The sequence below is a fragment of the Butyrivibrio proteoclasticus P6B7 genome, assembly GCF_000622085.1.
GTDB lineage: Bacteria > Bacillota > Clostridia > Lachnospirales > Lachnospiraceae > Butyrivibrio > Butyrivibrio proteoclasticus_A.
The window spans coordinates 1-56,103 of the sequence record NZ_JHWL01000003.1 but is presented as its reverse complement, the minus strand read 5'-3'; the positions used below and the strand labels follow the sequence as shown (position 1 = coordinate 56,103).

The 56,103-nt window shown below is 44.3% G+C and carries 70 protein-coding genes, 1 tRNA gene and 1 rRNA gene (1 of these 72 only partly in view); 69 read left to right on the top strand and 3 right to left on the bottom strand.

What is annotated here, in order from left to right; translation table 11 throughout:
- The 19 genes from T541_RS0103475 to T541_RS0103385 form a co-directional block, all read left to right on the top strand.
- A protein-coding gene (locus T541_RS0103475; RefSeq protein WP_026651367.1) for a flagellin crosses the window boundary here: on the top strand, positions 1-594 show its 3' portion. It extends 591 nt beyond the left edge of the window; only the last 594 of its 1,185 coding nucleotides appear in the window; its start codon lies beyond the left edge, outside the window; the stop codon is at positions 592-594.
- A gap of 28 nt (positions 595-622) precedes the next feature.
- The gene (locus T541_RS0103470; RefSeq protein WP_026651366.1) at positions 623-1,099 is read left to right on the top strand and encodes a flagellar protein FliS; all 477 of its coding nucleotides are present in this window, start codon (positions 623-625) and stop codon (positions 1,097-1,099) included.
- 186 nt (positions 1,100-1,285) lie between these two features.
- The gene (locus T541_RS0103465) at positions 1,286-1,780 is read left to right on the top strand and encodes an A24 family peptidase (protein WP_081779837.1); all 495 of its coding nucleotides are present in this window, start codon (positions 1,286-1,288) and stop codon (positions 1,778-1,780) included.
- The gene (locus T541_RS0103460) at positions 1,777-2,805 is read left to right on the top strand and encodes a hypothetical protein (protein WP_026651364.1); all 1,029 of its coding nucleotides are present in this window, start codon (positions 1,777-1,779) and stop codon (positions 2,803-2,805) included. Before T541_RS0103465 ends, T541_RS0103460 begins: the two co-directional genes overlap by 4 nt.
- On the top strand, positions 2,789-4,021 hold the full coding sequence (locus T541_RS0103455; RefSeq protein WP_026651363.1) for a CpaF family protein: 1,233 nt from the start codon (positions 2,789-2,791) through the stop codon (positions 4,019-4,021). Before T541_RS0103460 ends, T541_RS0103455 begins: the two co-directional genes overlap by 17 nt.
- Complete coding sequence (locus T541_RS0103450) at positions 3,969-4,736, top strand: type II secretion system F family protein (protein WP_051538070.1); 768 nt, start codon at positions 3,969-3,971, stop codon at positions 4,734-4,736. Before T541_RS0103455 ends, T541_RS0103450 begins: the two co-directional genes overlap by 53 nt.
- 13 nt (positions 4,737-4,749) lie before the next feature.
- Complete coding sequence (locus tag T541_RS0103445) at positions 4,750-6,207, top strand: type II secretion system F family protein (protein ID WP_026651361.1); 1,458 nt, start codon at positions 4,750-4,752, stop codon at positions 6,205-6,207.
- Between the two features lie 84 nt (positions 6,208-6,291).
- Positions 6,292-6,510, top strand: coding sequence for a Flp1 family type IVb pilin (locus T541_RS21800; protein WP_034465919.1), 219 nt, complete (start codon positions 6,292-6,294; stop codon positions 6,508-6,510).
- Positions 6,511-6,604: 94 nt separating this feature from the next.
- On the top strand, positions 6,605-7,933 hold the full coding sequence (locus T541_RS0103435; protein ID WP_026651360.1) for a DUF5702 domain-containing protein: 1,329 nt from the start codon (positions 6,605-6,607) through the stop codon (positions 7,931-7,933).
- Positions 7,923-8,861 carry a hypothetical protein gene (locus T541_RS0103430; protein WP_026651359.1) on the top strand — a complete coding sequence of 313 codons (939 nt, stop codon included), beginning with the start codon at positions 7,923-7,925 and terminating at the stop codon, positions 8,859-8,861. Before T541_RS0103435 ends, T541_RS0103430 begins: the two co-directional genes overlap by 11 nt.
- On the top strand, positions 8,861-9,310 hold the full coding sequence (locus T541_RS0103425; RefSeq protein WP_026651358.1) for a prepilin peptidase: 450 nt from the start codon (positions 8,861-8,863) through the stop codon (positions 9,308-9,310). Before T541_RS0103430 ends, T541_RS0103425 begins: the two co-directional genes overlap by 1 nt.
- A complete protein-coding gene (locus T541_RS0103420; RefSeq protein ID WP_155839457.1) occupies positions 9,297-9,755 on the top strand; it encodes a TadE family protein in 459 nt (152 codons plus the stop codon). The genes T541_RS0103425 and T541_RS0103420 overlap by 14 nt, the downstream gene beginning before the upstream one ends.
- A gap of 12 nt (positions 9,756-9,767) precedes the next feature.
- Positions 9,768-11,102, top strand: a complete 1,335-nt coding sequence (locus T541_RS0103415; RefSeq protein WP_026651356.1) for a DUF6382 domain-containing protein — start codon at positions 9,768-9,770, stop codon at positions 11,100-11,102.
- A 39-nt stretch (positions 11,103-11,141) separates the two neighbouring features.
- Entirely contained in the window at positions 11,142-12,152 is a 1,011-nt protein-coding gene (locus T541_RS0103410) for an SCP2 sterol-binding domain-containing protein (RefSeq protein ID WP_026651355.1), read from the top strand.
- A gap of 13 nt (positions 12,153-12,165) precedes the next feature.
- On the top strand, positions 12,166-12,810 hold the full coding sequence (locus tag T541_RS18715; protein ID WP_081779836.1) for a rhomboid family intramembrane serine protease: 645 nt from the start codon (positions 12,166-12,168) through the stop codon (positions 12,808-12,810).
- Positions 12,810-13,217: an HIT family protein gene (locus tag T541_RS0103400; RefSeq protein ID WP_026651353.1), complete on the top strand. Its 408-nt coding sequence runs from the start codon at positions 12,810-12,812 to the stop codon at positions 13,215-13,217. The genes T541_RS18715 and T541_RS0103400 overlap by 1 nt, the downstream gene beginning before the upstream one ends.
- Positions 13,218-13,227: 10 nt before the next feature.
- Positions 13,228-14,070, top strand: a complete 843-nt coding sequence (locus T541_RS0103395) for a fumarate hydratase (RefSeq protein ID WP_026651352.1) — start codon at positions 13,228-13,230, stop codon at positions 14,068-14,070.
- Positions 14,071-14,130: 60 nt separating this feature from the next.
- Positions 14,131-14,679 carry a Fe-S-containing hydro-lyase gene (locus T541_RS0103390; protein ID WP_026651351.1) on the top strand — a complete coding sequence of 183 codons (549 nt, stop codon included), beginning with the start codon at positions 14,131-14,133 and terminating at the stop codon, positions 14,677-14,679.
- 113 nt (positions 14,680-14,792) lie between these two features.
- Positions 14,793-14,880, top strand: a tRNA-Ser gene (locus T541_RS0103385).
- A 155-nt stretch (positions 14,881-15,035) separates the two neighbouring features.
- Here T541_RS0103385 and T541_RS0103380 read toward each other — a convergent pair.
- Genes T541_RS0103380 through T541_RS0103370 form a run of 3 tightly spaced genes read right to left on the bottom strand, consistent with a single transcriptional unit; the run spans position 15,036 to position 16,790 of the window.
- The gene (locus tag T541_RS0103380) at positions 15,036-16,100 is read right to left on the bottom strand and encodes a tyrosine-type recombinase/integrase (RefSeq protein WP_026651350.1); all 1,065 of its coding nucleotides are present in this window, start codon (positions 16,098-16,100) and stop codon (positions 15,036-15,038) included.
- Between the two features lie 13 nt (positions 16,101-16,113).
- Positions 16,114-16,416 (bottom strand): hypothetical protein, encoded by a 303-nt coding sequence (locus T541_RS21580; protein WP_026651349.1) that lies wholly within the window; start codon positions 16,414-16,416, stop codon positions 16,114-16,116.
- Positions 16,417-16,436: 20 nt separating this feature from the next.
- On the bottom strand, positions 16,437-16,790 hold the full coding sequence (locus T541_RS0103370) for a helix-turn-helix domain-containing protein (protein WP_026651348.1): 354 nt from the start codon (positions 16,788-16,790) through the stop codon (positions 16,437-16,439).
- A gap of 175 nt (positions 16,791-16,965) precedes the next feature.
- On the opposite strand from T541_RS0103370, the gene T541_RS0103365 reads away from it, so the two are divergent.
- The 50 genes from T541_RS0103365 to T541_RS0103125 all read left to right on the top strand — a co-directional run.
- Positions 16,966-17,184, top strand: a complete 219-nt coding sequence (locus tag T541_RS0103365) for a helix-turn-helix domain-containing protein (protein ID WP_026651347.1) — start codon at positions 16,966-16,968, stop codon at positions 17,182-17,184.
- Positions 17,185-17,219: 35 nt separating this feature from the next.
- Positions 17,220-17,447 carry a hypothetical protein gene (locus T541_RS0103360; protein WP_026651346.1) on the top strand — a complete coding sequence of 76 codons (228 nt, stop codon included), beginning with the start codon at positions 17,220-17,222 and terminating at the stop codon, positions 17,445-17,447.
- 5 nt (positions 17,448-17,452) lie between these two features.
- The gene (locus T541_RS20515) at positions 17,453-18,040 is read left to right on the top strand and encodes a lytic transglycosylase domain-containing protein (protein WP_197025123.1); all 588 of its coding nucleotides are present in this window, start codon (positions 17,453-17,455) and stop codon (positions 18,038-18,040) included.
- Between the two features lie 101 nt (positions 18,041-18,141).
- Positions 18,142-18,630: a siphovirus Gp157 family protein gene (locus tag T541_RS0103350; RefSeq protein WP_034465916.1), complete on the top strand. Its 489-nt coding sequence runs from the start codon at positions 18,142-18,144 to the stop codon at positions 18,628-18,630.
- An 11-nt stretch (positions 18,631-18,641) separates the two neighbouring features.
- Positions 18,642-19,340, top strand: a complete 699-nt coding sequence (locus tag T541_RS18705) for a hypothetical protein (RefSeq protein ID WP_026651343.1) — start codon at positions 18,642-18,644, stop codon at positions 19,338-19,340.
- A gap of 4 nt (positions 19,341-19,344) precedes the next feature.
- Complete coding sequence (locus T541_RS0103340) at positions 19,345-19,527, top strand: hypothetical protein (RefSeq protein WP_026651342.1); 183 nt, start codon at positions 19,345-19,347, stop codon at positions 19,525-19,527.
- The gene (locus T541_RS18700; protein ID WP_051538068.1) at positions 19,517-20,095 is read left to right on the top strand and encodes a hypothetical protein; all 579 of its coding nucleotides are present in this window, start codon (positions 19,517-19,519) and stop codon (positions 20,093-20,095) included. The genes T541_RS0103340 and T541_RS18700 overlap by 11 nt, the downstream gene beginning before the upstream one ends.
- A complete protein-coding gene (locus tag T541_RS0103330) occupies positions 20,052-20,405 on the top strand; it encodes a hypothetical protein (RefSeq protein WP_034465912.1) in 354 nt (117 codons plus the stop codon). Before T541_RS18700 ends, T541_RS0103330 begins: the two co-directional genes overlap by 44 nt.
- On the top strand, positions 20,389-21,102 hold the full coding sequence (locus T541_RS0103325; protein ID WP_026651340.1) for a DUF6291 domain-containing protein: 714 nt from the start codon (positions 20,389-20,391) through the stop codon (positions 21,100-21,102). The genes T541_RS0103330 and T541_RS0103325 overlap by 17 nt, the downstream gene beginning before the upstream one ends.
- Positions 21,099-21,617 (top strand): replicative helicase loader/inhibitor, encoded by a 519-nt coding sequence (locus T541_RS0103320; RefSeq protein WP_026651339.1) that lies wholly within the window; start codon positions 21,099-21,101, stop codon positions 21,615-21,617. Before T541_RS0103325 ends, T541_RS0103320 begins: the two co-directional genes overlap by 4 nt.
- Complete coding sequence (locus tag T541_RS18695; RefSeq protein ID WP_034465909.1) at positions 21,614-21,925, top strand: hypothetical protein; 312 nt, start codon at positions 21,614-21,616, stop codon at positions 21,923-21,925. The genes T541_RS0103320 and T541_RS18695 overlap by 4 nt, the downstream gene beginning before the upstream one ends.
- A gap of 9 nt (positions 21,926-21,934) precedes the next feature.
- Positions 21,935-22,174: a hypothetical protein gene (locus T541_RS0103310; RefSeq protein WP_026651338.1), complete on the top strand. Its 240-nt coding sequence runs from the start codon at positions 21,935-21,937 to the stop codon at positions 22,172-22,174.
- Positions 22,137-22,298: a hypothetical protein gene (locus T541_RS21330; RefSeq protein WP_155839456.1), complete on the top strand. Its 162-nt coding sequence runs from the start codon at positions 22,137-22,139 to the stop codon at positions 22,296-22,298. The genes T541_RS0103310 and T541_RS21330 overlap by 38 nt, the downstream gene beginning before the upstream one ends.
- Positions 22,295-22,714, top strand: coding sequence for a DUF7694 domain-containing protein (locus T541_RS18690; RefSeq protein ID WP_034465907.1), 420 nt, complete (start codon positions 22,295-22,297; stop codon positions 22,712-22,714). Before T541_RS21330 ends, T541_RS18690 begins: the two co-directional genes overlap by 4 nt.
- Before the next feature lie 15 nt (positions 22,715-22,729).
- The gene (locus tag T541_RS0103300) at positions 22,730-23,326 is read left to right on the top strand and encodes a DUF6273 domain-containing protein (RefSeq protein ID WP_026651337.1); all 597 of its coding nucleotides are present in this window, start codon (positions 22,730-22,732) and stop codon (positions 23,324-23,326) included.
- 156 nt (positions 23,327-23,482) lie between these two features.
- Complete coding sequence (locus tag T541_RS21575; RefSeq protein WP_197025121.1) at positions 23,483-23,629, top strand: hypothetical protein; 147 nt, start codon at positions 23,483-23,485, stop codon at positions 23,627-23,629.
- On the top strand, positions 23,592-23,837 hold the full coding sequence (locus T541_RS0103290) for a crAss001_48 related protein (protein ID WP_034465905.1): 246 nt from the start codon (positions 23,592-23,594) through the stop codon (positions 23,835-23,837). The genes T541_RS21575 and T541_RS0103290 overlap by 38 nt, the downstream gene beginning before the upstream one ends.
- Positions 23,834-24,010, top strand: a complete 177-nt coding sequence (locus T541_RS21325; RefSeq protein WP_155839455.1) for a hypothetical protein — start codon at positions 23,834-23,836, stop codon at positions 24,008-24,010. Before T541_RS0103290 ends, T541_RS21325 begins: the two co-directional genes overlap by 4 nt.
- A gap of 173 nt (positions 24,011-24,183) precedes the next feature.
- Positions 24,184-24,600 carry a single-stranded DNA-binding protein gene (locus tag T541_RS0103275; RefSeq protein WP_026651335.1) on the top strand — a complete coding sequence of 139 codons (417 nt, stop codon included), beginning with the start codon at positions 24,184-24,186 and terminating at the stop codon, positions 24,598-24,600.
- Between the two features lie 13 nt (positions 24,601-24,613).
- Entirely contained in the window at positions 24,614-24,892 is a 279-nt protein-coding gene (locus T541_RS0103270) for a hypothetical protein (protein ID WP_026651334.1), read from the top strand.
- Between the two features lie 11 nt (positions 24,893-24,903).
- Positions 24,904-25,119, top strand: coding sequence for a hypothetical protein (locus T541_RS0103265; RefSeq protein ID WP_026651333.1), 216 nt, complete (start codon positions 24,904-24,906; stop codon positions 25,117-25,119).
- A gap of 69 nt (positions 25,120-25,188) precedes the next feature.
- Positions 25,189-25,668 (top strand): terminase small subunit, encoded by a 480-nt coding sequence (locus T541_RS20510; protein ID WP_155839454.1) that lies wholly within the window; start codon positions 25,189-25,191, stop codon positions 25,666-25,668.
- Positions 25,665-27,047, top strand: coding sequence for a phage terminase large subunit (locus T541_RS18680; RefSeq protein WP_051538066.1), 1,383 nt, complete (start codon positions 25,665-25,667; stop codon positions 27,045-27,047). Before T541_RS20510 ends, T541_RS18680 begins: the two co-directional genes overlap by 4 nt.
- Positions 27,047-29,260, top strand: a complete 2,214-nt coding sequence (locus T541_RS18675) for a hypothetical protein (protein WP_051538065.1) — start codon at positions 27,047-27,049, stop codon at positions 29,258-29,260. Before T541_RS18680 ends, T541_RS18675 begins: the two co-directional genes overlap by 1 nt.
- Before the next feature lie 3 nt (positions 29,261-29,263).
- Positions 29,264-29,590, top strand: a complete 327-nt coding sequence (locus tag T541_RS18670; protein WP_034465903.1) for a ribosomal-processing cysteine protease Prp — start codon at positions 29,264-29,266, stop codon at positions 29,588-29,590.
- A 53-nt stretch (positions 29,591-29,643) separates the two neighbouring features.
- A complete protein-coding gene (locus T541_RS0103240; protein ID WP_026651332.1) occupies positions 29,644-30,567 on the top strand; it encodes a hypothetical protein in 924 nt (307 codons plus the stop codon).
- 29 nt (positions 30,568-30,596) lie between these two features.
- Complete coding sequence (locus T541_RS20505) at positions 30,597-31,838, top strand: N4-gp56 family major capsid protein (protein WP_026651331.1); 1,242 nt, start codon at positions 30,597-30,599, stop codon at positions 31,836-31,838.
- Between the two features lie 14 nt (positions 31,839-31,852).
- Entirely contained in the window at positions 31,853-32,125 is a 273-nt protein-coding gene (locus tag T541_RS18660; RefSeq protein WP_034465901.1) for a hypothetical protein, read from the top strand.
- A gap of 59 nt (positions 32,126-32,184) precedes the next feature.
- Entirely contained in the window at positions 32,185-32,631 is a 447-nt protein-coding gene (locus T541_RS0103225; RefSeq protein WP_026651330.1) for a hypothetical protein, read from the top strand.
- A gap of 12 nt (positions 32,632-32,643) precedes the next feature.
- Positions 32,644-34,464, top strand: coding sequence for a hypothetical protein (locus T541_RS0103220; protein ID WP_026651329.1), 1,821 nt, complete (start codon positions 32,644-32,646; stop codon positions 34,462-34,464).
- Position 34,465: 1 nt separating this feature from the next.
- A complete protein-coding gene (locus T541_RS21320) occupies positions 34,466-34,618 on the top strand; it encodes a hypothetical protein (RefSeq protein ID WP_155839453.1) in 153 nt (50 codons plus the stop codon).
- On the top strand, positions 34,608-35,291 hold the full coding sequence (locus tag T541_RS0103210; RefSeq protein WP_026651328.1) for a hypothetical protein: 684 nt from the start codon (positions 34,608-34,610) through the stop codon (positions 35,289-35,291). Before T541_RS21320 ends, T541_RS0103210 begins: the two co-directional genes overlap by 11 nt.
- An 11-nt stretch (positions 35,292-35,302) precedes the next feature.
- Positions 35,303-35,638: a hypothetical protein gene (locus T541_RS0103205; RefSeq protein WP_026651327.1), complete on the top strand. Its 336-nt coding sequence runs from the start codon at positions 35,303-35,305 to the stop codon at positions 35,636-35,638.
- A gap of 1 nt (position 35,639) precedes the next feature.
- Positions 35,640-36,554 (top strand): DUF6273 domain-containing protein, encoded by a 915-nt coding sequence (locus T541_RS0103200; RefSeq protein WP_026651326.1) that lies wholly within the window; start codon positions 35,640-35,642, stop codon positions 36,552-36,554.
- A 91-nt stretch (positions 36,555-36,645) separates the two neighbouring features.
- Complete coding sequence (locus T541_RS0103195; RefSeq protein ID WP_026651325.1) at positions 36,646-37,062, top strand: hypothetical protein; 417 nt, start codon at positions 36,646-36,648, stop codon at positions 37,060-37,062.
- 3 nt (positions 37,063-37,065) lie between these two features.
- Positions 37,066-37,197 (top strand): DUF6273 domain-containing protein, encoded by a 132-nt coding sequence (locus tag T541_RS22170; protein ID WP_420314798.1) that lies wholly within the window; start codon positions 37,066-37,068, stop codon positions 37,195-37,197.
- Between the two features lie 224 nt (positions 37,198-37,421).
- Complete coding sequence (locus T541_RS0103190) at positions 37,422-38,561, top strand: RNA-directed DNA polymerase (RefSeq protein WP_051538064.1); 1,140 nt, start codon at positions 37,422-37,424, stop codon at positions 38,559-38,561.
- On the top strand, positions 38,539-38,916 hold the full coding sequence (locus T541_RS0103185; RefSeq protein WP_026651323.1) for a hypothetical protein: 378 nt from the start codon (positions 38,539-38,541) through the stop codon (positions 38,914-38,916). Before T541_RS0103190 ends, T541_RS0103185 begins: the two co-directional genes overlap by 23 nt.
- A gap of 43 nt (positions 38,917-38,959) precedes the next feature.
- Complete coding sequence (locus T541_RS0103180) at positions 38,960-39,097, top strand: hypothetical protein (protein ID WP_330375708.1); 138 nt, start codon at positions 38,960-38,962, stop codon at positions 39,095-39,097.
- A 1-nt stretch (position 39,098) separates the two neighbouring features.
- A complete protein-coding gene (locus tag T541_RS21315; RefSeq protein ID WP_155839452.1) occupies positions 39,099-39,242 on the top strand; it encodes a hypothetical protein in 144 nt (47 codons plus the stop codon).
- Positions 39,214-39,345 (top strand): hypothetical protein, encoded by a 132-nt coding sequence (locus T541_RS21975; RefSeq protein ID WP_278247044.1) that lies wholly within the window; start codon positions 39,214-39,216, stop codon positions 39,343-39,345. Before T541_RS21315 ends, T541_RS21975 begins: the two co-directional genes overlap by 29 nt.
- A gap of 90 nt (positions 39,346-39,435) precedes the next feature.
- Positions 39,436-40,785, top strand: coding sequence for a hypothetical protein (locus T541_RS0103165; RefSeq protein WP_026651321.1), 1,350 nt, complete (start codon positions 39,436-39,438; stop codon positions 40,783-40,785).
- 15 nt (positions 40,786-40,800) lie between these two features.
- Positions 40,801-52,050: a hypothetical protein gene (locus tag T541_RS0103160; RefSeq protein WP_026651320.1), complete on the top strand. Its 11,250-nt coding sequence runs from the start codon at positions 40,801-40,803 to the stop codon at positions 52,048-52,050.
- Positions 52,051-52,118: 68 nt separating this feature from the next.
- Positions 52,119-53,021: a BppU family phage baseplate upper protein gene (locus T541_RS0103155; RefSeq protein WP_026651319.1), complete on the top strand. Its 903-nt coding sequence runs from the start codon at positions 52,119-52,121 to the stop codon at positions 53,019-53,021.
- An 11-nt stretch (positions 53,022-53,032) separates the two neighbouring features.
- Entirely contained in the window at positions 53,033-53,389 is a 357-nt protein-coding gene (locus tag T541_RS0103150; RefSeq protein WP_026651318.1) for a hypothetical protein, read from the top strand.
- Positions 53,390-53,398: 9 nt separating this feature from the next.
- On the top strand, positions 53,399-53,668 hold the full coding sequence (locus tag T541_RS0103145; protein WP_026651317.1) for a hypothetical protein: 270 nt from the start codon (positions 53,399-53,401) through the stop codon (positions 53,666-53,668).
- Positions 53,668-53,976 carry a phage holin gene (locus tag T541_RS18655; protein ID WP_034465896.1) on the top strand — a complete coding sequence of 103 codons (309 nt, stop codon included), beginning with the start codon at positions 53,668-53,670 and terminating at the stop codon, positions 53,974-53,976. Before T541_RS0103145 ends, T541_RS18655 begins: the two co-directional genes overlap by 1 nt.
- Before the next feature lies 1 nt (position 53,977).
- Entirely contained in the window at positions 53,978-54,775 is a 798-nt protein-coding gene (locus T541_RS18650) for a GH25 family lysozyme (RefSeq protein ID WP_051538063.1), read from the top strand.
- A 262-nt stretch (positions 54,776-55,037) separates the two neighbouring features.
- On the top strand, positions 55,038-55,352 hold the full coding sequence (locus T541_RS0103130) for a hypothetical protein (RefSeq protein ID WP_026651316.1): 315 nt from the start codon (positions 55,038-55,040) through the stop codon (positions 55,350-55,352).
- A 567-nt stretch (positions 55,353-55,919) separates the two neighbouring features.
- Positions 55,920-56,103: ribosomal RNA gene (locus T541_RS0103125) — 16S ribosomal RNA — on the top strand; the annotation flags it as partial.

Here is a 56,103-nt window from a genome sequence, read left to right as displayed (position 1 = left end):
ATCTTTTTTAACGGAGATTCTCAGAACGAGATCAAGATTAAAAGGATTAGCGACGATGGATCAGAGGACTATATGACCAACGGTCTTAAGGCAACCATCGAAGAAGATATCCTCTGCCTTAAGGACAACACTGGAAAAGAGATCAAAGTACAGATAAATGAGGCCTTTAGCGGAACACTTAATATTGAGCTGACAGCCCAGGGTGCTATGACAATGCAGGTGGGAGCTAACGAAGGCCAGACAATAGATATCAGAATTCCAAAGGTATCCCTTAATACCCTTAGTATCTACAACCTGGATATGGCTAACCCGGTTGGTGCCAAGGAAGCCATTGAAAGCGTAAAGAATGCTCTTACAACAGTAAGCACAATTAGAAGTAAACTGGGTGCTTATCAGAATAGACTGGAGCATACATCCAGCAGCTTGGATATCACTGTTGAGAACATGACAGCTGCATATTCAAGAATTATGGATGTGGATATGGCAGAAGAGATGACTGTTTACTCTACTCAGCAGGTTCTTTCTCAGGCAGGCACATCAATGATGGCCCAGGCCAATGAGAGACCTTCGCAGGTATTACAGTTACTGAAGTAATCATTTAGGGTAATTGAGAGGGAATGCCATGACTCAGGAAAAGAAACAGGAAATGACATTAAAAATATCTCAGGCCAACAAGACTCAGATGATAACGATCCTCTATGAAATGGTTCTTGAGTACCTTGATGAGGCAATGGACGATCTTAGCATAGGCAAAAAGGAAGATGCCCAGAAGGCTCTTTCCAATGCCCAGAGCTGTATCGATGAGCTGATAAGATCTCTGAACCTTAAGTACTCACTGGCCAAGGATCTTCACAAGTTGTACATCTACTTCAAAAAAGAGCTTATTGTAGCCGGAGCCACCTATAGTATCCACAAGATCTGGAGAGTAGCCCAGAACATTAAGTCACTGTGCGAGGCTTATAGAGAACTGGAAAAAGAAGACACCAGTGCACCGATGATGGGAAATATCCAGACCGTTTACGCAGGTCTTACCTACGGAAGAAATAGCCTTAACGAGGCGGTTACAGCGGGATCTTATAACCGAGGATTTATGGCTTAAGAAAATCTTAAGATAATTAATTTTGACCTTGTTTTTGGGAAAATAAAAAAGAGATATTAACGCATATTCAAATATCGGGGCAGTCTCATTATTGCGGAAAATGAGCACTGCTCCGATATTTTTGTGTCAAAAAACAGTGTTTGGTTTTCATCGAACAAAAAATGAAGGTATGAAAAATCATAAAAAATTGAGGGGTTTACAAAAAAAGAAAATGATGATAGATTTTTAAATCGCGAGCTCGAATTAAGTTTTAGAGAGGAGTCGATATCAATAAACGCATTTCTTATTCTGTTCTTGTCTGGAGCAGCGTTTACTGATCTGTACAAGAATAAGATCTACAATTTCTGGGTGATCCCGGCACTACTTATAGGGATCATCAATAGTATAATCCAGGGACACGATAGAATATTTGACATGGTTGTGGCAATTGCAGCAGCATTCGTATTTCTTTTTCCCGTATACCTTTTAAAGGGGATCGCCGCTGGAGACGTTAAACTTGTTATGTCTTTAGCATCTTTTTTATCTATGCAGGACCTAATATCCTGTATCCTGATTTCTTTCCTCATTGCAGGAATTATTTCAGCAGTAGTTTTGATTTTTAGCAGACGTAAAAAAAGAACAATCCATTTTGCAGTTCCAGTACTGATGAGTGCTTTGTTCATAATGGGAGGATTGGCATGAGTATGCTTAAACTGGCAATCTGCGACAGCGAAGAGGTCTATTGCAGAAGGCTTGATGAATATCTACGAAACAATTTGGGATTGTCCTTTGACATCTATTCATTCACAGGAGTTGACCTTCTGAATGATTTTGCCAGGGATAATGAGATAGCTCTTTTGCTCTCTTCGGAAAAAGAGTTCCTGACTCTGCAAAAGAATGGGGTAAAAGATATATGTTCCAATATCATAGTGCTGGATGAACAGCAAAGATCAGTGGTCTGCGAGGATTCTTGTGATGAGGGGATGCTTGTTGAACATGTAAGCAAATATCAGCCGGCGAAAGGCATTGTGGATGAGATTCTTTCATTCTGTACGAAGGCACCAAAGGGATTTGAGGGTCTTGGAAATTATCAGACCCATGCAAATGGAAGGCTAATAGGTTTCTACACGCCCCATAAGGGAGCAGGACAGACAACCTTAGCAAGGAAGGTGGCTCAGAGGCTGTCAGAAAGGGGAAAAACAATTTTTTTAAGTCTTGAAAGTTTTTCTGCTCTGACCTTTGCCCTGGGCGGCGAGAGTAAGGAGAATCTGTCGGATCTTCTGTACTATGCAGACTGCGAAAGAGATAAGTTCTGCCTGTATCTTGAGAGGATTAAGACCAATGTGGAAGGAGTGGACTTTATAGCCCCTGCTAAGACAGCTTCCCAGATAAAAGAAATCGACCATACAAGATTTAAAAATCTGTATGATCTCATTGTTTCTGAAGGCGGATACAACTACGTAGTTCTTGATATGACGGATTATCCAGAGGGCTTTCTTGATATATTAAGGATGTGCGATGATGTTATAACCATCACTCGAAACGGCGAAGCAGATAACTTTGTCCTGGGCATGTACGAGGATGTTCTTAGAGAAAACAGCTATGAAGATGTTTACCTTAAGACCTTTAAATGTCAGGTTCCAGACCAAAGGGAGTCTTCCAGATATAACAGCGTTGTGGACAGCATCATAAATAGGGAGGAGCCTTTGGATGAATCTAAGGGATAATGATCTTAAAAACCAGATAAAGACTGGAGTCATGAACTCGATAGATTTTTCAAAGGACATATCTGATGAAGAAATGTACGAGCTCATTGACCGGCAGATGTACCAGGCCACAAGGAACAAAGCTCTTTCTGTTGAGGATAAAAAGAGATTACGAACTCAGCTCTTTCATTCAATCAGAAAGCTTGATGTTCTGCAGCAGCTTGTGGATGATCCGAAGGTCACGGAAATCATGATAAATGGCACCGACAATATTTTCATTGAGAAAAACGGAGCCATTACCAAAAGTGATGTAACCTTCGAATCAAGAGAAAAGCTTGAGGATGTGGTTCAGCAAATAGTTGCCTCCTGTAACAGGGTGGTAAACGAGTCATCGCCCATAGTAGACGCCAGGCTTTCAAACGGAGCCCGAGTCAATATTGTACTTAACCCAATCGCACTAAATGGTCCCATCATCACCATAAGAAGGTTCCCGGATGAACCTATTACGATGAAGACCCTTATAGAAATCGGTTCTATTTCAAAAGAACTAAGAGATTATCTGGAAATTCTGATAAAAGCAGGATATAACATTTTTATCTGCGGTGGTACCGGTTCAGGTAAGACCACCTTCTTAAATGCTCTGTCTGATTTTATCCCAAAGGATTTACGAGTAATAAGCATAGAAGATAACGCTGAGCTTCAGATAAGAGGCGTGCCAAACCTTGTAAGGATGGAGGCAAGAAACGCCAATGTTGAAGGTTGTAAAGCAATCTCAATCCGAGATCTGATCAAATCTTCCCTTCGTATGAGGCCAGACTGGATCATAGTTGGCGAGGTAAGAGGTGCGGAATGTATCGATATGCTGCAGGCTATGAACACGGGTCATATGGCAATGTCAACAGGACACTCCAACAGTGCATCAGATATGCTTTCCAGAATAGAGACCATGAGCCTTATGGGAATGGACATTCCGCTTCCTGCCATCAGAGGCCAGATTGCCTCAGGCATAGATGTGATAGTCCATCTTGGACGATTAAGAGACAGATCCAGAAAGGTTCTTGAGATAACAGAACTGAGAAAAGAGATAGATCCAATAAGTGGAAAAATTTCAATGAATACACTGTTTAAATTTGAAGAAAAAGGAATTGATCAGAATGGAAAAATCATAGGAGAGTGGAATAGAATTGGAAAACTTGAAAATACTGAAAAACTATTGGCGGCAGGCCTTAAACTATAAGCCATCATTTTCTGACCTTCCTTATGTTATTCAGGGAGTTGGAATTGCCTTTGCCTTTGGAATGCTTTTCTATGATTCATATATTGCAGTCATAGCTCTTTTACCGATTGTCATTCCCTGGTTCATCTATCAGAAAAGATTGGAGAAGATCAGGAACAGAAGGATCATTGGAATACAGTTCATGGACGCCATGATCAGCGTCACCACCAATCTCAAGGCAGGGTATTCGATTGAGAATGCCTTTAGAGAAGCTGGAAAAGATATGGTTTTGCTCTACGGAAAGAAAAGCATGATCTGTAGCTACTTAAACAGAATATACAAAGGTATTGCCAACAATATCCCGTTGGAGAAGCTGCTTATCAACTTTGGAAATGAGTCTGAAAATACGGATATTCAGGATTTCGCCGGCGTGTTTGCAATAGCAAAGAAAAGCGGCGGCAATATGACAGAGATAATTTCAAGAAGTGTCTATGTTATTTCTAAGAAGATTGAGGTGGAAAAAGAAATTGATGTTCTTGTAAGTGCTAAGAGGATGGAGGCAAGAATCATGAACCTCGTGCCTTTCTTTATCATCCTTTATGTAAGCATCACAAGTCCAGGCTTTTTTAGTCCGCTGTATCACAATCTGTTTGGAATAATCTTAATGTCTTTATGCATGGGTGTTTATATCGGTGCATATCTTCTTTCAGAAAAAATAGTAAATATCACAGTTTAGAAAAGGATAATCTATGTTTTTTATCATCTACCTGGCTTGCCCGGTTTTTATTCTGGTGCTCTGGTTCTTTTCAAAGGACCTGGAACTACCGGATACGATCGTGGAAACAGGCATAAGCAGGGAGCTTCTTAAGATCTCTCTTTTTATCTATAAAAAACTAAATAAACGAAAGTTCCGTGGAAAGGAGAAAGTTCGAACCTACCTGGGAAGCCTTAGCTATCAGAAGGATATGGGCAAAGCTCTTTGTGACTACTACATAAGAAAGATAAGCATAGTGCTGATTCTGGCATTTGCCGGAAGTATTCTGGCTTTTCTGATCCATCTGTCCAGTCAGTCCGGGAGCATCTTGGATCAGGACAGTAATCTCATACGAAATGACTATGGACAGGGCGATTTTACAGCATATCTGGAGGCGGAGGATGAAGAGGGAAATCTGATCGGAGACTTTGACGTTCTGATTGGCGAGCAGCTCTATACAGAGGAAGAGACTAAGACCTTATTTGATGAGGCTTCTGCGGAAATGGAGAAGCTGGTGTTAAAAGACAATGAGTCTTTTGACAAGGTCACTTCTGATCTGGATCTTATGGAAAAGCTTCCGGGATATCCCTTTGAGATTTCCTGGCGAATCGACAACTATCAGGTGATTCATTTCGACGGAGCTCTTATTGAAGACAACATCCCAAAGGGCGGAGAGATAATCACTCTTACTGCCACTTACAAGTATAACGACCTGTCTTATGTTCAGGTCATGCATGCAAACATATGCCCAAAAGAGCTTACCAAGGAACAGGAAATGTTTAAGGCTATAGCGGGGCTTATCGATAAGGCTGATAAGGATTCTGTGTATGAAAAGAAAGTGGCGCTTCCCCAGGCTTATGGAGATAAGACGCTGATCTGGAAAGAGCGAATCGAGGACAACAGCTTTATCTTCCTTGTGCTGATGCTTGCTGCAGGCGGCGCATCCTTTGTCCTTAAGGATAAAGAGCTAAAGAAAAAAATGGAGGAGCGCGATAAGCAGATGCTTAACGATTATCCTCAGTTCGTGTCACAGCTTGTTCTCTATCTGGGAGCAGGAATGACAATGAGAAATATATTTGAAAGGCTTTCTGCCTCATATCAAAAGAAGAAGAAAAAGACCCTGGAGAAGAGATACCTCTATGAAGAGGTGGAAAGATCCGGAAGAGAGCTTCTTAGTGGTATGAGTGAGGGAAGCGTTTATGAAAACTTTGGCCTAAGGTGTGGCGGGCAGCAGTTTGCAAGACTTAGCACACTTCTGTCTCAGAACCTGAAAAAGGGAAATGGAGAGCTACTTAAGCTTCTTCAGGAAGAGTCACAAAAGGCCTTTGATGACAGACTGGATAAAACCAGAAAAATCGGCGAAGAGGCAGGAACTAAATTGCTTCTTCCAATGATCATGATGCTGGTAATCGTCATGGTGATCATCATGATACCTGCATACCTGGCGTTTTGATCTAGAACAATTTTGGATACGAAGTAATTGCAGAATCTCTGCATTTACATAAATAAAATAGCGCAATGCGCAAAAGGAGGAAAAATGAATAATTTCAAAAACAAAGTGAAGAATCTTGGAGGAAAGGCTGTAAAGGGAATTAAGAATTTCTGGAACGATGAGTCCGGAATGGGAACTGTAGAAGTAATTCTTATCATCGTTGTTCTTATTGGTCTTGTAATTGTCTTTAAGCAGCAGATTTCTGGAATCGTAGAAGATGTCTTTAAAACAATCAGAGAAGATACACGTGCGATCACGAACTAAAGGGTATCTTACTGTCTTTTTATCACTATCGATAACAATCATTCTGTCTCTTATCCTGGCTCTCTATCAGGGAGCCAGAATAGGAGCTGTAAAAATGAAAACGGAATGCGTGGCAGACATCTCCATGAATTCTGTGCTTGCTGAATACAGCAGGGCTCTATATGAGCAATATGGCTTATTGATGGTTGATACATCCTATGGGACAGGGAATCATTCAATCCTTAATACCCAGGAGCATTTAAGAAATTATGTGCAAAAGAACTTTGACAGAAGCAAACTTGGTGCCATCAGGAACGCCCAGACAATGACTGCAATGTACTGCAAAGAGGCTAATATCACGGGATATTCCTTTGCTTCCGACAATGGAGGCGCGGTACTCAACAGACAAATCCTTGCCTATATGGGCGCAGAACCTGTGGAAGGACTACTGACAGACGTTGAAAATAATCTGAAAAGCCTTCAGGAGGGAGAACTTGATACTACCGACGTTGAGGCTATGGCCAGAGCGAATCAGGAGGAACTAAACAGCATAGAGCTCCCAACCTTTATAAATGACAAGGGAGAGGAAGAGGAGCAGTCTCTGGGAAATCCCGCAGATGCTGTAAATGCGACTAAGGGATTTGGCGCGCTCAGCTTATCGGTGAAGAATACAGATAACATTTCAAAAGCTACAACCAATACGTCAGCGCTGATATCTCATAGAGAACGAAATAAAGGAACTGGATTAGACGACACTGAGGACATCTCTCTTTCAGAAAGAGCTTTGATTGAACAGTATTACTACGAAAAGTGCAGTCGCTATGGCGCAGAAATGGACAAAGCAGTATTAAAGTACCAGCTTGAATACCTTATCTACGGCGAAAGTAGTGACTATGCAAATCTTGAGAAGATGGCAGAGTGCCTTCTGTTTTGGAGAGAAGCTTCAAATATGCTTTATCTCTTTTCAAACTCACAGAAAATGAATGAGCTCGACGTTATAGCCAGTGCAATTGCACTGCTGGTAAGGTGTCCGGATATTAAAGATCCACTTAAATACTCCATGGCCTTTGCCTGGACCTTTGCAGAATCCATCAAGGATCTGAATATTCTGTTTAGCGGAGGACGAGTTCCACTGTTTAAAAGCGATGAAACCTGGCAGTTAACTTGGACCAAGGTGCTATCCTTTAGAGATTTTTTAAACGGTGGAGACTGCGGCTCGGGACTATACTACGAGGATTATTTAAGAATCAGGCTTCTCATGACATCTTCTGACGTAAAGACAGTCCGCATGATGGATGTGATCGAGATGGATGTAAGAAATACAGACGGCAACAGTAATTTTAAGATGGATTATTGTCTTGATATTTTCAGAGCGGAAATTGTAGTAGGCACTAAATATGGCTATGAAGCCAAGATAGAAAGGATATACGGATATGAACTTTAAGGCAAAAAAGGCTCTTATAGAAGCTGACAAGGGCACTTCTTGCATAACTAAACCTCTAAAAAATAAGATAATGACGTTTCTCCAGACGACAAAAACTCCTAAAGAAGTGCCTTTATCTGCTTCTATAACAGTTGAGGCGTCGCTGGCGCTGCCTTTTTTCATATTCTTTTTTGTAAATATTCTGGCAGCCTTCAACATTATTAAGGTTCAATCAGACCTTGAAGCAGCTCTTCATCAAACCGGAAATGAGATCTGTATTCGCGCCTTTGATGAAAGGTTTGGAGCCAATCTTGTTCTTGGAGAAGAAGATATGTCTTATGACGAAGGCCTTGAGGGCTATGCCACTGCCGGTGCCTTCTCGGTATATGCAGCAAATAATGTAAGAAGCTATGTGGGAGACTCAGTAAACGAGAGCTGTGTAAAGAACGGCCTAAATGGGCTTAGCTTTTTCTCGTCTCGAGTGCTGTTTAGAAATGACATTGTGGACATCGTGGTGGACTATAAGGTCAAGCCCCTTATCTCTATGATCGGATTTAGTGAATTTCCTGTTCAAGGCAGATACTATGGGCATGCCTGGACTGGCTATGACCTGAGCTGCGAAACGCAGGCCGAAAGCGGAGACGATGAGATCGTTTATGTTACAGAGCACGGAGAAGCTTATCACAAAGACATCAATTGCAGATATCTCAAGATAGACATTAAAAGCATTGAGTTTAACTCCTTGGACACGGCAAGAAATAGTGACAGACACAAGTATTATCCATGCGAATACTGCGGAGAGAACGTGGCTGGCGGAAATGTCTTTGTCACAGATTACGGCGAACGATATCACACCAGTGTTAACTGCCCTGGCCTAAAAAGAAAAATCTATACCATCAGGCTATCTGAGGCAGCAGGCTACAGGGCTTGTAGTGGGTGTGCACATTGATGAAAGGAATTGGAGAAATGATTTTTACCATTATTATCATGTTGATCCTTATTGGGGCAACCTTTGAGGACCTTAGAAAAAAGAGTATACCTATTATTCTGGTTGGAATGGCAGGCCTGGTATCAGTTATTTGCGTTGGTCTTAATCTCTATTTGGGAAATAATATCCTTCCAGATACCATGTTATCTTTCTTGCCAGGTCTGGCCATAATTGGAATTGCATATTCCACAAAGCAGGCCATTGGCTTTGGCGATGGTCTTATGATCTGCAGCATAGCTCCGGTTTTTGGAACAGAGAATCTTGTCACAGGCGTATTTCTGGCTTTTCTGTTCAGTAGTGTTGTTTCGATAGTTCTTTTTATACTAAGGAAAGCTACAAGAAAAACACAGATTCCGTTCCTGCCATTTATAACACTTGGAATGGGGGTGGTGGCCTGTGCGCAGATTTAAAGGTTATATGACGCTGGAGGCTACGCTTATTATGCCTATGGTCATCTGCGTTTTTGTGTTGCTCATCTATTTTTCATATTACATGTATGGAAGATGCATCCTTTCACAGGACTGTTATATTCTGGCTTTTCGAGCCAGCAGAGCAACCCTTGAGTACAAAGATGATCCGGCAGGTTTTGTTGAATACAAGGCTGCGGATCAGGCTGGCAAGAAGTATTTTGGCACATCCAAACCATCCTTTACAGGATCACTATCAGGAAAAGATTTCTATGTTAAAGGAAATATAGATGTTAAGCATGGAGCCATGGGCACATATTTCTTGAAGCCCCAAGATGGATGGGACGTAGAAGCCACCCTGAAGGCAAGAAAAAGAGAATATACCAAGCATATTAGATTATTTACCAGACTTAGAGATCTTGGTAAAAGCGTTTTGGAATCGGATTAAGGAGAATTGAAGATGGAATACAGTTATTATAGAGATTTAAAGCATAATTACCTTGTTGTTGAAAGAGATAGTAAGGATGAGAAGGAAAATGGTGGAACCTACCAGCAGAAGATTCTTGAAAGCGGTAGAGTTGAAGGCCTCCTTCCTTGCAACATCAGAAATATCAACGGGAAGAAGTATTTCTACTATGAAATTAATACAATGCAATCTGTGAAGGATAGATTTCTTTCCCATGGAATGAAATATGATCAGTTAAAAAAGCTGTTTCTTGACATGAAGAATATGATGGAAAGCCTTTCTGAGTTCCTGCTTGGTGAGGAAGGTGTCGTATTTAACATCGACAATATCTTTTCTGATCTGTCCAAGGATGATTATAAGTTCATGTATTATCCATTTGCAGGAGAAAAAGGCTCTTTTGCGGAATTAACAGAGCAGCTTCTAGAGATGGTAGATCCTGAAGATGCCAAGGCAAACGAGGTTATTTACAGCTTGTGCGACCATGCGCAGACAAAAGGAGCCATCACCATTGCAGCTATCGATACATACTTTAAGGATGACGAAGAGGTTATTGAGCATATCCCAGAGAAGGAAATCCGCGTGGATTACTTCGTTGATGACGATATTGACGAGGATGATTTCGAGGAAAAAGAGACAAATCTTGAAAAGAGTAACAAAAAGCTTGGCGGCAGGGTTCAGATCCTTATGTCGCTCCTATTCTTTGGCCTTATTGCAGGGGTAATGTATATCAGAATGACCTACATTCTTACTAATATCGAAAACATCCTTTCAATTGGTGTTATGGGTGTTTCAGCGGTAACTGGCGTGATCTCCCTTATTACGGGTGTTAGAGACTTTAGTGGTAAGAAGGAGAAAAGAACTACCAAGGTCACAGCGCAATTAGAGGATGAGGACTACTTTGAGGACGAAGCTGATTATGGCTACTACGAGAGTAAGGACCCTTACAAAACTCCTATCAGAGTCACTGGCAATACAACAGAGAAGAAAAAAGAGTTATCAGAGACAACGGTACTTAATATAGAAGATGAATTTGATAACAATATTACTTTATATAGTAGAAACTTGAGTAAAACTATCAGAATTGAGCTGGATAAGCTTCCTCTTACTATCGGCAAGATGGAGGAATGCGTAGACAGAGTGCTTGAAGATTCCAGCATTTCAAGGATTCACTGCAGGTTTGTATCTGACGAAGGAAGGCTTGCACTGATTGACTTAAACAGCACCAATGGCACCTATAGAAATGGACTTAAGTTAAAGGCCCAGGAAAAGACCTATATCGACTCCGGAGATGAGATAAGAATAGGTAGAATTTGCTTCGATTGTAGATGATTTATGATATAATACCCTTAAATAGTTGGAGGGGTATCCATGAAGATAAATATCTATTATGGCGGCAGAGGAATCATCGATGATCCTACTCTGTACGTAATCTCACAGATCACAGCGGTTTTACAGGAATTAAATGTTAAAGTTCAGCAATACAATCTCTATGAGCAAAGAAATGGAATAACAGCACTTCCTAATACACTTAAGGATGCAGACGGTATTATTCTGGCCTCCACAGTGGAATGGTATGGTGTAGGTGGGTACATCATGCAGTTTTTGGATGCATGCTGGCTTTATGGAGACAAGGATAAGATCAAGCAGATCTATATGGCACCTGTTGTCATGAGTACTACCCATGGCGAGAGAGAAGGCATGATGAGCCTGACTTCTGCATGGGAGATGCTTGGTGGTCTTCCTTGCGATGGTATGTGCGGCTACATTGCTGATACAACCAAGCTTGAGAACAGCAATGAGTATTCCAAGATTATCGAGAAGAAGACAGAGAATATTTATAGAACAATCAACCAGAAGATGGCGGTATTTCCTGCTAGTAACAGGGCTGTCATTAACAAGGTTGCTACATCAAAGGGCATCGACCTGACACCACAGGAGTCTGAACAGCTTTCAGAATACGCATCAGACGATAAATATGTTCGTAAGCAGAAGGAGGATCTCCAGGAGCTTGCAAGCATATTTAGAGACAAGATGGGACAGGATGAGTCTGCTTCAGGCAATTCTGAGGAATATATCAAGATACTTGAAAAGAAGTTCACTCCAGTTGCGGGTATCAGAGCAATGTACAAGATTGTGTTCTCTGATAATTCGAGACTAAGTCCAATAGTGCTTGATGTAGAGAACAGCAAGCTTACATGCCGTACCGGGGATGAGGATGGATGTGATGTCGTTATAACTTCAGACCAGAGAGTGTTTGAGGATATTATTGATGGCAGGATTACATTCCAAAGAGCCTTCATGGCAGGCAACATCAAGATGAAAGGAGACTTCAAGCTTCTTAGAAGTCTGGATCAGCTTTTTGAGCTTATGACAGAGTGAAGTAGAGTTATTAATGAGTAGTTTTTTTGGTGGTTCTGGATATATGGATGCTCAGGATAGAGTTTATAAGACGGCCTACGTCTGTTATGGAATACTGGTTATTACGCTGATTGCCTACATCATTGGCAATATTATAGCCCCGGTTTTTCAGTATTGGGGTGACCTAAGACCTGACAGAGTGCTGGTTTATCGAGAGTATTACAGACTGGTAACACCCGTGTTCTTACACGAAGGTGTTGAGCATATTGCGGGCAATATGATAATGCTTTTTGTTTTCGGTGCTCTTATTGAGAATTATACCGGTCATCTTGTTTTTGCAATTCTGTATTTAATGACTGGTATAGCAGGCAATGTGCTTACTATTCATTATGAGCTGGAGATGGGCGAGGACTTTGCTTCTCTCGGAGCCAGCGGTGCAGTAATGGGCATCATTGGATTTACCTTTGCCTGGGTCATCGTTCGAGGAATCAGTTCACTCGGGAACAAGGCTATGCTCGGCAGATTTATGGTTTTAGGAATATATGTTTACAGATCTGTGCAGTACCAGGAGGGCGTCAACAATATTGCTCATATTGGCGGATTTGTGGCAGGATTCATAATTGGAATAATCAATATAGTCATATTTAAAAACAACAAACGTATGGAGGGACTAGAATAATGGAAGATTGCATTTTCTGTAAGCTCGCAAATGGAGTATTTCCAACTAATAGTATATATGAGGATGACAATTTCAAAGTGATTCTTGATAACGGCCCTGCAACTAAGGGTCATGCTCTTGTTTTACCTAAGCAGCATTATGAGAACCTTTTTGAGATTCCTGAGGATACTCTCAAAGAGGCAGCAGCAGTGGCTAAAAAGGTGGCTTCTACAATGAAAGAGAAGCTTGGCTGCGATGGCCTTAATCTGGTTCAGAATAATGGAGAGGCTGCAGGTCAGACTGTTATGCACTTCCATCTTCATATTATTCCAAGATACAACAATGATGGACAGCATATTTTATGGAAGCCAACAAGCCCATCACCAGAAGAGCTTGAAGAGATCAAGAATACTATAATTGGAGCATGATGGAGTTTATATGCGCGAGATCAACGTACAAGACGTAACAGAAGTAGTAAAGCAGATGTGCATAGATGCCAACTATCACCTCTCCAATGATATGAAAATGGCAATATCTAATGCTGAACAGGAAGAGGAATCTCCTCTTGGCAGACAGATCTTTTCCCAGTTAAAAGAGAACCTTCAGATAGCTGAAGAGGACATGATACCGATATGTCAGGATACAGGAATGGCTGTATTCTTTTTTAAGGTAGGCCAGGATGTTCATTTTACTGGAGGAAGTCTTGCTGACGCCATTAATGAAGGTGTGCGCCAGGGCTACACAGAAGGATATCTTAGAAAATCGGTTGTAAAGGATCCTCTTATAAGAACAAATACTGGCGACAATACCCCAGCTGTTGTCCATTACGATATTGTTCCTGGAGATAAGGTAGAAATAACCTGTGCTCCAAAGGGGTTTGGCAGTGAGAACATGAGTAGAGTATTCATGCTCAAGCCAGCTGATGGAGAAGAGGGCGTTAAGAATGCTATTCTCCAGGCTGTTAAGGATGCAGGGCCTAATGCGTGTCCTCCTATGGTTGTGGGAGTTGGTATTGGTGGAACCTTCGAAAAGTGTGCAGAGATGGCCAAAGAAGCTTTGACCAGAGAGACTGGAACTCATTCTCCTATCCAGTATGTTAAAGATATGGAAGAAGAGCTTCTTGAAAAAATCAACGCTACTGGCATAGGTCCTGCCGGACTAGGCGGCAGAATTACTGCTCTTGCTGTTAACATCAACACATATCCAACACATATCGCAGGCCTTCCTGTTGCTGTAAACATTTGTTGCCATGTAAACAGGCATGTTAAGAGAATTCTGTGATCATTGCTATATATGTCAATCGAGACATAATTCAACTGTACTATTACTACGAGGATAATAATGAATATAGAAATAACAGCTCCAATAGATAAAGAAAAGATAAAAGACCTGAAGGCTGGAGATATGGTGTATATATCAGGTACGATATACACAGCTAGAGACGCTGCCCATAAGCGCATGGATGCTTCTCTTAATAATGGAGAGACTCTTCCTATAGATTTAAAGGGTAATCTCATATATTATATGGGCCCATCTCCTGCGAGAGAAGGAAGACCTATAGGTTCTGCAGGTCCTACTACTGCCAGCAGAATGGACAAGTACGCACCTAGGCTGTTAGACCTGGGACTGGGCGGAATGATCGGCAAGGGTAAAAGATCTAAAGAGGTCCTGGATGCTATAGTTCGCAATGGCTCAGTTTACTTTGCTGCTATTGGGGGTGCTGGAGCTCTTTTATCAAAAGCTATAGAAGAGTCAGAAGTAATTGCATACGATGATCTTGGCACTGAGGCTATAAGAAAGCTTAAGGTAGAACGCTTTCCAGCTATAGTAGTTGTGGACTCTGAGGGGAATAACCTATATGAGACTGCAATAGAAGAATATAGGAAATAATAAAAGTAATTGACAAAGTATTATGGGCTTTGTATAATTACATTTGCGTCTTGGCAATATGACAGACGTAGTTCAGAATTCATAACCACATATTGGTAGAGGGATTCAGGCATGGAGAAATACTCAAGTGGCTGAAGAGGCGCCCCTGCTAAGGGTGTAGACCGTTCGCGCGGTGCGCGGGTTCAAATCCCGCTTTCTCCGTTATTTTTGAGAAGTCAGTAATGAAGCGAAAAGCAATTCAAAGTCGCTTTATTACTGGCTTTTCTTAGTTAAAATATTTTACCTGTGGTAAAGAAAATTTACCCACAAGTCAAGATATTTTACTCACGAGTGCACACGAAAATGCACACGAAAGATTAGAGGTTGATTGCATCCTGGAATGTTTTCTCAATAAATTCATTCGTAAGGTGCACATATTTCTTTCTGGTAGAGCTAAGTGCATTGTCATAGATCGTGGTCATTATATGGCTGTCCTTTGCCCATCCACCGACTTCCTCGATATATTTAGAGGGTATGTTTAAATCGCTTCTAAATGAGGCTGCAAAGTGTCTTAAATCATGTAGTCCTGCAGAGACTCCACTGTGCTTGCGGAGGCGATCATATCTCTTCCACAGGTTAGTAGGATTCATTTTAAAGAGATACTCCTCTGGATCATCTGTCTGTGGCAGCAGGGCAATGATATTCTTAGGGAGGTACACAGTTCTCATTGAGTCACTGGTCTTTGGTAGCTCCTTATATTCATAGGATCCTGCAGGAGTGATCACCATATCTGCATGTACCGATACGCTGCAGAGATCCCTTGAGATATCCTTCTGCTTAAGTGCGCAGATCTCCCCTCGTCTTAAGGATCCGAAGGCAGCCAGACACACAATAGCCTTCTGGATCTCGTCTGCATTCTTAAGAAGCGTGTAGACTTCTGAGATATCTGGTGTGTTAAGCTTGCGCTTGATCTTCTGAGGATATCGCAGCTTAAACTTTCGATCATTGCCTGCGTAGTCTAGGACGGATAGCAGGAAGCCGATCCTGTTCTTGATAGTCTTTTGAGATACACTGACACTCATATCATTTATTATTCTTTGGATATCCTGGGTAGTTACATCTGCTGCAGCCATATAGAATAGCTGCTCAAAATACTGTTTCATCTTCTGATAGTTCACAATAGTAGAGGGGCTTAAGATCTTGGAACGATCCGCAATGTAATTGTCTATAGCCTTCTCCACTGACTGAGGCGAGTACATATCTGTCTTTACATCCAGTACCCATGCTGCTGCCATATTTTCAGACATGAGCTTAGCTCTCTTAGAGTCTCCCTGGCAGGAGTCTGGGTGCACAGTAAATGATTTACGGACAAGCTTGCCTCCGATCTTCTTTGATACCTGCGTGCGCCACGCACCACTAGGTAACTTTAATGCTTTAGCCATCTGCGCCTCCTTTTTACCACCGAGACTCAACGCCATTGGCACAATCACTGTAGCCATCTTTGTATGCTTCTGAGTACATCTCGTTATAATAGATATCGTGGTCTTTGAAATTAGTAAGTCCTTCCTTGAGACCTTCATCATATCCAGTTTCGTATCCAGTCTCGTACCCTGCATCAAAGTATTCCTCTTTGCTTTCTGCAGAGTAGTAAGAAGCTGTGACTTTTGGTTTTACATCCTGTGGTTTAATAGATCTTGCAATAGCTGCAACAGCTATTGTGTAAGCGAGGAATACTGCTACATAAATGATCTTTTTCATAGGCGGCACCTCCTTTCACTTTATGCGCCTAAAGTTTCCGCATGATCCCTTTTTACATCTAATAGTTTACACACTGCTGCCTTTGTACCTTCATCTGCAGAGCGATAGGCAGTAACGAGAGCTTGCTCCTCTCTGGTTATGCCTAGCTTGATCGCTGCTGCATCTTCTTTCTCCTCACTCCATCCCATGAGATAACCAGGAGAGCAACGTAATACTTTAGCCAGTGGCTCAATGGCTGTGATAGGAAGCTTCTCTATCTCATTTGACTCATACCTATACACAGTAGCTCTGGATATATGAAGAGCCTCAGCAACTTGATCTGCGGTGAGCCCTAGTTCTTTCCTTCTGTTCTTGATAATCTCGTAAATTTCCATAGCATCCTCCATATGAAAATTATACTTTAAATGTCGCATATATGCAATATCACATCTAGTATATCAGAGAACAATTTATCAGAAATGCGAAAATATTTATTGACAAGATATTGTGGTAGTGATAATCTGAATACAAGAAGTCGCAGAAATGCGACAGGAAGGAGGACAAGAAAGCATGTGTAACACAATGAAGCTTAAGGGCAAGATAAGAGAAAACGGAATGACAGTTAAGGAGTTTGCAAGAGCTATCCACATTGACATAGCTACATTATACAGACGCTTTGAGAAGGGAGACACCTTTACAGTGGGCGAAGTTAGCAAAGCGGTAGAAGTATTGAAGCTTACAGAAGAGGAGGCGCTTGCTATTTTTTTGCCCTCAATGTCGCAAAAATGAGATTGCAAGGTAAATAAAAAGGGAAGGAGGTACACATGACAGATGATGATTTAAGAGGGCTGATCAGTAAGTACATGGAGATACGCCACGTTAAATCACTTGAGGCTCTGAGGGTACGCTGCGTGACAGTAAGTAAACCTACTTTCCTCAAGAAGTGGCACAACTTCAAGACGTTTACTATTGAGGAGCTGCTCAATATCTTTAACTACCTAAAGATACCTTATGAAGAGCGGCAGGATGTATTCAAGAGTTTAAAAGGATGAGGGAGATGAGAAGAAAGATACCTACGCTGATAATGGCGTGTGTGGTCGGTGGGATCTTTGGTATGTGTCATATGCAATCTGCTATGAGCGCTACTCCCTGGTGGGAATTAAATAAGCCAGAGCCTGTGATCTACGAGGTTGAGCTAGAGCCTATAGTGGGTACGCAGGTGGAGATAGAGGCAGTAACAGATTACATTGACGAGGACATACCTATAGAGATCCAGGAGGCTGCAAAGAAGTGGGGAGAGATATACGATATCTGCCCAGAATTTTTAGAGGCAATGGCATTCAAAGAGTCGAGCTATGATCCTGCAGTCAGCAATGGTAATTGTCTGGGGCTTATGCAGGTCAATCCGAGATGGCATGGAGACAGGATGGAGCGGCTAGGAGTCACTGATATTTACGATATTGATGGCAACATGGCAGTAGCTGCAGATTATCTGGCAGAGCTCTTTGAGAAGTACAAAGATCCTGCAGTAGTACTCATGGTATATAACGGAGACTCAAGGTGGGAAGAGAAAGGATACATAAGTGATTATGCACAGGCGGTACTTGATCTCTCAGCAGATCTTGAGAGGAAACATGGAAAGTAATAGAGCACCGATCTGCGGGTATCAGTGCTCTGAGGTTATCAAAACTGGATACAGTTTCAACACATTTATTTTAGCACGTAACTAAGGAGGTTATCAACTTTATGGGATCAACATTATATGAATTAACAGAGGAATTTTTAAATCTATTATCTATGGCAGAGGATCCAGACGTAGATCCTCAAGCCTTCAAAGATACTTTAGAAGGTCTTGAATACGAGGTAGAGCTTAAGGCAGACGCATACGCAAAGATCATCAGACAGGTAGAGGGAAACATTGCTACTGTAGACGCTGAGATCAAGAGACTGCAGGGTTTCAAGAAGCTCCTTGAGGGTAACGTAGATACAATGAAGGGCAATCTTGAAAACACCATGAAGGTTACAGGCAAGACAAAATTCAAGACTGATCTTTTTAGTTTCAGAATCCAAAAGAATCCTGCATCAGTAGTGATCGACAACGAGGATGATGTACCACCAGAGTACCTTAAGATCACACCAACAGTTAATAAGACTGCTATTAAGAAGGCTATTGAGAGTGGCGAGGATATTCCTTATGCACACCTTGAGCAGTCAGAGTCTCTTAGAATCCAGTAAGGAGGGTGCATATGGCTATTACATTTGAGAATATCCAGGAAGCAAACAAAGTCATAAAGACTATGCCTATCAAGAGATGGGATAAGAAAGCGGGTAAAGAGATCTCAAAAGACTACGCAGTAGTTAATGAGAGAGTGAAGGCATTCAGAATGCTTTACCCTACAGGAGCTATTGTTACAGATCTTCTCAATGATGATGGAGAGAGATGTGTATTTAAGGCTACAGTCTTTGATGATGCAGGCAAGGTACTGGGAACAGGCACAGCGTTTGAGCTTAAGAATGCTTCTAATATCAACAATACATCATACATAGAAAATTGCGAGACTTCTGCAGTAGGAAGAGCGCTTGCTATGTGTGGCATAGGGATAGATGTATCAATAGCAAGCTATGAGGAAGTTGCTAACGCAAAACTCAACCAGAAGGAGGAAGAGATGCAGCCACTACCACAGATTAAAGAGGATAAGCCTAAGAAGGCAGCAGCCAAAAAGGAAGCAGCACCTAAGCAGGAAGAGCAGCAGGAGCCTACACCAGAATCAGCACAGGCGCAGGGTGCATATCCTTCCAGAGAGGAAATGATCAAGATAGCATACGAGCATTATCCGAAGGGCAGCAGCCCTCATCAGAAGCTCCTGGCAAGCTTTGGAGTTAATGAGCTTGAAAAGGCTTCCACTGCCCAGTTAATGGCTGTGTATAGCAAGTATGCAAAGTGATTATGTGTACATAAAGGTTACCAATGATGTGTACGAGCTGCCTGTGTGTGTCCGTGATAATTTGACAGAGCTTGCAGAAGCCTGCGGATACACGAAGGGCAGCATAAAGTCAGAGATCAGCCACGCTAAGCATGGCAAAAAGACTTTGTTTTATAAGGTCTATGTAGGAGAAGAGGATGGATCTTAGTGGAAGCATAAAGGGTATGCAGATTGACTACTACACCAGAAAGACTCTGATCACTTTAGAAGTCAACGAGCAGCCAGTAGGAATAGAGAAGCTCATGGATAAGGTGCTGAGCATAAAGCTTACCCTCTTTAGAAAGAAGAGAAGCCTGGACTCCAATGCATATTTCCACGTGTTATGTGACAAGCTGAGGCAGACACTGGGCATATCAATGGCAGCTATGAAAAATGATCTGATCACTACTTACGGACAGATCTGGTACATGGATGATGGGCAGGCATTCATATATAAGACCAATGCCACGCCAGAGTTTATACGAGAGAGGGAAGAGGTACACCTTGAGCTCATAAAGATAGGCGAGGATGGAGCGTACTGGTACAGAGCTTACAGAGGATCTCACACATATAACACTGAGGAAATGGCAAGGCTTATACAGGGCACAGTAATGGAGTGTAAGGATCATGGTATCGAGACTGCTACGCCAGAGGAGATCGAGCGTATGCAGCGATTATGGGAGGGGCGATTACATGAACAAGGATCCAAAGATAAGGGGCAGATCATGCAGGAATAAGGGAGCCAATGGCGAGCGAGAGCTTGCTAATCTGATCAGAGATACCTGGGGTTATGAAGTAAAGAGAGGGCAATGCTTTAACCATCAGAGTGATCTTGTAGGGCTTCCTGGAATACACCCAGAAGTAAAGAGGGTGGAGAAGCTAAATATCTATGAGGCTATGGCGCAGGCTATTGAAGAGTCACAGAAGAGGGAGGACGGACTTCCTACAGTCTTTCATAGACGAAATAACAAAGAATGGTTAGTGACCATGAGGCTCACTGACTGGATGGATTTATTGGGGGCGTGGATAGATGTCAAAGAGAAGTAGCTTTGTTATATATGACTCCTGGGGCAAGATGATAAGAAACATGCCTGCGGAGAAGGCGGGAGAGTTAGTGCAGATCATGATTGCTCACGCCATAGATGGAGAAGAGATCACTACAGATGATCCAATGATATCTGCCATGTTTGCAATGATCAAAGATAAGTTAGATGAGGATGGAGCGAAGTATCTAGCTAAAGTAGAGAACATGAAAAACAACTCTAAAAACAATTCAGAACGAAATCGTACCGAAATCGAAACGAAATCGAAACGAAATCGTACTGAAAACAGTGGTGATACTGAATCTGTATCTGTATCTGTTACTGATACTGTATCTGTTACTGATAATGAGTCTCCTACGGAGACAAAAAAGAAAGTAAAGAAAGAAAAAGCACCCACGCTTACGCTTGATCAGATGGATAGCATGATTGATGAGTCCTTATTATCAACTCCTCTGCTTAGCAAGATCAAGGACTGGGTAAGGTACAAGCAGGCACGCAATGAGCCTTACAAAGAGATGGGCTTTAAGTCCTTGCTATCTCAGATCCATAAGTACGAGATGCAGGATGGAGTAGACGCAGTTATTGATGTTGTGGATCTATCAATGAGCAATGACTGGAAGGGAATTATCTGGGAGAAGATAGAGCACCATAACAAGGCACAACCTAACAGGGGGCAATCTGTAGATTGGAGCAAGGTATGACAAGGGATGAGACCAAGAAAATCATCATGGCAATGGCTGCTGCCTATCCAAACTATCATCCTATGGATCCCAGGCAGACAGTAGATACCTGGGCTGCTATGCTTGCAGACTATGACTATAACCAGATGGCAGATGCGCTGCAGAGATATATCCTCAGTGATCGCAGTGGCTTTGCTCCTTCTATAGGGCAGCTTGTGGGAATACTTGCAGAGAAAGATAACCAGTTCATGGAGCCACTGGCAGCCTGGGCGCTTGTGTTTAAAGCTATAGGCAGGTCTGGTTATGGATCTGTTGAGGAGTTTGAGAAGCTCCCGCCAGAGATCCAGGAGGCAGTAGGTAGTGCAGCTAACCTGTATGAAATGTCTCAGATGGATACTGGCACAGTGAATAGCGTAGAGCAGTCACACTTTATCAGTGCATACAGAGCAGTGATCAACAGACGCAAGGTAGATATAGCGCTCCCGCCTAAGCTCAGATTGTATGGCGGGCAGAAGCAGGAGGCTATAGAGGGATGAGAAGTATTATACCAGGTGACAAAGAAAATTGGTGTTTTATTTGTGGATCCTATGACAGGATCGAGGAACATCATATCTTTGGAGGATCAGACAGGCAGATCTCTGAGAAGTATGGGCTCAAGGTGCACCTGTGCAACGCTCATCATCATGGTACCAGTGGTGCTCATGGCAGAGATGGATCCAAGCTGCAGCAGTATCTGCATGAGACTGGGCAGCAGGAGATTGAGAAGAGATGGCAGGAGCAGGGGTTATCTGCAGACGAGGCGAGACAGAGATTTATGCGGGAGTTCAGAAGATCATATTTGTAGGGAGGATATATGCGGATACTCACAAAAAAGCAGCTCAAGAGAGCTGAGGATATTTTGACATACATGTATATCCAAAACCTGCAGGAGGGCAAGGGCTTAGAGGATTGTATAAGCATGAACAGAAAAATACAGTGGCTCTCTAAGGTTGTCCTGGGTAAGAAGGCAAAGGATATACCAGACATGGCGCACGATATTATGCGCAGGAGGCTTTATGAAAACAAAACCAAAGAAGAGCGAAGCGGCTCATAGGTGCTGCATATGTGACAACCTGGTAGGTGGCACGCCTGGGATAGATTTTCAGATAGTTGTCAATCGTGGTGATACTAAGTACTACTGCGAGAAGTGTGCTGAGAAGCTAAGGAGGGGAGAATGAAGAAGTTAAGTGAAATACTTGAGAGCAAGAGGATCATCACAGGAGTAGTAGCCTCAGACGGAGGAAGCGGCTTTATAAAATTTCCTCTGTGGCAAGGCACTGTTGTGTGGTCTACAGGAGCGGGATGGGATCACGTATCTGTATCTCCTTCCAGGAAGAGAGATCTGCCTACGTGGGATGATATGTGCAAGCTCAAAGATATCTTTTTCTACGAGGATGAGGCTGTGATCCAGGTACATCCACCAAAGGATCAGTATGTGAATAACGTAGACAACTGCCTGCACCTATGGAGATGCACATACAAGGAGATGGTGCTGCCTCCTAGTGTCCTGGTAGGGATCAGAGAAGGGCAGACACCAGAGGAAGTAAGAGAAGAGATCAAAGCTGCCTATGAGATGGCAGGAGAAAAATATTAAGGGGAGGATAAAGGAATGATCAAAGAAGTAAAGTTTAATGAGCTGCCAGATGTGAAGATCAAGGTGCGTTTCAATAACGCAGAGGATCTTGTAACTGCAGGCAAGCTTGGAGTGCTTGAGGTAGGATACGAGCTTGTGACAGAGGATATTGACGGAGTAGCAGTGTTTGAGGTTGCTGATATCCGTAAGAAAAAGATCATCCTCTGCAGGAAGTACCTGCTTAAAGATGAGAGAGCAATGGGCGCAGAGGGAGAGCTTCTTACCTGGCTTGATAATGAGTACTATGAGAGCTTGCCCACAGATCTCAAGGAGCTCATGAAGGCAAGGAAGGATAGCATGGTATTCCTGCCTAAAGAGGTTGAGGTATTTGGTGAGCATGTGTATAGCTCAGAGGAAGAGAAGGGCAGACAGTGGGAGATCTTCAAGAGAGTTAAAAAGAGGATCAGAGCTTTCTCTGCAGAGGATGAACACAGCAGGTGGTACTGGCTTGCTTCTCCTTATGTGAGCACCTCCACTGACTTCTGCGCTGTGAACGCGGCAGGAGCTGCGGGCAACACCAACGCTTCCGCTTCGCATGGCGTTCTCCCATGCTTCTGCTTATCGCTGCAGTAAGCAGCTATCTTTATAATCTGCCCTCCGCACAGGAGGGCACTATCTGAGGGGCAGTGATATGAAGGGGATTATAGAAAAAATTGTACTTGCCTGCGTCTGCGCATTCATGCTGTGGATTGCATGGATCGCATATGCGATAGGCATGGTGAGGTGACAATGGGTAATTTATTGTACATAGTACTGGGGATCTTATTACTCCTGCTAGGTTATATAGACTGGCAGGATGCAAAAGAAAATTTCTTTGATGAAGAGGAGGACGATAACAATGGAATTGAAAGACACAATCGAGATGATGCAGAGTGAGGACTACAAGGAGAGATTTAAGGCTGAGTACTACCAGTTAAAGATCAGACTTGAGAAGCTCCACGCAATGACAGTTAAGTATGAGGCAGGCAAGCTTGAGTTTAAGCCTACATGTTCACTAAATCTGCTGCTCAGACAGGAAGCTCACATGATCGAGTACCTGCGTGCGCTTGAGGTTAGAGCAAAGGTAGAAGGGATAGAGCTATGAGTAAGGTACAGGCGTACATAGTAGAGCACCATGATACAGACAATGCTGCTGCAGTCAAAATGACTGAGGATCAAAAGAAGGCACTTGAGTGGCTTATAGACTGGGCAGATCTGAATATATCAGTAGGTCTCCCTAATGACATGATCGCAGTAGATCTTGCAGGTAAGGAGTAGCAGATGTTTGTAATAGGTTTAGTAGTTGGGTTATTGGTAGGTGGAGCGTTCACGTATCCACTGGCAGCGCTTATGCTTGCTTCATCCATGCACAATAAGGAGGCAGAGGATGAGTAAGAGCTTGAGCGCATTCATGTACGGACAAAAGAAACTTGAGAAGGAGGTTAGGGAAGTTGAACAAAACAGTATTGATGGGCAGGCTCACGAAGGATCCAGATGTGAGATACTCGCAGGGGCAGGAAGCAACATGCATAGCAAGATATACCCTTGCAGTAGATAGAATGAAAACAAAGAATAACCAGGATCCAGGAGCAGACTTCATATCATGCGTGGCTTTTGGTAAGCGAGGAGAGTTTGCTGAGAAGTATCTCAAAAAGGGCATGAAGGTTGCGATCACAGGAAGGATCCAGACAGGAAGTTATGACGCAAAGGATGGGCATAAGGTCTATACCACAGATGTAGTAGTTGAGGAGCATGAGTTCTGTGAGAAGAGAGAAGGCGCTGCAGCACCTGCTGAGACTCAGCCAACTGCAGATGATGGCTTTATGAACATACCAGATGATATCCAGGAGGAGCTGCCATTTAACTGATAAGGAGGGGTGTATGAGTACTGTTGATGTATTGGAGTTAATACCTTATGGGCATGATAATGCAATTACCATGCATGAGCTTGAAGATCAGAGCGGGCTGAGCAATCGAGATATAAGGAAGGCGATAAGCAGCAGCAAAGATCTCATAATCAATCTACAGGATGGATATGGCTATTTTAAACCTCTTGATGATGAGGGGGAATTAGTGGAGATATGGAGAGCAATAACTCACTCAAGAGTAAAAGAGCTAACGAACAGAGAGAAGCAAGCAAGGACTTGGCTTAAAAAGTAAAGGAGTCAATAATGCCTGGTACGAGATTTAAGCAAGACGCTTATGCTAAGTGTCCGTACTATTGCAAGGAGACTCCTGTAGAGGTAAAGTGCGTTGGGATTTGCGGGGATCACACGCTACATCATTTTCCAAGTGGTGCTGCGAAGAGAGAATTTAAAGCAGACTTCTGCCAGGGATTTTACTGGAATTGTCCTTGCTATATAGCACTGGTAACAGATGGCAAGTAAAACTATGAAGCTCCTAGATGTAATGTCTAGGGGCTTTTTAGGGTGCTCTATATTTCCAGGTATCAAACCATGATAATTAAAGAAGGGCGTAAGAAAAATAATATGCTGACACCTAAGCAGGAAAGGTATGTAGAAGAGCTTGTAAAAGGAAAGAGCCAGAGAGAAGCATATAGAGTTGCGTATCCCAAGAGCCTTAAGTGGAAAGACGCTGCAGTAGACGTAAGAGCCTCGCAGCTTCTGAAAATAAATAAGGTATTCATAAGGTATAACGAGCTTATGGAAGAGGCTAAGAGCAAGGGCGGGGATGATGCAACGAGCATGAGGGCATTCATTATTGATCAGCTCAAGAGGATAGCCACAGGCGAAGGGCAGGATACTTCCGAGGTATATAACGCAGAGGGCGATCTGCTGCAATCAAGGAAGGGCTCAAGGCAGGTGGATAGAATCAATGCTCTTGCTAAACTGGCTGAGATCTATGGGATCAGTGCTGCAGAAGATAAGGAGTCATTCAGCATCATACTGCAGAAGTCGGAGGGCTACGATACATGAAGCTATATCTGGGAGAGCCTAACGAGAAGCAGAAGCTATTCCTCATGGATCATCACAAGCATGTTGGCTATGGTGGTGCACGTGGAGGAGGAAAGTCCTGGGCGCTGCGCACTAAAGCTATATTGCTATGTGGTAAGTTTGCGGGCATACGTGTGTGCCTGGTACGAAAGACTTACCCAGAGCTTGAGCAGAATCATATCGTGCCGCTCAAGTCCACGCTGCATGGCATAGCCAAGTACAATAAGTCGGAGAAGCAATTCACTTTTCCCAATGGCTCCATAATCAAGCTGCAGTACTGCAGGAATGATACAGACCTTGAAAACTTCCAGGGCGTAGAGTTTGATGTGATATTCATTGATGAGGCTACAAACTTCACAGAGTATCAGCTCAAGACTATAGCCGCCTGCTGCCGAGGAGTAAATGATTTCCCTCACAGGATATACTACACCTGCAACCCAGGAGGAGCAGGGCATGGATATATCAAAAGGATCTTTATAGATCGCAACTATGAAGAGGGCGAGGATCCAGAGGAGTACAACTTCACGCAGGCACTTGTGCAGGATAATGATGCGCTCATGGAAGCTGATCCAGATTACCTGCGCTTCCTTGAACAGCTACCACCAAAGCTCAAGAAGGCGTGGTTATATGGAGACTGGGATATCTTTGAGGGGCAGTTCTTTGAAGAGTTCACAGATAACCCAGATCATTACATTGACAGACAATGGACTCATGTTATTGAGCCCTTTGATATTCCCCCAGGATGGAAGATCTACAGGTCTTATGACTTTGGTTATAGTAAACCATTTAGCTGCGCATGGTGGGCAGTAGACTATGACGGAAGATTATACAGGATCCTGGAATTATATGGATGGACTGGTATACCCAATGAGGGCGTGAAGTGGAGTCCAGATAAGCAGTTTGCAGAGATCAAGAAGGTAGAGGAGCAGCACCCTTACCTTAAGGGCAAGCAGATAAACGGAGTCGCAGATCCTGCTATATGGGCAGCAGATACAGGCGAGTCGGTGAATGATGTAGCTGTGAGGCACCACATCTATTTTCAGAAGGGTGATCACCAGAGAATTGCGGGATGGATGCAGATGCATTACCGCATGGCGTTTGATGAGAATGGTATCCCCATGATGTATATATTCTCAAACTGCAAGGCATTTATAAGAACGATCCCTCTACTTATGTATGATGATACAAACGTAGAGGATCTTGATACAGAGCTAGAGGATCACGTGGCAGACGAGGCGAGATACATGTGCATGTCAAGACCTATCAAGCCGCAGCTAGGAGCTAAGAACATCAAAGCAGAGGATGATCCACTCAACATGAGAGCAAAGAGAAAGAAATCTATTTATGTGAGGAGAGGATAATGGCAAACAATAATGCACCTAACCAGTATGTGCAGAGAGACCAGAGATTTAACAGACCACACCGCACAGGCAATGTAAACAAGGAGAAAAACAATACAGACTTTAACAGAGGACTCAATGCAGGCAGTGAGAACAGCCTGCCTATGCAGCCCTCAGAAGATCAGATTAAGGCTGTCATGGCACAGGATGCACCCACGCAGCAGCAAAGACCATCCCCCACTGCAGCAGGTGCTCCTGTTCCTCCCCCCAGGCAGAGGGCATTGCCTATAGGACAGAACGAAGTGCGCAAGGGCATGGAGATCCTGCGGAAGTATAAGAAGGGCAAGCAGAATCTTGAGGATAAGATCACCCGCAATGAGAAGTGGTGGAAGATGCGCCACTGGGATCTCATGGAGACAGAGTACACTGCAGATGATCCTAAGCCTGCCAGTGGATGGTTATTTAATGTGATCATCTCTAAGCATGCAGATTACATGGACTCATTTCCTGCCTCAGATATCCTGCCACGTGAGGAGGGAGACGTAGAGGAAGCGCAGAGACTTTCCTCCATCATCCCTGTAGTCATGAGGCAGAACGATTACAAGAAGGTGTACTCGCAGGAGGCATGGTACAAGCTTAAGCATGGCACAGGAGTCTTTGGAGTATTCTGGGATAATCAGAAAATCAACGGACTGGGAGATGTAGCAATCAAGTCTATGGATCTGCTTTCAATATTCTGGGAGCCAGGAGTAACAGATATCCAGGACTCAGAAAACCTATTCACTGTAGAGCTTGTAGCCAATGCTAAGCTTGAGCAGCAGTACCCTCAGTGCAGAGACAACCTCTCAAGCACACAGGATACCCTCATCAAGAAGTACATGTATGATGAGTCAATAGATACTACAGGCAAGAGCGCAGTCATTGACTGGTATTACCATAAAGTGATCAATGGCAAAAAGACTCTGCAGTATATCAAGTTTGTAGATGATATCGTGCTCTATGCTACAGAGAACGATACGCAGGTGCCTACAGAGATCAAGCTACAGCCAGTACTTGACCAGGCAGGCAGACCTGTGCTTGATCAGATGGGGCAGCCAGTTATGACACAGGTAGAGGTACCTGTAGGCAAGAGCATGGCAGAGCGTGGTCTCTATGATCATGGCAAGTATCCTTTTGTATTTGATCCACTGTTCCCAGAGGCAGGCATGCCTGTAGGCTTTGGATTTGTAGATGTATGTAAGAATGCGCAGGCTTCCATTGACGTATATAACAATGCCTTTGAGAAGAATGTGCAGTTTGTAGCTTCACCCAGATACCTTACAAGGAATGACGGAGGTATCAACGAGGAAGAGTTCAGCAATCCTAATCAGCTCCTGGTACACACAGATGGAAACCTGGGAGAAGATAGCCTTGCTCCTATTAACACTCCTACGTTTATCAATGGTAACTATATTGAGATCTTGAATCATAAGATCACAGAAATGAAGGAGACTGCAGGCAACAGGGATGCAACAACAGGAGGCACACAGGCAGGCGTGACTGCTGCCTCTGCTATTGCAGCTATCCAGGAGTCTGCAGGTAAGACAAGTAGAGACCAGATCTCCACTACATACGAGACTCACAAAGAAGTTGTGTACCTGGTGATCGAATTGATCAGACAGTTTTACAATGCGCCTAGACAGTTCCGTATCGTAGGGCAGGGAGGCAAGCAGGAGTTCACAAGCTACTCCAATGAAGGACTGCAGCCACAGTACCAGGGCGAGGACTTTGGTGTAGACATGGGCTATAGAGTTCCTGTATTTGATATCGAAGTCAAGGCAGAGAAGGAGAGCGCATATACTCAGCTATCACAGAATGAGCTTGCGCTGCAGTTCTATAACCAGGGCTTCTTTAACCCTCAGTATGCAGACCAGGCACTTGCCTGCATAGATATGATGGACTTCCAGGGCAAGGGCTCAGTGATCGAGAAGATACAGAGCAATGGTACTTTGTATCAGAAATTCCTGCAGATGCAGCAGCAGATGTTACAGATGGCTGAGATGATTGATCTCATGGGCAAAGAGAGGGGCAAGGAGTACCACATGGCTGAGCAGATGGCAGACAATGTTAATGCTGAGCTTGATATGCAGGGAGCTCCTAGAGGATCAGCCCGCATGCCAGAGACTTCACTTGGAGAGTCTGAGGTAACAGCCAATGCCAGGGAGAGAGCAAACAATGCAACCACACCGAGGTAAGATATGACGCAGATTACTTATAATCTTTCAGATGATGAGTTCAGCATATTGTGCCAGGGGCACGCAGGATACGCAGACGCAGGCAATGATATTGTCTGTGCTGCGATCTCCACCCTCACGCAGACTCTCGTAAAACATATGGAGATCGTGGCAGATGAGTACCAGGCGCACGCAGATAAAGGAGAGCTCTTCTGCAATGCCAGAGGCGTAGTAGCTGTGGAGTGTTTTAAGCTTGTACTCACTGGGCTTAGGATGTTGCAGGCAAACTACCCACGATATTTAAAGATCGTGGAGGGGTGCACTATTTTTACAGATAATGATTTGAAATAATAATCATAGAAAAAAAGGTCGTGACTTACCACAGATGGAGAGAAAGGAGCTTTATGCCCTACAAAGATTTTGACCTTCAACTCTTTGGAGAGGAAGGCGCAGACATGGCAGGAGCCGATACAGGCTCAAGCGGGATCGCCACCGCAGACGCAGGAAATCTTGGAGCCGAAGGAGTAGCTACTGGAAGCACAGGAGAGCAGGTCGCACCTGCAGGCATGGATCAGAATGTTGAAACTGCACCACAGGCTGAGGAAACCTGGGATGATCTGATCAAAGGGAAGTTTAAGAAAGACTATGACAAAGCCATTAAGAGCGCTATTAACAAGCGCTTCAAGAATGACAGAGGGCTGCAGAGTCAGATCGACTCAATAGATCCTATTGTCAGAGCAATGGCAGATCGCTACGGAGTTAAGCCTAACCCAGATGGCTCAATCCCTATTGCGGCATTACAGGCAGCTATCGACAACGATAACTCTTTCTATGAGAAGGAGGCGTTTGAGAGGGGCATATCTGTAGAGGAGCTTAAGAGATCTAAGCAGATGGAGCGTGAGATCTCCATGCTTAAGAATCAACAGGCTCAGTCTGAGAGAGACAGACAGTGGCAGGAGGTTGTCACACAGGCAGAAGCCACTAAGCAGATGTATCCTAACTTTGACCTGGACGCAGAGATGAGCGATCCAAACTTTGGTAGGCTACTCGCCACCATGCAGAAGGCAGGAATGCCTAATGCAGTACAGACTGTATATGAGGTTATCCATAGGGATGAGATCATGAGCGGGGCAATGGCATTCACTGCCCAGAAAGTAGCAGCTAAGGTTGCGAACAGTGTACAGTCTGGGATGAGCAGACCTTCTGAGAATGGAGTGGGGCAGCAGAGCACAGCTTCCGTAGGAGCGGTAGATCCTTCTAAACTTACCAGAGCACAAATAGACGATATTAAAATGCGTGCTGCTCGTGGTGAGCGTATCATCTTCTGAGGCACGTAACACCATAGGAGGATTGAAAAATGAAAGATTTATGGTTTGATATTCAGCTCTTTGCGAATCCAAACACACAGACAACAGACAAGGCTACAACAGGGAATGATCTTTCCCCTACAATGAAAACATTCTACAAGACTTCACTTCTTGAGAATGCGAGAAACGAGCACTACTACAACCAGTTCGGACAGAAGCAGCCGCTTCCTAAGAATGGTGGTAACAAGGTAGAGTGGAGAAAGTTCGACACCTTCAAGAAGGCAACTACTCCTCTTACAGAAGGCGTAACACCAGACGGAAACACAGTAAACATGACAAAGATCGAGAAGGCTATCGCTCAGTATGGCGATTACACAACCATCTCAGATCGTCTTGAGCTTGAGGCTGTGGATCCTGTTATCGTAGGTGTAACAGAGGAGCATGGTGCACAGGCAGGTGATACCCTTGAGGTTATCACACGTAACGAAGTTATCACTGGTACTGTAGTAGAGTACGCAGGATCAAAGACTTCAAGAAAGACACTTACTAACAGTGATCTGCTCACAGCAACACTTGTCAATAAGGCTGCAACAGCCCTCAAGAAGATGAAGGCTCCTACAATCAATGGCAAGTACATTGCCATCATCCACCCATCAGTAGCTTTCGATCTCAGAGAATCTGCAGGATGGATTGACGTACACAAGTACGCTAACCCTACAGAGATCTACAATGGTGAGATCGGTGAGCTCCACGGAGTAAGATTTATCGAGGATACAGAGCAGAAGATCTGGAAGGGTGAGCCTCTCACAGAAGATGCAGCTAACCTCACAGTAGGATCAAACGTATCTGCAAGCACAACAGTACCTGTAGCTGAGGCTATTACCGCAGATGAGGCAGCAGCTCTCGCAGGCAGACCTATCCTTATCGGTACTGTATCTGCTACAATCGCAAGCGCTACTGCAGGATCAGCAGGCAACGCTTCACTCACAACATCTGCAGCAGTTACTGTATCTAAGGATGATGTTGTATATCCTGGCGAAGGTGGTGCAGGCAACGTAGCAGTATATGCAACTGTATTCTTTGGTAAGGATGCATGGGGCATTATCGAGCCTTCCGCAGAGTCTCTTGAGGTTATCGTAAAGCAGAGAGGTAGCGCAGGCACATCTGATCCTCTCGATCAGAGAAGCACAGTAGGTTGGAAAGCTTCTCATGCAGCACAGATCCTCTATGATGAGAGAATCGTGCGTGTAGAGTCTGGCTCAAGCTATGGCTCAGATGATGAAGCCAACTAAGAAGGAGAGTAAGTATGGCAACAAATAAAAAACCTGTTGAGGAAGTAACAGAGGTAGCAGCAGCTAAGGCACCTGTTGATCCCTGGAAAGAGAAGGTAACAATCTTCATACCTAGAGCAAACAACGGAGAAGCTAACTACAAGATAGTTGGTGTAAACGGAAGGATGTTCAAGGTACAGAGAGGCATTAACGTAGATGTGCCTGCTCCTGTTGCAGAAGTTCTTCAGCACAGTTTTGAGGCGCAGGAAGAGGCAATACGCTTCATAGACAAGGTAGCCTCTAACTAAGCAGTAAGTACGAGGGAGAGGGCATGATCCTCTCCCTTAATTTTTTAAGGAGAAAACTAATGGCAACTGTAGCACAGACAATCGAACAGTTTAATACTGAGTACCCTAACCAGGTGGATGATGCGCTTAAGGTTACGTGGCTTAGAAAGTGTGAGCAGATGCTCATTAACGAGATCTACATTCAGCATGAGCATGATCTTGAGGATGAGTCAAAGCTCAAGCTCAGTGTGTCTGGCTCAACGCTTGTTATCACGAGAGCGGGTACTTTCGCTGATCATATCTCTAACTTTGATATGGATACAGAGCTGCTTGTGCCAGAGCCCTATGATGATCTGTACCTGCATTACCTTGCTCAGAGGGTTGCATACAATACCAATGACAAGACCAGGTATAACACTGCGGCTACTATGTACAACAATGCCCTCCTTACCTATCAGCAGTATTTCAACAGGACTTACAAGGCGATCACTCCTAGTAAGAAGTTGTTTGACCACAACAATCTGTAAAGGAGGTAGGCTATGTATTTACCTAATATAAGCGAGGAAGGCATTTCAAAAGCGTTTATTGATCAGTGGCTAGGGTATAACCATAACTACAAGGTAGGAGATGGTGAGTTCTTTGACTCAAACAACCTCTCATCTGATCAGTTCCCACTGCTATCTCCCAGGAAGGTGCGTACTAATCTCACTAACCTCACAGAGGAGGGAGACGATCTCCCAGTTATGAGAGGTGTGATCCAGGTAGGTACAGATATCTGGGCACTGTGGGATAAGTACCTGTGGAATATCTCTACAGATATCCAGACAGATATCTCAGACATACTGGATGGAGACTACACATCTGAGCAGACACTGCTTGTCATGGGATCATACCTTTTAATGTTCCCTCTTAAGGCGTACATAAACCTCAACGATCTCACGGATATGGGGCTCATGGAGGCAGAGTTTGAGGCACCAGAGAATATCACAATAACCTATACACCCTGCAGCTTAAGTGGTGCTGCACTGCAAAACCTCACAGTAGCGTCAACCTCTCCCGCAACTCCTGCACATGGAGATTACTGGATCTGCACAGCTACTGACAAGGAAGGACTCTACTGTTGGAATGATTACCAGTCAGAGTGGGAAGCAGTGGCAGTATCTTATATCAAGATCGGCATACCAGGAGCTACCCTCACAGATTACTTTGAGGAGGGAGACGCAGTATTCCTCAACACTAATCTGCCAGATATCAACGAGGGCTCAGTGATCCAGGTACTTGATGATGAGTACATGGTTGTGATTGGATTTATGGATCAAGCCAGTGCCAGTCAGTCAACCTCAAGCTCATGGACGCTTACCGCAAAGAGGAAGCTCCCGCACCTTGATGTAGTATGCTGCGACAAAAACAGAGTATGGGGCTGCCACTATGGATACGATAGCTCCACGCATAAGGTGGTTAATGAGATCTACGCAAGCAAGCTTGGTGATTTCAAAAACTGGTATGTGTATTCTGGACTTTCCACAGACTCCTACGCTCTTACTATTGGAGACATGGGAGAGTTCACAGGAGCGATCTCCTTCCAGGGATACCCTCACTTCTTTAAGGAGGACAAGATCTATAAGATCTATGGCTCATATCCTGCAGAGTATCAGCTTGTGCAGATGGATGCAGAGGGAGTACAGAAGGGATCCGAGAAGTCCTTAGTGGTTATAGGGCAGTACCTGCTTTATAAGGGTGTGTCAGATGTATGCGTGTTTGATGGCTCAAGACCTGTGGCTATATCAATTCCTCTATCGAGAGAGGATATGTTCTATGATGCAGTGGCAGGCGGGTGTCTCAACAAGTACTACGTGATCATGGAGACAACAGCAGGCGCTAAGCGCATGTTTGTGTATGATCTGCAGTATGGCATGTGGGAGAAGGAGGAGCCCATAGCAGCTTTCCAGTTTACCCGCTCAGTAGATGGGCAGTTATATGCTGCCTCAGCCTACAATATCTGGGGCTTAGGTACAAGGAATAACGCAGCCTACGCCAACGAGAGCGCTCTTGATGAGGAATGGGTAGAGTGGTCTGCAGAGACAGGAGAGCTTGGCTATAGCACTCCTAACAAGAAGTACGTCTCTCATATTGCGATACGTGCCTTCATACCTACTAGATCAGAATTTAAGGTAGAGATCTCTTATGATGATAGACCATATGACGAGGTAGGTGTACTGAGGGGCAATAGCGATATTGGATCTCAGACACTGGCTTTCGCTCCATTTAGGTGTGATCACTACCGCATAAGATTTAGCGGGCACGGAGAGTGCAGAGTATATTCTATGTCAACCACAACAGAGTACGGAAGCGAGGAGTGATATGGATTTAAGAATTGAGAAGCCTATGCTTGACAAATCCACGCCAGAGGAAAACCTGGCAGTGGTAGATAGATGGATTGCAGATACTGCAGACAAGCTCAACTATTTTATCGAGCAGGTAAATAGGCAGAAGGGAGATAACAATGGCAAGTGAATACAAGATAGACCACATCAAAGATGAGGGTATTGTGTATCCTTTTGTAGACTCTACCGCAAGGGCAAACGTGCAGACACTGGCTCAGAAGCTTGAGAAGTACAAGGGAGATCTTGGAGCTGATATCTCAGCCGAGGAGACCAGAGCGAAGGCAGCAGAGCTTGCTCTGCAGAACAGTAAAGTTAATACTGCTGCAGGCATGGGCTTGTCGCACAATGACTTTACGGATACATACAAGGGCAAGCTTGACAATCCTGCAGCTATGACAGGAGCCACAGCTCTTACAGATGGCACACAGGGAGATGTACCTGCGCCAGAAGCGGGAGATGAGGGGCTTTTCCTTAGAGGAGATGGCGAGTGGGCAAAACCACAGGATACAACCTATGAGAAGGTTACGCACCTTAAGGATGGTCTCATGTCTAAAGAGGACAAGATCAAGCTTGACGCTATGGACGCAGACACAGACGAGCTATCAGCCTGCAACACTACTTTTGTGGGCAATGTTATTACAGAGACCTTTGGTAATGGAAGGACGAGGGAGACTACCTTCAACAATGACGGAAGTATCACACAGGTGATCACTAAAGCAGACACCGATACCATTACCCTTAACACTGTATTCAACAATGATGGCTCTATCACACGTACTAAGACAGTCACACCAATATCATAAGGAGGGCAGATATGAGTGCAATAACAAGAGAGTTACAGGATAACTCTGGCAATAAAGTTTATCCAGTTACCAAAGCTGCAGCAGTCTATATGCCTAATGGTGTAGATACTGTGGCTAGGATCCTGGGAGATCAGATCGACCAGAATACAACTATCGAGTTCTCAAACGATACAATCACAATGACTTTAGCCTCTGGCAGCACAGTAGTGGTGGTGTTCGGAGAAAACAAGATCACTGAGACAACAACGGATGAGAACGGAGTACAGGTGCAGGTGAAGGTTACTACCTTCAACGAAGATGGCAGCATAACAATAACCATAAACGGAGAAGAAGAGGAGGAAGAGTGATATGGGATTTGCTGATGATTTCTATTATGGTCAGTGCAAGGTAGTAGCAACCTCTACTGCCTCAGCAGACAACGGAAAAGCGGTAACAATTACAAGCTCTGGGGGAAGAACATGGAGCGGCACAATGGCAGGTGGCAAGTGCGAGTTTATGCTTCCACCTAGAGACAAGTACACAGTAGAGCTTGTGAACAGTGGCGTTACGCAGTTCTCAACAGAGATCTACTGCGGCTATGGCGAGTGCAAATATGTAGAGGTAGGCATGGATCCTGCTACTCCTCTTGGCATTAAAGCTATCGTCAATGCAGGACTTGAGGCAAACTTCTTTACTGCAGGAGATGAGATCTATGTTAAGGAAGGAGCCGACAGTGTTAAGTACAGAGTGCTTCATGTTGGCTACAAGACTGGAACATATGGTCACAACGTTATCCTGGGAAGAGACGTATGCTTAGGATCAACCAGACAGATGCAGACAAGCAATACCAATGCAGGCGGCTATGGCGCAACTCTGGTTGCTTCATACTTGGATGGTACTTTCTACGAAGGTCTCGGAGAGGACTGGCAGGATGTAATTTCAGATTACACATTCCAGGCTTCTGTTGGATCTCAGAGTACTAACCTCAAGTCAGAGCAGCACAAGGTATGGCTGCCTCTTGAATACAATATCTTTGGAGCTACATCTTATGCAGCAGGCACAGAGGTAACAACAGGACACGCTGAGCAGTTTGCATACTTTGCTACTGCTGCCAATAGGGTTAAGACAGTCAATAACGCTGCCTCCCTTTGGTGGCTTGCTTCTCCTCGTGTGAGCAACTCCGCTGGCTTCTGCACTGTGGACGCTACAGGTGCTGCGAGCGTCGACAACGCTTCCGATTCGATTGGCGTTCTCCCATGCTTCATGATCGCAGCAGACGCTTAATGGGAGCATAAGCAACACGCAGTATATAGCTGCAATCTATAAAATCTCCTGCCCGCACAGGGCAGGGGGTACTTTAAGGAGACAAAAAAAGTTGAGTGGAGTAAGAACAGAGGACAGGAAAGCAAGCTCTGTAGAGTTTATGAATAGTGCGCATGAGCTAGAGAAGCTCACGATCCAGTTAAGCATGAGAGAGAATGCAATACCAAAGCGGTACAGGTTTATTCTGGGGCAGCCCTTATGTGAAGCTGCACGCACTCTCAACAGATCTATCACCTATGCCAATGCGATATACCCTACCAACAGAAAGGAATACGAGATAAGGCGTTCCTATCAGACTAAGGCTAAGATGGCGTTAAGTGATATGTTTGAGATCATGCGACTTGCCACAGAGCTGCTGCCTATGAAAAACACAGTAGTGAATGAGTGGACGAAGATAGCAAGTATCGAGCAGAAAGCACTACTATCCTGGATGCAATCTGATAAGAGCAGATACAAGGATCTTCCATAGGTTATGGACTGTATTGCCTCCAATTGGTGGCTTGCTTCTCCTAATGTGAGCAACTCCACTAACTTCTGCAATGTGAACACTACAGGAGCTGCGAACAACAACAACGCTTCCAATTCGAATGGCGTTCTCCCATGATTCCGCACAGATAATAATTGAGACCGAGTAATGCCTGGGCTGCTTTGACCGACTGAGCGCAGGCACGAAAGCAACAAGTAGTGCGCAGAAGGAGCCCATAACCTTAGCGATAAGCTTAAATATGATTCCTCATGCACCCTCCTGGACGCTTCTTGCATGGCAGAGGTGGCGCTCTGTTTCATAGGATCGGTGCTATGTATCTGGAAATGCTTTTGATATAGGGGATGAACAGTAAAGAAAGACACGAAGCAAGATACTTAAGGCGCAAGGCTAAGAGGGATCTTGCTAAGCAGAAGAGAAATGAAGGACACACCTTTGATGTGGTGACGAGCCCAGAGAGCCTGCGCAGGGCATTCTACTCTGCGAGGAAGGGTGTAAACTGGAAGGCTTCTGTACAGAGATATGGCGTGAATGTGTTAAGGAATTGCATAGATACCTCTGAGAAAATCAGACAGGGAGAAAATATATCGAAGGGATTCATTGAGTTTGATATATCTGAGCGTGGAAAGAAGCGGCACATAACTTCCGTACACATATCTGAGAGAGTAGTGCAAAAGAGCGTATGCGACAATGGGATAGTGCCTGTTATGGAGAAGAGTCTGATCTATGACAATGGCGCTTCTCAGAAGGGTAAGGGTACTGACTTTGCCAGGGAGAGGCTTAAGAAGCACCTGCGCCAGTTCTACAGGAAGTATGGCACAGATGGCTACATACTTCTGGGAGACTGTCACGATTTCTTTGGGAGCATTGATCACTCCATTGTGAAGAGAAATATGGAGAAGATGATCACAGACCAGAGACTAATAGACCTGGCAATGCAATTCGTGGATCCTTTTCCTAAAGGACTAGGCTTAGGATCACAGGTATGCCAGATCCTTGCGGTGACCTATCAAAACGAGATAGACCATTGTATAAAAGAAGTATGGAGAAAGAAATGGTATGCACGCTACATGGATGATTTCTATGTGATCTGCAGGACGAAGGACGAGGCAAAGGAGCTCCTTGCATATTTCATAGAGAAGTACAGAGAGTATGGCATAGAGCTTAATCTAAGTAAGACACAAATAGTCAAGCTCACTCATGGCTTTGTATGGCTGCAGGATAGAATATACCTGCTGCCCACAGGAAGGATTGTAGATAAGCCTGGAAGATCTTCTCTAGTTAGGAATAGAAGGAAGCTCAAGAAGATAGCAAAGAGAGTTGACAGGGGCGAGATCCCTTTTAATAACGCTCTTACCTTCTACAATTCCCACATAGGGTATTTATCCCATAAAGATGCATACCATGCCATTAAGAATGTAGATAAGCTATTCAATGACTTATTTATAAGGAGGTTTATGTATGAGCAAGTTCGTTATGCTTAACAAGGATGCGGTAGTTATTGATATCGTAGATGTTGTTAAGCCAGTAAGGAAGGCTGCCAATGGCAACACGATCCTCTGCGATCCAGAGATCTGCGAGGGCTATGTTGGCTCTGACAACAGCACTGTATATGCCAAGATGGGAATGCAGTTTCAGCCTTCATTTTATGACATTGCGCAGATGTACATGGTAGATGATGTGCCCGCTCTTGTGACACCACTTACACACAAGTACGATCCAGAGGAAGGCTTTACTCTTAACGAGGATGTGTACCCAGATACTAACCTGGGGCTCACCGAGAAGGAGAGAGATCTTGAGGATATGGTACTTGAGATGAGCGAGATTATTTATGCTTAAGTACATTTTGTTTTGGATACTATTCGGAAAGGAGAGAGAAACTATGATAGCTATGTTATGGGCTCAGAAGATCATGTATGGCAAAAAGACTTTTGCCCAGGTGCCTAGACTCCTCAAGGAGCAGGTAAGAGAGATCCTTATTGAGAGCGGCTGCGAAGAGTTGATAATCGAGGAGGAGTAAGATGGCGTATTCAAAGATCGTACTGCTGTGGGTAAAACGTATCGAGATGGGCGATAAAACTCTTGATGATGTACCCGCACAGCTCAAAGAAAGCGTCATACAGAAGCTGATCGAGGATGGATTCATTACAGAGCCTGTTGATTAAGCAGGAGCAGGTGATCGAGGATCTTGTAGCTCTCAATAAGCAGCTTACTGAGGAATTGGCGCAGTATAAGGAAATTGAGAAAGAGGAGTCACTTGAGCAGTGATTCCTCTTTTTAGGGTGTCCTATATTTCATGAGGGCTTATCGGTAACATAAATATGTAGAAGGTCTTTAGGTTTACGAAGGAGAAAGACAATGAGATTATTCGATATTCAGCTATTCGCAAGTTCAAGCACAAAAGGCGGCTCGACTTCTAATACCACATCTTACTCAGAGGGTGGATCTCATTCTGAGGGAGGATCAAGCTCTGAGGGAGGATCTCATTCTCATACAGAGTCTGACACTCACACAGAAGGCGGCTCACACTCTGAGTCTTGGGGCAAGAGTTGGTGGTCTGGCGAGGTAGAAGAGAATACAAGGCAGCACAGGGATGCATACAACACAGACTATGAGGAAGGGCAGAAGGTAACGGATGCATACAATAGACTGCAGGAAACCTTAGACAATAAGCCTACTTTCCAGTCAAAGTACGAGGGCAGATTAGAAGAGCTCTACAACTCCATCATGGGCAGAGAGAAGTTTAAGTATGACTTCAATGCTGATGAGATGTACAAGATGTATGCGGATAAGTACAAGCAGCAGGGCAAGCAGGCTATGGAGGATACCCTGGGTAAAGCACAGGCTATGAATGGCGGCTATGGATCTTCCTACTCACAGTCTGCAGGGCAGCAGGCATACCAGAATTACCTGCAGGATCTCAATAACATGATCCCTACTCTGCGCAACCAGGCATTTGAGCAGTATCAGTACGAGGGCAACGAGCTTCTCAACAAGTACAACATTACTGCAGATGCATACGATAGAGAGTACGGACACTACAGAAATGATGTGGCAGACTGGCAGGCAGATAGATCCTTTAACTATGGCATGTACTCAGATGAGCGTAACTTTGACTACAACCAGTTTGTCAATGAGCGTGACTTCTGGAATAACGAGTACTGGATGGAAAGGCAGTCTGAGACTTCCAACTTCCAGATCACAGACACCAACTATTGGGAAGATAGCCACACAAGCTCAGATACAGATACATCATTCTGGGAGAACAGCAGCAACTGGAATAATACATCTAACTGGAATAGATCAAACAGCCAGACCAATGCTTCACACTGGAGTAATACCAATAGCGCAGGAAGCGGAGGATCAAGTGCAGCAAGCAAGGCAGCGCAGAGTGCTAACGCCAATGCCTTTGGATCTAGTGGAGCAGGCAGCACAAGCAGCAGCAACCAGAATGGATGGACTGATTGGATGCACAGAGCTCCTCAGAGTACAGATGATAACAAGTATGCACCATACAATATCAGCAGCACAGATGTTACTGCGCAGCATCCAGAGTATGTTGCTAACTATGCAGAGTACCTTAAGTCTCAGAAGAGCTCTACAGATCTTGCTAAGGCAAAGAAAGATCTTAAGGACAATGAAGGCTTAACAGATGCAGAGATCGCAATGATCATGGAAATTGCTAAGGGTAATAAGAGTTGGTATTAAGCGAGGAGATAAAGCATGAGCGTTACATCATTTAAAGATTTCATGAAAACAAGAGCAGCAGGGGCAGCAGGTACTCCTGCTGTCTCTTTATCAGAGGAAGAGGAAGAGAGAAGGAGACGAGAGGAAGAGCAGAGAGCTCAGCAGGAGCAGCTCAAGGCGCTTGAGGATGCGAGAATGGTTCAGAGAGCACAGTCTCTTTACAACTCATATATGGATGAGGCAGAAGGCAGGGAGAAGAATGCGCCAAGTTTTGCCTCATTTATGTTAAATAAAAACGGAGTCACTGAGGAAACTATCAGAAGCGAACAGGCTCAGAAAATGAAAGAGATCAAGAAGCAGCAGGACTACTGGAATGATCTGGAAGCAAGATCTACAGGCTCTGCTACTAAGAGTGAGCTTGCTGCTGCCCAGAAAAACATTGACTCTTTAGGGCTCACGGAGGCGCAGGACAAGGCTATCCATGAGTACATAGAGGGATGGGGATATGATACAAAGACAGGAGCAGGAGCTTCTGAGTTCCTTAAGAGAAGTGGCATTGACTATGATACTTTCGTGAAGGCGGTAGACAACCTCAAGGTAGTAGAGACTGGAAAGGTAGCAACAAGCTCTACTCTCACACCAGAGGAGACTGTTGCTTATTCTCAGCATAAGATCGATACACTCTCTAAGCCAGAGAGGGAGGCACTCAACACTATTGTAGAGACAAAGAAGGCTTATGATGATTACGTGTCATTCTATTTCGGCAACCCTCTTAGCATGTTCCTTCACCAGGATGAGGCAAGATCAGATGAGCAAATCGCTGCAGTTCAGAAGCTTAGAGATCTTGGATGGGATGAGGACAAGATCAACCTGTACGAGGACTACGCACAGTATATTGCCAGTGCGAAGGGCACTGAGGAATTTAATAAGCAGTTCGACATTGATCCTAACAGCTCCACAGGAGCGAAGGTAGGCAAGAGTGCTTTCAATACTATCTATGATCTGTACGAGGCACCCATCAGAGGCGTTATGGCTCTGGGGGATAAGTTCACGTCTCATCCTTCTGGACTGGGCACAGATGTAAATGCCTGGGGCGCAAGAGGACTCAACTCCTCAGAGTATGCTACAGGGCAGGTAGTAAACAATGCTATCACAGATGAGCACCCAGTAGGGCAGAAGGCATACCAGTATGGACTTGCCACAGCAGAAGCAGGAGAGATGGCATTACTCGGTGGATCTGCAGGCTTAGCAGGTGAGGCGTTTACCTTGACTGCATATGGCACACAGGCTTATGCCTCTGGGTATAAGCAGGCAAAGGAGAGGGGTGCAACCAACGAGCAGGCAGAGCTTGTCGGTATTGCACAGGGAAGCGCAGAAGTCCTTACAGAGAAGCTCTCACTTGATCACTTGTGGGGCATGGCTAAGGGCGGCAAGATAGGCAAGAAGCTTGTTGTTGACTGGCTCATGCAGGCAGGCATTGAGGGCAGTGAGGAAGTTGCTTCTGATCTGCTTAACAGATATTCTGACTACCTCATTCTTGGCGAGGATGGAAAGAACGAGCAGACAAAAGTTATCGAGGCATACATGGCACAGGGGCTTTCAAAAGAGGAAGCCACTAAGGCAGCAGAGCTTGACTTCTGGAAGCAGGTATCCCTTGATGGACTGGGCGGCTTTGTATCTGGTGGTATTCTTGGTGCAGGTGGTGTGGCTGTAGGCAACATGAACACCAAAGCTAACCAGGCACTGATCTCTGACTATTACAACTCAGTAGCAAGGAATGTTACAGGCGATACTCAGTACGAGCAGGACATGAAGGCACAGGCTCAGCAGTATGCAGATAACCCTATACGTCTCATGGCAGATACTATTGACGATTCCACAGAAATAGGCAGGCAGCAGAAGGCTGAGGTTATGGGCTATGCAGATAAGTATGCCCAGAATGGCAAGCTCTCTGCACAGGATAACTTTGCACTCAACAGATCTATGGAGATCGCTGAGGAGGCACGTACTCCACAAGAGCAGTACGAGCAGTATCTCAGAGATGTATCCGAGACTCCTAACGAGTTCAAGACTGCAGTAACAGGTACCACTGTACAGGAAGGCAGATCTCGTATGCAGGAGGCTATAAAAAATGGAGACGTAGCAGCCCTATCTGCAGCTTATAATGCAATGAAGAGTTCTACATCATCCGAGGCAAGAAACAACGCAGACGAGGCTCTGAGTGAGTTTTCAGATATGGCTAGAGCATATGGCTTTACAGACCAGGAGCTTGAGAGCGTAAAGACTTCTGCCCAGGATGCATACACCAAAGCTCTCAGAGGAGAGTCCAGAGAGAGCATGGGATATCTTTCCGAGACTGCAGAGAGAGCATTCAAGGAAGGTGAGAAAGCAAGGATCGAAAGCAATAACGCAGTATTCCATGAGAGCAACGAGACCACAGTTAATGCAGTCAACAGCAACGCTGCTATGCAGAAAACTGAGGGTGCTAAGACTGCCTATGTTTCACTGATCAAGGATGGTACTAACCTGCGCCAGTATGATTATGCGTTCAACAAGTACTACAATGCAGGAGCTACAGGAGTATCTTATGAGTCTGCTGCTAAGAATGGTATGGGTAGTATCGTAGAGGCTGCACTTGGCAAGGATACAGTGCAGGCAATGTATGATGCAGGGCGTGCAGACTATGAGGCAGAGATCAAGCAGCAGGCTTCCAATGATCTCGGCAAGAGCCTGGGTGTAAAGAAGGGCACAGGATCCTTCCAGGATGTAAGAAGAGGAAGCAAGGCAGATCTCGACACAAATATCTTTGATCTGGTAGCTAAGGTTACTGGTCTTGATATCGTGCTCACAAACAAAAACAAGAAGGGTGTTAATGGATCCTTCAATGTAAATAAGTCGCTCATAACCATATCAGAGGATCATGCTACTGCCCTCAACCATGAGCTTGCGGAGTTTGCAGAGGTATTCGCAGGAGATGAGTATGGCAAGTTGAGAGATATGGTTGTTAATGCTGCCTCTACTGTTCTGGGATCAGATGGATACCAGTCTGCAATCAATGCATATCAGAGAACATACGAGAAGATAGATGCAAACCAGACTGTACTTGAAAGCTCCAAAGAGTTCACCAATGATATGCTTGTAGCCCTCATGAGTACTAAGCAGGGGCAGAAGGCAATGGCTGACTACATGACTGAGAAGTACGGAGTCAAGGAAGCACAGAGCCTGGGCACAAAGATAAAAGACTTCTTTAAGAAGGCAATAAACTCTATCAAGAGTCTGGTTGATCACTCCGATATGAATAGCTATCAAAAGAAGATGGCTGAGGCTAAGATCGCTGAGAAAGAGCAGATCCTGGATCAGTTCTTTAAGGCACTGGATAAGGCTATTGAGAATTACCAGGGCACTGAGAGCACTGCTGCAGAAGGCGCACAGGAGATAAAATTCTCAAGACACGTGGAAGAGAGCGATTATACTTATGACACTCTGAGAGCAATGGCTCCTATTAAAGTGTATTCTGCTGCAGAATTAGGGCTTAAAGAGCTTGCATTCTCAAAAGATCTTTCTGCTACAGACATAGTAGATACTGCAAAGGAAAACATCAGCAGATACAATAAGGATAATGGTCTGGGTAGCAATATGCTATTTAACAGTGATCTTGGCAAAGTGATCATGACTGGAAGAGATGGAATGAGGCATGGATTGCGTAGAATACACCAGAGTAATGCAAATGCAGTGTCTGCGCTCCCTGCATATTTTGAGAATGCCATTGTGTTTAATGAGGCAGATGGCAATAGGAATGGAGCAGAAAAAGCATATGTTATGTTTGGCGCACTGAAAGAGGGAGACAATCTAAGAATTGTAAGAATGGTGATAAATCATTTTGATAGATTCCTGGCTCTTGATGATGTGCAAGACGCTTTATATGCAATAAAAACTAAAGAAGAGGCTGCAACTAATGTTGCCACTATTCAGAGCCAAAGCTCCTTTAGTAATACCTCTTCTGAGTTAAGTATAACACAACTTATGTATGCAGTCAAAAGCACATTCCCTAACGATTTATCGAAGGATGTAGCCGCTCATTTGGAATACGCTAGGGGAGAGTCAGATCTTGAAGGGCTTAGATATTCTCTTGACGTAGACTCAGAGGGTAACACACTTACCCAGGAGCAGGCAGAGTTCTTTAAGTATTCTAAGGTAAGAGATAAAGAAGGCAGGCTCATGGTTATGCATCATGGTACCAACAGCTATGGCTTTGATGTATTCGATATCAAGAAGGCTAAGAGCTCTGGACTGTATGGCAGAGGCTTCTACTTTGCAGATACTAAGGCTCAGTCAAGCGTATATGGGCAGACCTATAACGTATATCTCAATCTCGTTGAGCCTCTGCAGATCGGCAGCAGGGATATAACAGAAGATCAGCTCCTGGCATTTATCAATGAGATAGCCAATGATGAGGACTATGGCATTGATAACTATGGATACGAGGCAACTCCTCAGTCAGTGCTTGAGAGCCTTAAGGGTAAAGATGATTTCTCGGCACTGCAGGATCTCAACGCTTCCTGCGTAGGAGACTTTGTAGAGACACTTAAGATCTTCAACAGAGTAAATGGCACAAGCTATGATGGTATCATGGCTCAGAGTGAGACAGTAGCCTTCTATCCTAACCAGATCAAGGATGTAGATAATGCTGCACCTACTTCTGCAGATAGTATCAAGTACTCCCTGGATGTAGACGAAGATAGAGTATTCTATGTGCGTGGCACAGAAGTAGTAAAAAATCCTACATCTAAAGAGTATCAGCAGATGAGAGAGGATATCCTGGCAGAGCGTCCGTGGCTCAGAGGAACAGACGAGCCTCTGCTGCGTCATACCTGGGATGAGGAAGGCAACGAATATTACTGGGAGGCAATGGGTGGACTGCATGCGCAGATCGAGCCTGCGATCAACCAGAAGTACAATACCCGCACTTCACAGCAGTGGCAGTGGTGGACGAGAGAAGATAAGGACGATTACCCAGTAGACTATAGCAACAGGTACTCGCTCTCTGTAGATGATGAGGGCTTTAAGGCTATGGAGAAGGCTGCGAAGGATACAGTCAATGTAGACTTTGGTAAAAATCTTATCGCAGTACATAACATGACTGCAGATCAGCTCATGGCAGATATCGGCTTAAATGGTTTCCCTTCACCTTCTGTAGCTATTATCAGAGCAGGTATGGAGCACTCTAAGTACGGAGATGTATCTGTACTCTTTAAGAGAGAGACCATTGATCCTAAGTTCAGTAAAAAGAATAAGGTATATGGAGGAGATGCATGGACTCCTACCTTCCCAAGTATTGAGGTTAAGATCAACTCAGAGAAGGCAGGTGAGCTCTGGAATAAGTTTGATGAGCTTGTACCGAAGGATATCCAGGCTTCACTCTCAAGGGTAGCATTCGATACAGATAATATGTCAGACGCTATCAACAGAATGAATGGCAATCCTGTAGAGGCATACAGGGAGAAGGATGCGCTTAAGTATGCTTTCCTTAAGAGTATCGGAGTCGAGGTAGATCCTGGCACAACAGACGGACAACTTGCTCCAATGACAGAGTGGTACAATGACCAGATCATAGCTGTGGCTGAGAAGATCGGTGAACAGGCATTCAGAGACTTCAACGAGAGCGGATCTCAGTATTTAAAAGATCACCCAGAATTTGAGGAGCAGGTAAGAGCTGCACTCAATGAGCAATTTAGAGAGAAGTATTCCATGAAAAAAAATCCCAAGCTTAGGAAGCTTGCGGAGAAAGATCTCTACGATTCCAATAACTTTGGATTTAGCAAACTGGATCAGATCAGAAAGGGTGTACTCAATTACTATGATGAGGGCATTAAGCAGGTACCAGACTATGCCAAGCTCAGAGATGTAATAGCCGCAGAGATCGAGAGTAGAGAGAAAGAGTACACAGACTGGCTTGATAGCTTCTTTGATGGAATAGTCGAGAAGAGAGGACTGCGCAACGAGAAGGATACGTTTACCTACTCTGGAAACAGAAGATCCTGGGAGGCGCTGCATGATGAGGTTACGCTTGAGAATATCGTGCGCATTATGAATAGCGAGGATGCGAAGGGCGCAGATGGATTCTTTGCACAGTCTGCAATCCAGGCTATTGCTACTAAGGACTTTACAAGCATTGAGGATATCCACGCCAATGAAGCACAGCTCCGTATGATCTCCGAGGAAGAGCACTCAGCTTTGACAGATGATCACTCAAGAAGATTTACAGAGATCATCCACGAGATAGAGGATCCTAACGAGAAGAATGGATTTATTTCCTTTGATCGTGCAGCAGAGGCTATAGCAGATGCAGTAAGATCTGCCAAGACTGTTAAGGGCATTGATAAGGTGCTGCGTGAGTACCGCACTCTCAACATCCAGGAGGACACAGCGCAGAAGATCGTGGATCTCATGCATGATATCGCTGAGCTTCCTACAGGATACTTTGAGGCTAAGCCAAGAAGAGCAGTATGGCTCAATGAGATAGCAAGTGTTATCTTACCAAGCAATTCCTCACAGAAGGTATTTGATGCCCTTGAGGAGAAGGGTATCCAGTACAAGACCTACGAAGCAGGCAATGAGGATCAGAGGACTAAGCTCCTTGAGTCTGAGTCTAAGGATACAGGCGTTAGATTCTCAATGGATATTGACGAGGCATGGGAGTCTCTATTTGATGAGACATTTAATGTAGATGGTGCTTCAATCCTTGAGGAAGGCATGCAGGCTCTTAAGGGGCAGGATGTAGATTATGGCAAGGTAAAGAGAATTGCTATCAAATTGAAGCAGGAGTATGGCTCAACCATTAACACTAAGGCTTTTGCAGATATGATGGAGAAGGCTTTTGCTTACATGCAGACAGGTGATCATGTCAACTATACCGATATGATGAGAGTCATGGAGGAGATAGCTAAGCCTGTACTGGATGAGGCAACTCACACAGTAGGAGATGCAGAGTATAAGTCATTCATAAATGCAATGAAGGGCTACAAGATCAAGCTCAATGATGAGCAGATGGCAGAGGTTAAGAGTGCCCTGGGATCTTATGCAGACTTCAAGAAGGCTATGTATCCTCTGACAATCAGCAACAATGGATCATACCTTGATGGACTCTGGGAAGAGATCTGTGCAAGCACAGGATATCTTCTTGACCAGGATATAGCAGTAGGCAATCAGCCACTTGCCCTCATGGATGTATTGGAGTCCTTGAGACCATCACCTGTAAATAGCTTTGATGGAGACTATGAGGATGTTGCGAAAGATCTTGCAATGAGGATCGTAGAGGAATATCTGGGAGTCCAGGCTGAGGAGTCCGATAATAAGAAGTCCGATAAGCTTAAGGCTAAGCAGGGCGAGTACAGGCAGCAGGTACGTGAGAAAGCCAATGAGAGAGTAGCTAAGGCTAGAGAGCGCATGAATAAGAAGCGCCTTGAGTATCAGCAGAAGGTTAAAGAGAGATATGATCAGCGCCTTGCAGATGTACGCCAGAAGATGAAGGACGAGCTCAAGAAGGGCAGATATGATAACAGAGTCCGTATGATGGAGCAGAGGCAGGACTCCTTAGAGAAGATCGCAGCGCTCAAGGCTAAGAATAAAGAGAGAGCTCAGAGTGCCAGAGAGCAGAGAGCAGCCAGAGAACAGAGAGAGAAGATCTCTAAGAGAGCCCGCACTCTTACTAACTGGATCATGAGCCCTACTGAGCAGCACCATGTACCTACAGACATGATGGAGCCAGTGCTTGAATTCCTCAACGCTCTTGATTTTGTAGAGCCAGAGGTTAAGGTGAACAAAAAGGGAATGTATTATGTGAGAGTATTCAATCACTCCGTAACAGATTCCACAGGCAAGAGACAGATGGTATTTGATACCATTGAGGGCGATAGTAAAGAGGATGTTATCAGACGCTACTACATGGCACTGGGCGCAGGTACAGGATCACAGGCAACCAGGACATGGGTAGATAGAATGAGTTCCATGCAGGAGATCCTGCGCAAGGTTAAGAACAGTGATTCCTTTGAGCACCAGGATATGAATAATCTCATGCAGCAGATTGATGAGACACTGGCAGATGCACTCTCAGATGTGATCACCCGCAACAGAGCGTCACTCACTGTAAATAACATGAGCTCCTCAGATCTTAGAGTGATCAATAATGCACTGCGTAACATCATGCATGCGATCAACCAGGGCAATAAGGCATTCGCTCAGAATGAGGATATTGAGGAGATGGGTGCAGATACCCTGGCAATGGCAAGTGGTATCAAGAACAACAAGACTCATGGCAAGATGTATAACAAGATCACTCAGACCTTGAGACTTGACATGGCTACACCAGAGACTTACTTCACTCTCCTGGGAGAAGGAGGTAAGAAGGTATATAAGGCACTGAGGAAGGGCTTTAATACTAAGGTGGCAGATATCCGCAAGGCACAGGGCTTTATGCAGGAAGTCATGGAAGGTGTCAAGAAAAGGGATCTCAATAATTGGACTGGACTTAAGGCAGATCTCCATAACTTCCATGTAACAGACGGAGAGATCTCTTTAACTACCGCACAGATCATGTCACTGTATGAGCTCAACAAGAGGCAGCAGGCAGTACTCCACTTCAAGGGAGGCGTAGAGGCAGACACTGTTACAAAGAAGATCGGACTGGGCAACAGGGTATTTAATCAGAATGCTACACCAGTACATCTCTCTGAGAGCGAGATCGAGAGTATCATTAACACACTTACTCCTCAGCAGAAGGAGATTGCAGACAAGCTGCAGCAGTACATGGCAGTGGAGTGTGCAAAGGATGGCAACGAAACATCCATGATCATGTATGGCTTTGAGAAGTTCACGGATGAGAATTACTTCCCTATCAGTACAGACAAGAGCTACATTGCTGCAAACAACAGCAACACTTCCAGGGATTCCCTCAATGGTATAGAGAGATCTGGATTCACTAAGCAGCTTGTGCAGAATGCAACTAACCCTATCATTATCAAAGATATCTTTGACGTATTTACTACCCACGTGGCAGATATGGCTACATATCATGGCTTTGCTCCTGCAATGAAGGATGCTACCAGATGGTTTAACTACAAGGTAGTGGATAAGATAGATGAGGATATGGGCAAGTGGAATAGCGTGCAGAAGGCTATCAAGACCATAAGCGGAGAGGGAGGTACAAATTACTTCACTAAGCTTATGCAGGATCTCAATGGCAATGAGAAGTCTCAGTATATCGGCAACTTCACAGACGCACTTATATCCAACTATAAGGCAGCAGCAGTAGGTGCCAATATCAGAGTTATCATTCAGCAGCCAACAGCTTACTTTAGAGCTATGAACACCATAGATCCTCAGTATCTTATCGGTGCTGCAGTATCTCCGATACAGGCTCACAAGATCGGCAATAAGATGAGAGAGGAGTCTGAGATCGCATGGTGGAAGTCACAGGGATACTTTGAGACTTCAATAGGTAAGTCCATGAAGGAGATCATAACAGGACAGTCCACACTGGCAGAGTCGGCAAAGAATATATCAATGGCTCCTGCAGGATGGGCAGATGATCTTACCTGGGGCGTGCTCTATACTGCAGTTACTAAGGAGCAGCAGGCTAAGGCAAGGAAGGAGCATATCTCTAAGGAGGAGCTCAACCAGAGGATCAAAGATCGCTTTGACGAAGTAGTAGATCAGACACAGGTTGTAGACTCCACACTCCACAGATCTCAGTACATGAGATCAAAGGATACTCTTAACAAGCTGCAGACCGCATTCATGGCTGAGCCTACTAAGTCCTACAATATGCTCATGAAGGCTATTGTTGAGGATATGCATAGCGGCAAGGGATTTAAGAGGACTACTAAGGCAGCGTTTGTATTCATGCTCACCAACGTAATTACATCTGCGGCAGCAGCAGTGATAGATGCATTCAGAAAGGATACAGACGATACAGACTGGGGCGAGGTATATGTAGAAGCTCTTAAGGATAACGCCATTGATAACGTCAATCCTTTAAACCTCATCCCTGTACTTAAGGATGCGTCAAACACTCTGTACAATGGAGTAAAGAGTCTTATCACAGGAGAGTCAAACTTCCAGAGCTCATCCTCTAACAGAATGGATACGGATGCGATCAACTCTCTTATTGATGCAGCCACAGAGGTTACTAAGTACATGAGCGGCACCAGTAGGAAAACTCCTTATGGTATGGTAATGACTCTTTCAAGACCATTATCACAGCTTACAGGTATTCCTGCTTACAACCTCGCAAGAGATGCAATGTCAATCTACAATGCATTCATGCCAGACCTTAAGAAAACTCTTGATGGGAATAAGTACTCTGCTATCTACAATGCGATCAAGGCAGATAAGAGTGTTGAAGAGATCCAGGCTCTTGTAGATAAGGCAATGGATGAGGATGGAGTTATCAAGGATGTGCAGTCGGGCATAACCTCAAGGTATAAGTCAGATTACTACGAGCTCTATAACTCCGAGGAAGAGGGAGACAGAGAGAAGGCTATTGCTCTGGGAGAGCTTGCAGCTAAGGGCTTCCTTGCAACAGGTATGAGTGAGGAAGAGACAGAGGCGCTCCTGGCAGACTGGCAGTATAAGGATCCTGCTTACAATCTCCTGGATGATGCAGTCGAGTCTGGGGAAGGTATAGAGGATGCAGTCAAGCTCCTCATGGAAACCAAAGAGCCAGATAAGATGATCGAGCACTTAGTTAAGGGTTACGGATCCACGATCAAGTACAACAGAGACAATGACATTGACAGTGTAATAGAGGGCAATGTCAACAAGGCTCTGAATGCTATAGAGAAGGGCACTAACTATGACAGTGCAGCTAAGGCTCTTGAGGAGAAGGCGGCAGCCTCTGCAGCAAAGAAGCAACTGCAGGAGGAGAAGAAAGAGCTTAAGCAGAACACCTACGATATCTTAGAGTCTGGCAAGGGTGATTACAAGCAAGCAGTCAATGAGTGGGCAGTAAAACTCATGGGAGATGATACAAGCGTAGAGTCTCAGAAGGATGCAGCAAGCACAATCAAGTCCTCACTCACTACTGATTATACGAAACCTCTTGTAAAAGCGTACAAAAATGGAGACTATAGCGCACAGCAGATGCTCATAAGGGTAGCCACAATCAAGGCGTACATAGATGAGCAGGTTGGTACTAAGATCGCCAAGAAGTATGGAGGAGACTACTACCAGTATGAGCTTGACCAGATCATAGATCTCATGGATGAGTACGATCAAAAACCCTGGTAAGTAAGAAGAGGGTGCTCTATAAAGGGCACTCTCTTTTTAATATGATGAGTATATGGAGGTAAAAACACATGAAGCTTACTTATGATATGGTCGTGGACTTTGCCAGACCTAATAAATCAAACACAATCATTGTAAGTGAGGGAGACGTAAATAGCAGAGTCTGCCACTTTACCCTGCTTGCAAATAAAACACCTATGGAAATGCTCACAGTTACTGCTGCCCTGGTGCGTGCAGTAAAGCAGGATGGTACAGTGATCTTTGGTGACGCTACAATCTTGCAGGATGAGGACGAGCATTATATCAATGAGATAGAGTACACGATCCCTGCAGCAATGATGGATGAGTCTGGGAATATCACCATGACAGTTACACTCCTGGGATCAGACAATACTCAGATCACTTCCTTTGAGTTCTACCTTAAGGTAAGGAATGCCCTCTATAACGAGGATGATCTTGTGTCTGAGTCAGATCTCTCTGGATTCAGAGATCTTCTTAACAGAGCTCTTATAGCTATCCAGAAGATAGAGGTAATGTCAGAGAATACTGCATTGCCTAACCCTTACCCGCTCAACCTCAACATTGAAGGAGAGGAAACAGCCTATACAGGAAGTGAGCAGGTAGATATAACTCTTGAGGATATGGCATATATCTCTGGTGCCACAGATCCAGAGGACAGTATAGATGAGAGTGCGGCAGCAGCCGCAGCAGCTTCTGCACTGGCAGCAGCAACCTCCGAGTATAACGCAGGCTTATCTGAGGATGCAGCAGGTGACTCTGCAACTGCAGCAGCAGGAAGTGCACAGGATGCACTGAATGCAAAAACAGCAGCAGAGACTGCAAGAGGGCAAGCACAGGGCTATGCTACACAGGCTCAGCAGCAGATCAGTAAGCTTAACCTTCCTACTACCGCAGGTACATATAGCCTCAAGGTAACAGTTACAGGTGGCGTAGTTGCTTATAGTTGGGAGTAAGGAGGAGAGATATGGCATTCACACCAATGGAGATTATGGCTTTCATTGTTGGGGTATGTGGTTTCACCCTCACAGTCCTAAACATTATCGACAAGCAGAATACTCTCAAAGGCAAGGCGGCAGAGCCCTTCAATACTCTTAAGAGCAGGGTTGATGCGCATGACGTAGAGATTACGGATATCAAGATGGCTCTTAAGCAGGGCAATGATAGGTTTAGGGAGCAGGACGATACCAACGAGGTACTCATACATTCAGTGCTCGCACTTGTAGAGTTTGAGATACAGTATTGCCTGGTCGAGCATAAAGAGATGAGTAAAAGCTTAGAGAAAGCTAAGGAAGATCTTAACAGTTACCTATCAAAAAGATAGGAGGCACGTATGAGCAGTATTAAAAAGAAGTATGAGACTTTCCCTACATATACTAAAAAAGCAGTTAAGGCACTCCTGGTTGTGGGAGTGATCAGCGCAGAGATTCCTTTTGTGCTGTCTGCATTCGGTAGGGATCCAGTGGCAGAGCTTGGCATTGCCTGGATCACTGAGATAGTCGCAGTGATCTTAGGATATATGTGTAAAGCATACTTTGAAAAGAAGCAGGAAAAGAAACAGAAACTTGCAGATTATGAGGCAGGAATGCCAGAGGAGGAATAATGAACGAAGTAACATTTAACATCTTAAAGATTGTGGTATCTGTGGTGTCTGCACTTGTGGCAGTTTATCTGATTCCTTTTATCAAGGCAAAGACTGCAGATGTAAAGTACCAGAAGCTTCTTGATATGGTAGAGGTTGCGGTAAGAGCAGCAGAGCAGACTATTAAAGGGAGCGGGCAAGGAGCTGCCAAGAAGGAAGAAGTTATAAAATTTGTCACGGACTGGATGATGGAGCATGGTGTAACTATTACTTATGATCAGTTGGAACAGCTCATTGAGGCAGCAGTATTTAATATGAAGAGGGAATAAAATGGGAGAAGTACTAGGTATAGATGTATCTCATCATAACGGAGAGATCAACTGGGAGTATGTGGCTGCAAACAATAAGAAGTTTGCAATCCTTAAGTGCCAGTATGAGGCACAGTCTCACAGGATTGATGAGTACTTTGAGTATAACTATAACGAGGCGGGCAAGTATGGAATTGCCAGGGGCGTATATATTTATATCGCCAGGGCTTCTATGGCTGATCCAGTAGCAGATGCAGAGTCACTCCTTAAGCACCTTAAGGGAAGGAAGCTTGAGTATGGTATCTGGCTTGATCTTGAGGATAAGACAGTAGAGGCTAAGGGCAAGGCATACATAAGAGATCTTGCAAATATCTATGCTGATATCTTTATCAAGGCAGGATACTTTGTAGGTATCTACTGCAACAGAGACTGGTACATAAGACTGATCCATGATGATCTTAAGAGATCTTTCGACTTCTGGATCGCCAGGTATCCTAAGAATGATACAGGCATGTATAACCCAACATCAAGCCTCAAGCCGAGTGCAAGCATTGCGGTAGCATGGCAGTACTCAAGCAAGGGTAATGTCTCTGGTGTGAAAACAAAGTGCGATCTCAATGTGGACTTTGACGGAGTAGTGAGTCTGATCGCACAGACTCCTATTAAGAAGAGCGTGGATGAGGTAGCCCAGGAAGTGTTAGATGGCAAGTGGGGCACTGCTAAGACTAACCCTACAAGAAAGAAGCTGCTCACTCTGGCAGGCTATGACTACGCAGAAGTGCAGAGGAAAGTAAACGAGATTATTAATAAGAAGAGTTAAAATACTTCTGGTGCACACGATAATGCACACGGATAAAAACAATAGCGGAGAATAGCGGATTGCAACCCATAAGAGAGATTGTTCAAATCCCGCTTTCTCCGTTGATCAAGAAGATGGCTTTTAGCCATCTTTTTTTGTGTCCAAATTCAAAAAGTGCCTATTTACATATTGATAAAAGTATAGATAAGTGACATTGTATTTATTAGCGCCTTACATGATGACCTGTAATGCTGGGCGAAATAAAGCATGCTTGGAGAATGATATGACGGGAAAAGAGTTTGTACAGCTGGTTAAACAGGACAAAGATGAAGTAATGGACATCTATTTTTCTGATGAGGAAACAGAAGTGGGACTTATTATAGAAAGGCTTGTAGAAGATGGTGCTTCTATAGAAGATATTCGTAGCCTGGTTAATACCATAATGAATGAAAGCTGCTATAGAATGCTTCTTGCAATAGAAGGTGAAGCATCACTTGGAAGCGTTCAGCAGTCATACAGGCTATACGATGAAGATGGTAATGAACTGACAGGATCAGGAGAGATAGAGACAGAGGCCTTTGATTCATTTATAGAATAAGCGGAAGAGAAGAGCTGGGGATTGATTATGAAGACAGTCCTCAGCTTTTTCTATATATAAGAGTAAACGATATAGTTTTAAAAAGAAATATGAGTGTTTTGTATATATGATTGGCACAAAAAGGGGAAAAATGCATGCGTAATTGCGCAAATCCAGTAACGATGCGCAGTTACACCACTACAAGTGGTTGGCTTTAAGGGTGAAAACACCAATATATAGTGGTCGGAAAATTTCTTGAAAATTTATAAAAAAAGGTGTTGCATTTGGGTACCCCCTTTGCTATAATAACTTTTGCCCGCTTGAGAGAGCGGACGGAAATCGCAGAAACAAGCGGTTCCTGAATAAAGAGTTTTGAAAAACAAAAAAACTTTTCAAAAAGTTGTTGACAAAGATTCAAAGCTGTGATATTCTAAATGAGTTGCGGCTGAGAGCTACAACAACAAAGCACATTGACAAATAAACAGTAATGCAACCCTGAAAAATTCCAAGAGAATTTATTCAGAACAAATTAGTAAATAACGGACAGAACAAAAAGCCAAGCTTTAGTTCTGGTCAGATCAAACTTTTTAACGTGAGAGTTCGATCCTGGCTCAGGATGAACGCTGGCGGCGTGCCTAACACATGCAAGTCGAACGGAGATTTAACGCTGATGAGGCTTCGGCGGATTCTTGTTAAATCTTAGTGGCGGACGGGTGAGTAACGCGTGGGCAACCTGCCTCATACTGGGGGATAACAGTTGGAAACGGCTGTT

What these genes read in the sequence shown, in the direction of transcription:
- T541_RS0103290 (WP_034465905.1), top strand. Translation starts at nt 23,592, where the DNA reads ATGGAATTGAAAGACACAATCGAGATGATGCAGAGTGAGGACTACAAG.
- T541_RS20505 (WP_026651331.1), top strand. Translation starts at nt 30,597, where the DNA reads ATGAAAGATTTATGGTTTGATATTCAGCTCTTTGCGAATCCAAACACA.
- T541_RS0103360 (WP_026651346.1), top strand. Translation starts at nt 17,220, where the DNA reads ATGACAGATGATGATTTAAGAGGGCTGATCAGTAAGTACATGGAGATA.
- T541_RS18650 (WP_051538063.1), top strand. Translation starts at nt 53,978, where the DNA reads ATGGGAGAAGTACTAGGTATAGATGTATCTCATCATAACGGAGAGATC.
- T541_RS0103425 (WP_026651358.1), top strand. Translation starts at nt 8,861, where the DNA reads ATGAAAGGAATTGGAGAAATGATTTTTACCATTATTATCATGTTGATC.
- T541_RS0103190 (WP_051538064.1), top strand. Translation starts at nt 37,422, where the DNA reads ATGAACAGTAAAGAAAGACACGAAGCAAGATACTTAAGGCGCAAGGCT.
- T541_RS21975 (WP_278247044.1), top strand. Translation starts at nt 39,214, where the DNA reads ATGGATTCATTACAGAGCCTGTTGATTAAGCAGGAGCAGGTGATCGAG.
- T541_RS0103435 (WP_026651360.1), top strand. Translation starts at nt 6,605, where the DNA reads ATGAAAACGGAATGCGTGGCAGACATCTCCATGAATTCTGTGCTTGCT.
- T541_RS0103460 (WP_026651364.1), top strand. Translation starts at nt 1,777, where the DNA reads ATGAGTATGCTTAAACTGGCAATCTGCGACAGCGAAGAGGTCTATTGC.
- T541_RS18715 (WP_081779836.1), top strand. Translation starts at nt 12,166, where the DNA reads ATGAGTAGTTTTTTTGGTGGTTCTGGATATATGGATGCTCAGGATAGA.
- T541_RS0103370 (WP_026651348.1), bottom strand. Translation starts at nt 16,790, where the DNA reads ATGGAAATTTACGAGATTATCAAGAACAGAAGGAAAGAACTAGGGCTC.
- T541_RS0103330 (WP_034465912.1), top strand. Translation starts at nt 20,052, where the DNA reads ATGAACAAGGATCCAAAGATAAGGGGCAGATCATGCAGGAATAAGGGA.
- T541_RS0103265 (WP_026651333.1), top strand. Translation starts at nt 24,904, where the DNA reads ATGCCTGGTACGAGATTTAAGCAAGACGCTTATGCTAAGTGTCCGTAC.
- T541_RS18680 (WP_051538066.1), top strand. Translation starts at nt 25,665, where the DNA reads ATGAAGCTATATCTGGGAGAGCCTAACGAGAAGCAGAAGCTATTCCTC.
- T541_RS20515 (WP_197025123.1), top strand. Translation starts at nt 17,453, where the DNA reads ATGAGAAGAAAGATACCTACGCTGATAATGGCGTGTGTGGTCGGTGGG.
- T541_RS0103390 (WP_026651351.1), top strand. Translation starts at nt 14,131, where the DNA reads ATGAATATAGAAATAACAGCTCCAATAGATAAAGAAAAGATAAAAGAC.
- T541_RS0103410 (WP_026651355.1), top strand. Translation starts at nt 11,142, where the DNA reads ATGAAGATAAATATCTATTATGGCGGCAGAGGAATCATCGATGATCCT.
- T541_RS0103400 (WP_026651353.1), top strand. Translation starts at nt 12,810, where the DNA reads ATGGAAGATTGCATTTTCTGTAAGCTCGCAAATGGAGTATTTCCAACT.
- T541_RS0103180 (WP_330375708.1), top strand. Translation starts at nt 38,960, where the DNA reads ATGATAGCTATGTTATGGGCTCAGAAGATCATGTATGGCAAAAAGACT.
- T541_RS0103150 (WP_026651318.1), top strand. Translation starts at nt 53,033, where the DNA reads ATGGCATTCACACCAATGGAGATTATGGCTTTCATTGTTGGGGTATGT.
- T541_RS18660 (WP_034465901.1), top strand. Translation starts at nt 31,853, where the DNA reads ATGGCAACAAATAAAAAACCTGTTGAGGAAGTAACAGAGGTAGCAGCA.
- T541_RS0103350 (WP_034465916.1), top strand. Translation starts at nt 18,142, where the DNA reads ATGGGATCAACATTATATGAATTAACAGAGGAATTTTTAAATCTATTA.
- T541_RS0103165 (WP_026651321.1), top strand. Translation starts at nt 39,436, where the DNA reads ATGAGATTATTCGATATTCAGCTATTCGCAAGTTCAAGCACAAAAGGC.
- T541_RS21325 (WP_155839455.1), top strand. Translation starts at nt 23,834, where the DNA reads ATGAGTAAGGTACAGGCGTACATAGTAGAGCACCATGATACAGACAAT.
- T541_RS0103145 (WP_026651317.1), top strand. Translation starts at nt 53,399, where the DNA reads ATGAGCAGTATTAAAAAGAAGTATGAGACTTTCCCTACATATACTAAA.
- T541_RS0103415 (WP_026651356.1), top strand. Translation starts at nt 9,768, where the DNA reads ATGGAATACAGTTATTATAGAGATTTAAAGCATAATTACCTTGTTGTT.
- T541_RS20510 (WP_155839454.1), top strand. Translation starts at nt 25,189, where the DNA reads ATGATAATTAAAGAAGGGCGTAAGAAAAATAATATGCTGACACCTAAG.
- T541_RS0103310 (WP_026651338.1), top strand. Translation starts at nt 21,935, where the DNA reads ATGCGGATACTCACAAAAAAGCAGCTCAAGAGAGCTGAGGATATTTTG.
- T541_RS0103445 (WP_026651361.1), top strand. Translation starts at nt 4,750, where the DNA reads ATGTTTTTTATCATCTACCTGGCTTGCCCGGTTTTTATTCTGGTGCTC.
- T541_RS21800 (WP_034465919.1), top strand. Translation starts at nt 6,292, where the DNA reads ATGAATAATTTCAAAAACAAAGTGAAGAATCTTGGAGGAAAGGCTGTA.
- T541_RS0103155 (WP_026651319.1), top strand. Translation starts at nt 52,119, where the DNA reads ATGAAGCTTACTTATGATATGGTCGTGGACTTTGCCAGACCTAATAAA.
- T541_RS0103320 (WP_026651339.1), top strand. Translation starts at nt 21,099, where the DNA reads ATGACAAGGGATGAGACCAAGAAAATCATCATGGCAATGGCTGCTGCC.
- T541_RS0103380 (WP_026651350.1), bottom strand. Translation starts at nt 16,100, where the DNA reads ATGGCTAAAGCATTAAAGTTACCTAGTGGTGCGTGGCGCACGCAGGTA.
- T541_RS0103220 (WP_026651329.1), top strand. Translation starts at nt 32,644, where the DNA reads ATGTATTTACCTAATATAAGCGAGGAAGGCATTTCAAAAGCGTTTATT.
- T541_RS0103470 (WP_026651366.1), top strand. Translation starts at nt 623, where the DNA reads ATGACTCAGGAAAAGAAACAGGAAATGACATTAAAAATATCTCAGGCC.
- T541_RS21315 (WP_155839452.1), top strand. Translation starts at nt 39,099, where the DNA reads ATGGCGTATTCAAAGATCGTACTGCTGTGGGTAAAACGTATCGAGATG.
- T541_RS21580 (WP_026651349.1), bottom strand. Translation starts at nt 16,416, where the DNA reads ATGAAAAAGATCATTTATGTAGCAGTATTCCTCGCTTACACAATAGCT.
- T541_RS18675 (WP_051538065.1), top strand. Translation starts at nt 27,047, where the DNA reads ATGGCAAACAATAATGCACCTAACCAGTATGTGCAGAGAGACCAGAGA.
- T541_RS18695 (WP_034465909.1), top strand. Translation starts at nt 21,614, where the DNA reads ATGAGAAGTATTATACCAGGTGACAAAGAAAATTGGTGTTTTATTTGT.
- T541_RS0103225 (WP_026651330.1), top strand. Translation starts at nt 32,185, where the DNA reads ATGGCAACTGTAGCACAGACAATCGAACAGTTTAATACTGAGTACCCT.
- T541_RS22170 (WP_420314798.1), top strand. Translation starts at nt 37,066, where the DNA reads ATGGACTGTATTGCCTCCAATTGGTGGCTTGCTTCTCCTAATGTGAGC.
- T541_RS0103210 (WP_026651328.1), top strand. Translation starts at nt 34,608, where the DNA reads ATGGCAAGTGAATACAAGATAGACCACATCAAAGATGAGGGTATTGTG.
- T541_RS0103430 (WP_026651359.1), top strand. Translation starts at nt 7,923, where the DNA reads ATGAACTTTAAGGCAAAAAAGGCTCTTATAGAAGCTGACAAGGGCACT.
- T541_RS21575 (WP_197025121.1), top strand. Translation starts at nt 23,483, where the DNA reads ATGGGTAATTTATTGTACATAGTACTGGGGATCTTATTACTCCTGCTA.
- T541_RS0103300 (WP_026651337.1), top strand. Translation starts at nt 22,730, where the DNA reads ATGATCAAAGAAGTAAAGTTTAATGAGCTGCCAGATGTGAAGATCAAG.
- T541_RS0103205 (WP_026651327.1), top strand. Translation starts at nt 35,303, where the DNA reads ATGAGTGCAATAACAAGAGAGTTACAGGATAACTCTGGCAATAAAGTT.
- T541_RS0103395 (WP_026651352.1), top strand. Translation starts at nt 13,228, where the DNA reads ATGCGCGAGATCAACGTACAAGACGTAACAGAAGTAGTAAAGCAGATG.
- T541_RS0103365 (WP_026651347.1), top strand. Translation starts at nt 16,966, where the DNA reads ATGTGTAACACAATGAAGCTTAAGGGCAAGATAAGAGAAAACGGAATG.
- T541_RS18700 (WP_051538068.1), top strand. Translation starts at nt 19,517, where the DNA reads ATGGATCTTAGTGGAAGCATAAAGGGTATGCAGATTGACTACTACACC.
- T541_RS0103130 (WP_026651316.1), top strand. Translation starts at nt 55,038, where the DNA reads ATGACGGGAAAAGAGTTTGTACAGCTGGTTAAACAGGACAAAGATGAA.
- T541_RS21330 (WP_155839456.1), top strand. Translation starts at nt 22,137, where the DNA reads ATGAAAACAAAACCAAAGAAGAGCGAAGCGGCTCATAGGTGCTGCATA.
- T541_RS0103200 (WP_026651326.1), top strand. Translation starts at nt 35,640, where the DNA reads ATGGGATTTGCTGATGATTTCTATTATGGTCAGTGCAAGGTAGTAGCA.
- T541_RS0103185 (WP_026651323.1), top strand. Translation starts at nt 38,539, where the DNA reads ATGAGCAAGTTCGTTATGCTTAACAAGGATGCGGTAGTTATTGATATC.
- T541_RS0103270 (WP_026651334.1), top strand. Translation starts at nt 24,614, where the DNA reads ATGAGTACTGTTGATGTATTGGAGTTAATACCTTATGGGCATGATAAT.
- T541_RS0103325 (WP_026651340.1), top strand. Translation starts at nt 20,389, where the DNA reads ATGTCAAAGAGAAGTAGCTTTGTTATATATGACTCCTGGGGCAAGATG.
- T541_RS18655 (WP_034465896.1), top strand. Translation starts at nt 53,668, where the DNA reads ATGAACGAAGTAACATTTAACATCTTAAAGATTGTGGTATCTGTGGTG.
- T541_RS0103160 (WP_026651320.1), top strand. Translation starts at nt 40,801, where the DNA reads ATGAGCGTTACATCATTTAAAGATTTCATGAAAACAAGAGCAGCAGGG.
- T541_RS18670 (WP_034465903.1), top strand. Translation starts at nt 29,264, where the DNA reads ATGACGCAGATTACTTATAATCTTTCAGATGATGAGTTCAGCATATTG.
- T541_RS0103240 (WP_026651332.1), top strand. Translation starts at nt 29,644, where the DNA reads ATGCCCTACAAAGATTTTGACCTTCAACTCTTTGGAGAGGAAGGCGCA.
- T541_RS21320 (WP_155839453.1), top strand. Translation starts at nt 34,466, where the DNA reads ATGGATTTAAGAATTGAGAAGCCTATGCTTGACAAATCCACGCCAGAG.
- T541_RS18705 (WP_026651343.1), top strand. Translation starts at nt 18,642, where the DNA reads ATGGCTATTACATTTGAGAATATCCAGGAAGCAAACAAAGTCATAAAG.
- T541_RS18690 (WP_034465907.1), top strand. Translation starts at nt 22,295, where the DNA reads ATGAAGAAGTTAAGTGAAATACTTGAGAGCAAGAGGATCATCACAGGA.
- T541_RS0103455 (WP_026651363.1), top strand. Translation starts at nt 2,789, where the DNA reads ATGAATCTAAGGGATAATGATCTTAAAAACCAGATAAAGACTGGAGTC.